The following is a 53,810-nucleotide window of genomic DNA, read 5'->3' on the forward strand; positions in this document are numbered from 1 at the left end:
GCTTGCGGTCTTTGACCAGCGCCAGACGCTCACCTTCGGCGGTGTATAACGCGTAAAGCGTCGTCAGGTCGCCCAGCTGATCGCGCATCTCAGCGGGCAGATCATCAACCTCGACCGCGCGCACATAGACGATTGGGCGGTCTGCGTCCTGTCCGAATTCGTATCTCGTTTCCATGATGGCTTACCCTTTGTTGATCTTGATCCGTTGCACAACCGGCTCTGGCTGAGCGCGCGTGAGATCGACATGTAACAAACCGTTTTCCATAATCGCTTCGCCCACCTCGACGCCGTCCGCCAACACAAACGAGCGCTGAAACTGGCGCGCGGCGATCCCGCGATGCAGATAAAGCCGGTCCTCAGCCTCATCGCCCTGACGGCCACGGATCACCAATTGACGATCCTCGACGGTGATTGCCAGATTTTCTTCGGCAAAGCCCGCGACGGCCAGCGTGATGCGATAGGAATTCTGTGAGGTCTGTTCGATGTTGAAGGGCGGATAACCCTCATTCCCGGATTTGGCGCTGCGTTCCAGCATCCGTTCCAGTTGTTCAAACCCCAGCATATAGGGGTGCGACCCCAGAGTAAGCTTTGTCATCGACACGTCCTTGAGCTTAAGCGACCGTCCATTATGCAGGCCCCGTTATGGCGACCTCGGCCTCAAATATGGGGTTTGCTCTGCATGCGTGCAAGGGCTTTGCGAATGCGGTGCGATTCAGTATCTTGTATTTTCAATCCCCCAGAGGAATCGCGTGCCATGAATGCCTATAGCGACCTGTCGATGAAATCCGAGGATGTGCTGCGCGTCGAGCTGGAGGAATTCCGCCGCGAGCATCGCGATCTCGACGAGGCCATCCGTGCGTTGCAAGACAAGGGCACGGCGGATCAGCTGATGATGCAGCGCCTCAAGAAAAAGAAGCTGTGGCTGCGTGACATGATTGCGCGGATCGAGGACCGTCTCTATCCGGACATCATTGCGTAGCGGTCTCTGATCAGTATAGTGCGCGCTTCTAGACGAGGGGCGTTTTATGGCAGGCGTGAAGATCGGCATCATTATGGGCAGTCAATCCGACTGGTCCACCATGCGCGAAGCGGCGCAGATTCTGGACGAATTAGGTCTCAGCTATGAGACCAAGATCGTCTCGGCGCATCGCACGCCGGACCGGCTCTGGGAGTATGGCAAAACGGCGGTCGCGCGCGGCTTGCAGGTGATTATCGCCGGGGCTGGTGGCGCGGCGCATTTGCCGGGGATGATGGCCTCCAAGACCCGCGTGCCGGTGATTGGCGTACCGGTGCAGACGCGGGCGCTGTCGGGCGTCGACAGTCTTTATTCCATCGTGCAGATGCCAAAGGGGTTTCCGGTGGCAACCATGGCAATCGGGGCGGCGGGCGCGGCCAATGCAGGGCTGATGGCCGCAGCGATCCTCGCCAATTCCGATGCCGATCTGGCGCAACGGCTGGACGCATGGCGTGCGGCGCTGTCGGCCTCTATTCCGGACGAGCCCACCGATGACTGAGCCCCTTTCCCCCGGCGCGACGATTGGCATTCTGGGCGGCGGTCAACTGGGCCGCATGCTGGCGGTGGCGGCCTCACGGCTGGGCTTCAAGACCTGCGTGTTCGAGCCGGGGGACGATTGCCCCGCGAGCCATGTGGCGCACACCCATATCAAGGCTGAGTACGCGGATGAGGCGGCACTGCGGCGCTTTGCCGAGAGTGTCGATGTGATCACTTATGAGTTCGAGAACATCCCCACCGCAGCACTCGATCTGCTGGAGCCGTTGCGCCCGGTGCGCCCCGGCAGGCGCGCGCTCAAGGTCAGTCAGGACCGGTTACTGGAAAAGGCCTTTCTGAGCGATCTTGGCCTGATGACCGCGCCCTTTGCCGCCGTGGACGATGCCGGTGATCTGGCCGAGGCAATGGCCGAGATCGGCCTGCCCGCAATTCTCAAGACCCGCCGATTTGGCTATGACGGTAAGGGACAGGCGCGGATCATGACGCCCGCCGATGCCGAGCAGGCCCTGGCCGACATGGGCGGGCAGCCCGCGATCTATGAGGGTTTTGTCGCGTTCAGCCACGAGGTTTCGGTGATTGCCGCGCGCAATATCGCGGGCGATGTGGCCTGCTTCGATCCCGGTGAGAATGTGCATGAGGGGGGTATCCTGCGCACCACCACGGTGCCCGCGCGCCTGACGCCTGCCCAACGCACCGATGCCGTCCTCTTGGCGGCCAAAATTCTCAACAGCCTGAAATATGTCGGCGTGATGGGCGTGGAACTCTTTGTCACGCCGGGGGGGCTTATCGTCAACGAAATCGCGCCGCGCGTGCACAACTCGGGCCATTGGACGCAGCAGGGCTGTGCGATCGACCAGTTCGAGCAGCATATCCGCGCAGTGGCGGGCTGGCCATTGGGCGATGGCACGCGCTATGCCGATGTGGTGATGGAGAACCTGATTGGCGATGACATGGACCGGGTGCCGGATCTGGCCCGTACGGCCGGGGTCTCGATCCACCTCTATGGCAAGGCAGAGGTCAAGCCGGGCCGCAAGATGGGTCATGTCAACCGCATCACGACCAAGCCCTGAACCAAGGTTCATCTGGCTCAAAATACCTCGGGGGGTCCCGGACATCGTCCGGGACGGGGGCAGAGCCCCCGCTCTTAATCCCCTGCCGCCAACAGCGCCTCTAGCCCGGTGCGATAGTCGGGATAGATCAGTTCAATCCCCAGCTCATCCTTGATCCGACGATTCGAGACCCGTTTCGATTCCGCATAAAATGACCGCGCCATGGGTGTCATCTCGGCCTCATCATAAGCCACCTCTTGCGGTAGCGGCAGCCCGAGCAATGCGGCGGCATGTCCGATGACATCCTGTGGTGGGGCCGGATCATCATCGCAGATATTATAGACCGCCCCCGGGTTGGGGCGGTTGATCGACGCCTCAAGCACCTGTGCAATATCGTCCACATGGATGCGGCTAAAGACCTGACCCGGTTTGATAATCCGCCGCGCTGTGCCTTGGCGAACCTTCTCGAAGGGTCCGCGACCGGGGCCATAAATGCCCGCAAGGCGAAAGATATGCAGCGGCAGGTCCGGGATCGCCTGCCATGCGGTTTCAGCCTCGACCCGCATCTGACCGCGTTTGGTCGCGGGGGTAAGCGCGGTTGCCTCATCCACCCAACCGCCCGCGTGATCACCGTAAACGCCGGTGGTCGACAGATACCCCACCCAGTCAAGCCGGGGGGCTGTCTGAGCAATCACATCGCGGTAGCGCGTCAGAACCGGGTCACCTGCTGCATCCGGTCCGGCGGAAATCAGCAGATGCGTGGCAGAGGCCAGCGCCGGGCCAAGATCCTCATCGGGCCAGAGCGCGGGCGTGATCCCCTCGCGCCGCAGCGCCTCGGCCTTGTCGGGGTTGCGGGTGGTGCCAATGATGGTCCAGCCCTGCGGCAACAGGCGGGCTGCGAGCGCGCGGGCGGTAAAGCCGTGTCCAAAGGAGAGCAATGTTTTGGTCATGGCTCTTACATGGCGCGAGAGGTCAGATTTGGCAAGGTGGCGGGGAGTCGCCGGTGGTACAAATGGTCTCTGGCGCGAAAAGGGAGAACCGGGCATTTTGCGCGCAACGTTTTGCAGGAGCTGCCATGTCTTTGATCAGCCGTCGTCATGTTCTGGGTCTCATCGCGACGGTGCCACTGGCCGCCTGCTCTGGACGTGGCCCCGAGGTATCCAGCCGCGGAGCGCCGACAGAGCCGCCGCTCTATCCCAATGAAACGCCCGCATTGCGGAGGTTGATCAACACATATGCGGATCATTACGAGGTGCCGCGCAGTCTTGTGCATCGCTTGGCAATCCGCGAGAGCAGTCATCGTCCCGGCGTGCGCAACGGGCCTTATTACGGTCTGTTGCAGATTTTGCCGCAAACTGCGCGGAGCATGGGGCACAGGGGCCCTGCGTCTGAGTTGCTCGATGCTGAAACCAACCTGAAATACGGGGTCAAATATTTGCGCGGGGCTTATATCGTGGCAGAGGGCGATCCGGACGCCGCGATCATGTGGTATGCACGGGGCTATTACTATGAGGCCAAGCGCAAGGGGCTGCTGGTGCAAACCGGTCTGCGCTCGGCGTGATTGGTCTGTAGGGGACGTTTGCCCCCAGAGTTTCTGCACCGTTTTGACCCCAAACCCCTTAATGCGCGTAATCTGAACCTTCAGCGTCCAGAATTGCCTTTAACTCGTCAAGATGCCGCTCTGCCTGACCGGGATAGTCATCGAGTTCCTGTGCAGTCTTTTCCGCCACCTCGTCAGACAAAACACGCAAGGGACGCCCGGTTTGCAGCGCGCGGATATAGGTCTCGGCGGCGCGCTCGAAATAATAGAGCCGGTTGAAGGTGTCGGCCACGCTGTCGCCCATCACCATGACGCCATGGTTGCCCATGATCAGCACCTTTTTCTTGGGATCGGTCAGGAGCCGCGCACAGCGCGCGCCCTCATCCTCAAAGGCCAGCCCGCCATAGGCCTCGTCCACAACGTAACGATTGAAGAAAGTTGCGCAATTCTGGTCGATGGGGGGCAGGCGGCTGTCAGCGAGGCTGGCCAGAACCGTGGCGTGGATGGAATGCACATGCATGGCGCAGCGCGCATGCGGGCAATGCCGGTGCAGCCCACCATGCAGGCCCCAAGCAGTGGGATCCGGGGCATTCGGCCCTTTCAGCGTTTCGGGGTCGTTCGAATCCACAACAATGAGGTCACTGGCGCGGATGCGGGCGAAATGCATCTGGTTGGGGTTCATCAGAAAGCGCGTGCCGTCGTCGTTGATCGAGAGGCTGAAATGATTGGCCACCGCCTCATGCATGTTGAGGCGGGCCGTCCAGCGAAACGCGGCGGAGAGATCGACACGTTCCTGCCAGTGATCCATATTGGGTTTCAGGGTGGTCACATTCATGAGGCTGTCCTTTCGTTGTCAGTCAGGGGCCGCGAGGCGACCCAAGCATAGCCGTTTTCGCACAGGATGCAGCATTCGCGCAGCCCATGCGGTTTGTTGGTGGGCGGTTGCAAGATCATACCACCGGCAGTTTCGGCGCGCCCGGCGGCGGTGTCTGGATCGCTGTCGAAGAGGTGAATCGAGGCCCCCGCCCCACGCGGCGGGGTTTCGGGCACCAGCCCGAGGATCGGATTGGCCGAATAGGTATGATCGGCATGCAGCTGCATCACCTGCCCAGCATAGGTCATAATCGCGAAATCCGCGCTGAGGCGGTGGGCGGTCATGCCAAAAACCTCTGTCAGAAACGCGGCCTCGGCCAGCACATCGCGCACCAGAAGATTGAGGCCAAGCCCACGCAGGCCCGCCCCGAATGCCGCTGGCGTGATGGCGTCATAGTCCATATGCATGCGCTCCTTGGGTGGCAGCTTGATCATGCCCCCCGCGCGTGTCAACCTGAGATCACGCAGCAGGAGACAGGCATGAGCATGCAGACCCCGGACCAGATCGCCCCACAGGCGTTCACCGACGCGCGTGCGGCTGTAGAGCGGCTCTGTCTGCTGTACGAGGCGAGCACCGGGTTTCTGTGCACCTCCTTCGCGCGGGCGCTGGCCGGAGAGCTGCCACAGGGGCGGGTGCGGGCCTATTATCCCGGAATCCGCCTGACCACCACCACCTATGCCAAGGTCGACAGCCGCCTCAGCTTTGGTCACGTTTCCAATCCCGGCACCTATACGGCAACGATCACCCGGCCCGATCTGTTTCGTGCCTATCTGGAGCAGCAGTTGAGCTTGCTCATGGAAAATCATGGTGTCGGGGTCACGATCGGCCTCTCTGACACACCAATGCCGGTGCATTTCGCGGTGGCTGGCAACGCCGGGCTGAGTGTACCGCAGGAGGGTGCTGCAGAATTCACCTTGCGCGATTATTTCGATGTGCCGGATCTGGCGACCACCAATGACGATATCGTCAATGGCACATGGCAGTCAGGGCCGGATGGGGCGGCGCCGCTCGCCCCCTTCACCGCGCAGCGGGTGGATTATTCGCTGGCGCGGCTCACGCATTATACCGCAACCGATCCCTGTCATTTTCAGAACTATGTTCTGTTCACCAATTATCAGTTCTATGTCTCGGAGTTCGAGACCTATGCACGGCGCATGCTGGCGGATGCGGCAAGTGGTTATTGCGCCTTTGTCAGCACGGGCAATGCCGAGATCACGCAGCCCGATGGCACCTTGCCCACGCCCGAACGTCTGCCACAGATGCCCGCCTATCACCTCAAGCGGGCCGATGGATCGGGGATAAGTCTGGTGAATATCGGGGTAGGTCCGTCGAACGCCAAGACCGCCACGGATCATGTTGCCGTCTTGCGCCCGCATGCTTGGGTGATGGTGGGGCATTGTGCCGGGCTACGCAATTCGCAATCGCTTGGGGATTTTGTGCTGGCACATGCCTATCTGCGAGAGGACCGGGTGCTTGATGCCGATCTTCCCGCATGGGTGCCTATTCCGGCACTGGCGGAAATCCAGATTGCGCTGCAAGAGGCGGTGGCGGCAGAGACAGAGTTAGAGGGGTTTGACCTCAAGCGGGTGATGCGCACGGGCACGGTGGCCAGCGTGGACAATCGCAACTGGGAGTTGCGCGATCAATCCGGCCCGGTGCAGCGCCTGAGCCAGTCGCGAGCCATTGCCCTCGACATGGAAAGCGCCACGATTGCCGCCAATGGGTTCAGATTCCGGGTGCCCTATGGCACCCTGCTTTGCGTCAGCGACAAACCACTTCAGGGCGAGTTAAAGCTGCCGGGCATGGCGTCCGATTTCTATAAATCTCAGGTGTCGCGGCATCTGATGATCGGAATTCGCGCCATGGAATCACTGCGCCGGATGCCACTGGAACGCATCCACAGCCGCAAATTGCGCAGCTTTGAAGAGACAGCCTTCCTCTGACCCCACGAAAATGCGCACAAAATCCAGCAAAATGACTTGCTTTTGCCCACTAGCCGTTGTGTTTAGCCACACCATAGCGTTAAATCACGCGCATGAGGCCCAAGAGACGGGCAGTTGCAAGGAGACCATAAAATGGCAAAACCCATGACCAAGACCCAACTCGTCGCCGCTCTGGCCGAAGAAATGGGCAACGACAAGAAGACCGCCGGTTCGGCGCTGGATTCCGTGATCGCAATCATCACCCGCGAAGTATCCGCAGGCGGTGCCGTGACCCTGCCTGGCATTGGCAAGATCTACTGCCGCGAGCGCCCCGAGCGCATGGTGCGCAACCCCGCCACAGGCGAGCAGATGAAGAAAGAGGCCGACAAGGTGGTGAAGATGACCATCGCCAAGGCACTCAAGGACAGCGTCAACGGCTGATCGCCTCATGCGCCGGAGTTGTCTCTGCGCGCAGCAGTCATACCAAGACCATAAGGGCCGCCCAAAGGGCGGCTTTTTATTTGTCCCCGCCGTTTGGCTGGATCAGGCGATCTTGAGGACGATCTTGCCGATATGACCGCTCGATTCCATCCGCGCATGGGCGGCGGCGGCATCCCCCAGCGGGAATTCGGAATCCATCACAGGGGCAATCTTGCCTGCCTCCAGCAGCGGCCAGACATGGATGCGCAGCGCCTCGGCGATCCGGGTCTTGGCGAGATTGCTTTGCGGGCGCAGGGTGCTGCCGGTAATCGTGAGCCGCCGCATCATCACCTGACTGAAATCGAGGTCCACCACTGGCCCTTGCAGAAAGGCGATCTGGGCGAGGCGTCCGTCATCGGCCAAGGCCTTGACGTTGCGGGGCAGGTAATCGCCGCCAACCATATCAAGGATGAGGTCCGCGCCCCCCTCGGCGCGCAGAACCTCGACAAAATCCTCGTCGCGGTAATTGATGGCCCGCTCGGCCCCCAATTCCGAGCAGACGCGGCATTTCTCGGCATTGCCAGCGGTGGTAAAGACGCGCGCGCCAAGGGCATGGGCCAGCTGAATGGCGGTCGTGCCGATACCGCTTGATCCGCCATGCACAAGAAAGCGCTCACCGGCGGTGAGGCCGCCACGCTGAAAGACATTCGACCAGACAGTGAAGAAAGTTTCAGGCAGGCAGGCGGCCTGCTTGAGGGTCATACCACGGGGCACCGGCAGGCAATGCGCAGCTTGGGTGGCGACATAGTCAGCATAGCCGCCACCGGGCAAAAGCGCGCAAACCCGATCGCCAAGCGCCCATTCCGTAACCCCTGCGCCAAGCGCCACAATCTCGCCCGCGCCCTCTAGCCCCGGCAGGTCAGAGGCTGTGGGCGGCGGCGCGTAGAGACCCGCGCGTTGCAGGGCATCGGGGCGGTTGACCCCGGCATAGGCCAGCCGGATCACCACCTCGCCCGCACGCGGGTTCGGGATCGGCCGCGACGTGAGTTGCAACACCCCGGGGCCGCCTGCCTGCGTGATTTCAACGGCCTGCATGGTCTTGGTCATTGTGATGTCCTTCGTAATCTTTAGGTTGGGCCATTCCAGCGGCCCGGCATGCCAGTGTGCTGCGCGCCTTGGGGTGCACGGATGCGCGACAGAAAACTGAGCGGTCCCGCCATGAGGCCAGACACCAGCCGATTGGCGCGGGCCTTCGCCTTGAACGTCTCGATCTGCATCACGTCCTCGATGCGGCGATCCAGAAACTCCACTGTTTTTGTATTCCCGTCGCTGTCATCCCCCAGCCAATAGAGCACCGTCGCACCGTAAACGCCCGAGAGTGTCGCGCGTTTTGTGTACCAGTTCACATCCTGGGACGTGTCGCCAAGGGCCGTCCAGATATGATCGGCGGTTTGCCAGAGCGCGCGCGCGCCATCAGCGGCATAGGGCGGCAGCGAAAACAGAGCCATGCCCCGGCGCACAAGTTCGCGGTCCTCGACCACATCGAGCCGGGCACGCACGGCAAAGGCCACGCGATCACGAAAACGCAGGGCGCTGAGATCGGTTTCAGCCAGACGTTCCAGCATCGCGGCATCTCCCGCTGCATGATAGGCCAGCGCCAGATCCACCGCACCGCGCGGGCAGATGGCAGCGACAAGGCCGGGGGCAATTCCGGCATCCTCGGCGGCGAGGCGCACGGTTGTGTCGCTCCAACCATCAAAGGGCACATGCAGCGCTGCGGCGTCGAGCAGACGGGTCATAAGATCGGGTTCAGACATCGACGATCCTCCTTGCGGCGCACCCTAGACAAATCCAAGACGCTTTGCTATACGGCGCCTTCCTGCAATCTATTGCAACTTTAACTTAGGAAGGTGGTGACACCACATGCAGGTTAGTGTTCGCGACAACAATGTCGATCAGGCGCTCCGCGCTCTGAAGAAAAAACTGCAGCGCGAAGGCGTTTTCCGTGAAATGAAGCTCAAGCAACATTTCGAGAAACCGTCCGAAAAGAAAGCGCGCGAGAAGGCCGAAGCGATTCGCCGTGCCCGGAAACTGGCGCGTAAGAAAGCGCAGCGCGAAGGCATGCTCTAAGCTTTTACCGCGGTTTTTTGCGGCACGAGGCGCCTATCCCAAAAGATCGGACACCGATTTCAGGATCAGATTGGCGTTACTTTTGACGACCCCCGAGCGGATGCTTCGGGGGTTTGTCGTTTCTGGAGTGTGATTTTACGGAGCGGCCCCAGAGTAGTGCAGCCCATAAAGCCCCGCGATCAGCTGAGTTGGCAAAGCGCCGCGTCTTGGCCGATCGACGTGACAAAGCGCCCCTGCGCGGTGTCGCGGATTGCATAGCCATAACCGCGCAGGCGGTGTTTCCATTCGCGCTCGGACACGGCGAGGTGACGCTCGCGCAGGACGAAATTGCGGATTTCTGTGGTGCTGTCGATCTGATTCAAGCTCATCGTTTCCATCCCTGTTAAAATTTGCCTCTGACCTCAGGGATAGTTGACGGATGTGGCCGCAATCGTGCTGGATTATGGCAGGGCTGGGGAATTGTCGCGGCAGCGTCTAGCGCGCGGCGGCGTCAACACCGGGCAGTTGCGCGGCCTCATCCCGGCGCGCGGCAGCCGCAGCGATGAGCGCGCGAAAGATGCCAATTTGCCGATGCGCATAAAATAGATGTTCGGGGTGCCATTGCACGCCCAAGGCAAAGGGTTCCGTCACCCTTTCGATGGCCTGGATCATGCCGCCGCTGTCATGGGCCGCAATACGCAGGCCATTCCCCAATCGGTCCACGGCCTGCGTGTGCAGGGCATTGACCTTCATCGGGGCAGTGCCCGCAAGAGCGGCCAGTCTGGTGCCCGGTTCGATATGCACGGTCTTGCGCGGCAGCACGGTGCGGATGTGATCGCTGGCCTCATAGGTCGCGTAGGCGTCCTGGTGCAGCGTGCCGCCGAGGGCGATATTGAGCATCTGACTGCCGCGACAGATGCCCAGAACCGGCTTGGCATGCTCGAACGCCGCCAACACCAACCCGCGTTCGAGCGCGTCGCGATCCGGATCAAGCCGGGCCGACGTGACAAGCCGCCCACCATAGAGATCGGGCGAGATGTCATCGCCGCCCCCGATGATGATTCCGTCCACGGTCTCGATATCTGCCGCACGCCCGGCCTGCCAGCGCAGCGCCCGCCCGCCTGCCAGCCAGACGTTGAGCGCGATGAGCGGGAAGATCCGCCAACCTGAACGGCGCGAGACAGTGACCCCAATCGCGGGGCGGCGCAAAGTCATGCGCGATCCAACCCCGCCGATTGCAGGATGCGGCCCGCACGGGTTGCCCACCCCTGACGCGAAAGGGTGAGAAGCCCGTGATCGTCTTCCCATGCCTGCGCCAGACGGCTGAGCAGCGCGCGGTCCGCGGCCACCCGTTCGACCGTCAGCCAGCGTTGCCATTCATCGGCAATTGACCAGTCGGGTTCATCTATGCGGCAGTCGGGCAGGCGGAAATGAAACGTCGGTCGCGCAGAAGTCTTGTCAGAAATCGCCGCCGCGATGCGGTCGGGGTCGAAATGCGCGAAGAGCGGCAGCATGTCGAGACCGCGATTGCGGCTGGGCGTATGCGCGAGATAGAGGCCCATCACATTGTCGCGCGTGGCCTCTGGCCCGGCGGCAATCAGGGCGCGGGTGAAATCAATCGGATAAGGATCGGTGAACGGCAAGAGGCGGCGCGAGTCGTCGATCGGGTTGGACATGCGCAGCCAATCCTCGATCAGCGCATAGGCCATAAGCGGGCGGACGGTGTCGGCGTCGGCGGTGCTGGCGATCTCGATGTTGAGATGCAGGCCAAAGCCAAAGAACCAACCCGCGCCACTGCCCAGCGCGCCCGCCTTACGCAGGGTGTCGCGCAGATCGTCGAGCCTGGTGAGACCATCAAGATCAAGCGGCTCGGTGACGATCTCAACCGGCACCACCTCTCGCCCCAGATCGAGCGCCAGATCGCGCAATTTGCTCTGCTGTGCCTTGCGCAGAAAAATATCAAGATAGACCTCAATCCGGCCAATCTGACTGGCTTCGACCTCCCATATATGGCTGTCCACCTGGCGTGCAGTGCCGTTCAGCGCAGTGGCGCATAACAGGGCTATATCGGCCTCGGGCAGGCCGCCAAGTTCGATCTCGACCCCGACGCGGCGCGCACGACCTTCGGCATTGAGAGGTTGTGGAAGGGGGGCAAACACCGTCACAGGCTCAGAGCCCGGCCTCGGCCTCGATCTGCGCACGCGACTTGCGAGAACGTTCCGTCGCAGATTTGAGCTGACCACAGGCCGCCATGATATCCTCGCCTCGGGGCGTTCGGATGGGGCTTGCGTATCCGGCCTTGTAGATGATGTCTGCAAAGCGTTCGATCCGCTCCCAATCGCTGCGCTGATAGGGGCTGCCGGGCCATTCGTTGAACGGGATGAGATTGATCTTGGCCGGAATGCCCTTGATCAGTTGCACGAGACGGCGGGCGTCGGCATCGCTGTCATTGACCCCCTTGAGCATCACATACTCAAAGGTGATCCGCTCTGAATTGGAGAGGCGCGGATACTCGCGCAGCGTGTCCAAGAGCGTGGCGATGTTCCATTTCTTGTTGATCGGCACCAGCGTATCGCGCACGGCATCGGTGGTGGCATGGAAGCTCACAGCCAGAAGGCAGCCGATTTCCCCGGCCGCGCGCGCAATTTCGGGCACGACACCAGAGGTGGAGAGCGTAATACGGCGGCGCGATAGGGAAATCCCCTCGCCATCCATGGCGATCTTCATCGCGTCGCGCACGTTGTCGAAATTATAGAGCGGCTCGCCCATGCCCATCAGCACGATATTGCTGATCAGGCGCGGACGCTCGCCCGCAGGCTCGCCGGGGCGTGGCCATTCATTGAGGTCGTCGCGTGCCAGCATGACCTGACCGATGATTTCGCCCGCCGTCAGGTTGCGGACCAATTTCTGAGTGCCGGTGTGACAGAAGGAACAGGTGAGCGTGCAGCCCACCTGAGAGGAAATGCACAGCGTGCCGCGATCGGTTTCGGGGATATAGACCACCTCGACCTCGTGCCCGCCTGCGATCCGCACAAGGTATTTACGGGTGCCATCGGCGCTGACTTGTTTGCTGACGACTTCGGGAATGTCGACCAAGAAGGTTTCAGCCAATTGAGCGCGATACGCCTTGGCCAGATTGGTCATGGCGTGGAAATCGCGCACACCCCATTGGTAAATCCATTGCCAGATCTGGTTCACCCGCATCTTGGCCTGTTTTTCGGGTGTGCCATGTGCGATCAAAACCTCGCGCAGAGCCTCACGTGTGAGCCCGACGAGGTTCACCGGGCCGTCGGGCAACTTGCGGGGGATTGTCAGAACATCCTGTGTGATTGGGGTCGTATTGGTCATGGGCCTGTCGCGGTTCGGGCTGGGATATGATCCCATATAGGATTCGCTGACGAATTCCAAAGGGTTTGGCGACTAAGGCCGCCAAACCGCTGCATGCAGTCGAAACGTGGATGGATCAGGCGGATGCGTGCAATCCGGCCATGACGCAGAGCAATTCAAACATGATCGACGCGCCCAGAAAGGCCGTGCTGCCGGAGGTGTCAAAGGGCGGAGAAACCTCGACCAGATCAGCGCCGATAATATTGACCCCCTGCAGACCGCGCACCACTTGCAACGCCTGATAGCTGTTGGGACCACCCACCTCGGGCGTGCCGGTGCCGGGGGCAAAGGTCGGATCGACAAAGTCGATGTCATAGCTGACATAGGTTTCGCCCGCGCCTGCAATCTCGCGCGCCTCGGTCATCACATCCTCGGGACCGCGCGCATGGAATTCCTCGATCAGAATGAGGCGGATACCCTCAGCCGCCGCGAAATCGCGATCCTCGGTGTCATACATGGTGCCGCGCAGGCCGATCATCACCACGCGTTTCGGATCAAGCAGCCCCTCTTCGACTGCACGTCGAAACGGGGTGCCGTGGGTATACATCGTGCCGCCGAAATACGAGTGATAGAGATCGGTGTGGCTGTCGAAATGGATCATGCCAACGGGTGCGCGACGGGCCAGAGACCGCAGCACCGGCAGGGTGGTAAGGTGATCCCCCCCTGCAGTAAGCGGGATGATCCCGGCGCGGGTGACCGTATCGTAGAATTCCGTGATCCGCCGCATACTGTCGAGAATATCCGCAGGGTTTGGCCCCACATCGCCCAGATCAGCGCAATTCACCGTCTCGAACGGGCGCATGCCAGAGGTCGGATGCTGCGCGCGGATCATGGTGGAGGCGTCGCGCAGTTGGCGGGGGCCATGGCGGGGGCCGGGGCGGTTGGTGGTGCCACTGTCCCATGGCACGCCGATCAATCCGATTTGCACATCATTGTAACGCTCATGCCCGTTGGGAACATAAGGAAGCCGCATGAAGGTGGGCACACCGGCAAAGCGCGGCAACTCGAATCCGGACACCGGGTGAAAGAAGGGATCGGAGGTCATGACAGTCCTTTCAGGCGTTTGCGAGAGGTGACGGGGCCGTCGCCCTGTGCGTTGATGCGGGCAATGGCATCCCGGATGGGTTCATAGGCCACGGCCATGTGATGCGCGTTGGCATGCAGGAGTGTGTCAGGGTCCGACACCCACGCCACATGCCCGCGCCAGAAGAGGAGATCGCCGCGCTGGAGCGGAGCGGTTTCAGACAGAGGCTCGCCAAGGCTTTGCTCTTGCGGACCGCTGTCGCCAGGGCAGGAGATGCCGCACGCAAGACAACCCGCCTGCACCAGCCCCGAACAGTCGATGCCAAAGCTGGAGTTTCCCCCCCAGAGATAGGGCGTGCCAAGGTAGGTTTCGGCCACGGTAACAGGATCGGTGTCGGGCACCCCAAGCGGCGTGAGATGGGCGTGTGGCACATATCCTTGTGGGGTTTCGCAAAAGCGACCGTTCTCCGAAAGCACCTGAAGCCGCGCGCCGTGACTGAGGCTGAGCCGCTCGGCCGCCTTGAAATCCGGCGCGGGGTAGAGATGCGTGGCGCGGGCGCTGACCCGGTGGGTGACGGTGCCCCCTGTCAGGGCCGCTTGAGGCAGATAGCCGGGGTATCCGTCGCGGGTGGCACGGACCGCGATCCAGTCTGGACGAGATCCTCGGGTCAGGCCCGAGGATGACGGAGAGGGCGTATCGGCAACCTCGACGCCCTCTCCCATCAAGAGCTGCCTGTCGCGCGGGCCTTCGGGACTGCGCAAGAGATCAACGATGGGACAGGCAATCAGGCGGGTTGTGGTCACAGTCCCAGCACCTCGGGCAGCGCATCCAAAAGCGCGCGCGCGCCCATGCCGACGCCGCCCTTGGGGCGGGCGGGGGCGGCGGTGGGTGTCCAGCCGTAGATATCGAAATGGCTGTAGTTGAGCCCGCCCGCGAAGCGCCGCAAAAAGAGCGCCGCGGTGATCGACCCGGCAAAGCCCCCTGAGGGCGCGTTGTCGAGATCGGCGATGCCCGGCTCGATCATCGCCTCATAGGGTGTGTGGAACGGCAGGCGCCAGACAGGATCAGCCACGCGCGCGGCGGCGGCCTCTAGTGCCACGGCAAAACGGGGATCGTCGGTGTAATAGGGCGAGAGGTCCGGCCCAAGCGCCACGCGTGCGGCCCCGGTGAGAGTGGCCATGGAAATCATCAGATCGGGCGCATCCTCGGCCCCGTAGGCCAGCGCATCCGCCAGCACCAGCCGCCCCTCGGCATCGGTGTTGTTCACCTCGACCGTCAGGCCATTGCGCGCGGTCAGGATATCGCCGGGACGAAAGGCATTGCCCGCAACCGCGTTTTCCACCGCCGGAATGAGCACGCGCAACTGCACCGGAAGGTTGAGCGCCATGATCATATGGGCAAGCCCCAGAACCGTGGCCGCCCCGCCCATGTCCTTTTTCATTAACCCCATCGAGGAGCCGGGCTTGAGATTGAGCCCGCCGGTGTCAAAACAGACCCCCTTGCCCACCAGTGTCAGTTTTGGTCCCGTGTCGCCCCATGTCATATCAATGAGGCGCGGGGCCACTTCGGCGGCGCGGCCAACGGTGTGGATCAGCGGAAAGTTCTGCGCGAGCAGGTCCTCGCCCTGCACGCAGGTCATGCGCGCGCTCTGCTGATCTGCGTTGGTGGCGCAGTCGGCCTCAAGCGCGGCGGGACCTAGATCTTTGGCGGGCGTATTGATGAGATCGCGGGTCAGCGCCTCGCCCGCCGCGATGATTTCGAGCCGGGCAGCATCGACCCCTTTGGGGGCTATGAGGCGGGCCTTGGCAGGGGCCTGATCGCGGTAGCGTTCATAGGCGTACTGCGACAAGAGCCAGCCCAGCGCCTCTGTTGCGGCCTGCGCATCTGGAAGGCCCTCGACACGGTAAGTGCCCGCAGGCAGGGCATTGGCGATCGCCGCGAGGTGAAACCGCGCGCGCGCGCGCGATGCCTCAGTCCCGTAACCGCCCAGAGCCATGGCGATCCCACCCGCCGCATCCGGCACGACGAGCGTGCGGCCAATCGCGCCGGTAAAGCCCATCGCGCCCACCCATGCGCGGACCTGCGGTGTCTGTCCGGCCAGCCAAGGGTCAAGCCCGCCCTCAGCGACCAGATGGAGCGGGATGGCAGGTGTGTCGGGCGCAGCGAATTTGAGGCTCATTTAGGCAGACCTTATAGCGGGGTTCTTGCCTGACACCCTAGCCACGATTGCGCCGCCCGCAACCCGTCAAATCATGGGGTTGATAATGGGGGGTCTTGTACGTCCCAAATCTCGCAGAGCGACCGTTCACCGATCCGCATAAGCCGTGCGAAGGTTGCGGCGAGCGCGTTCGCATCGCCCGCGTCGATGCACCCTGTCACTTCCCCCGCCACCCGCGCCAGATGCTGCATGCCGATCTGATCCGCGATGGCAATCAGGCTGCGGGTACATTTACGCATTTCCGGAATCTGCCCCTCGCGGTAGAACCGCTCGGCATGGGAAAGCCGCGTCGCCAGTTCCTCCAGCGCGCGGCAGACCACGTCTTCGGCGCTGCTCTCACCCAATTGGAGATAAAGCACCGCAAGCCGATGGGTATCCAGCCACACCTGTTCTTGTTGTTTCAGCAATGTCACCCGTTCCACAGTCTCACCCATATTTCATTGACTACGACACCCCCACGGCAGCCGCAGAATGCATCATCGCAGTTCCCAAATGGTTTCAACCGGGGCAATTTATTGCTCGAATTCGAAGCGAATCCCGACTATTGACCAGATCACCGCCGCAAATCACGGGAGAGACCATGGAACACGCCCGCCCCCTGCCCGCCTATCTGGTGCACCGTTTTCATGGCTGGAAGGCCACGAGCTATACCGAGAACCAGTCATGGTATCGACATCTGGCGCAGCAAGGTCAGCATCCGCGCGCCATGGTGATTTCCTGTTGTGACAGCCGCGTGCATGTCACCTCGATCTTTGGCGCGGATCAGGGCGAATTCTTTATCCATCGCAATATCGCCAATCTGGTGCCGCCCTACGAGACCGACGGCGGTCAGCATGGCACTTCTGCGGCCGTGGAATTCGCGGTGACCGCACTGCGGGTGGCGCATCTGATCGTGATCGGTCATTCCGCCTGTGGCGGCGTAAAGGGCTGTCTGGAAATGTGTTCGGGCCATGCACCGGAACTGGAAAAACATACAAGTTTTGTCGGGCGCTGGCTCGATATCCTGCGACCTGGATATGAGCGTATCAAAGACATGACCGACGAGGCAGAGCAAATGAACGCTCTGGAAAAACAGGCGGTGGTGATCTCTCTGGAGAATCTGATGACGTTTCCCTTCGTGGCCAAGGCCGTGGCGGATGGCACGCTGACGCTGCACGGGCTCTGGCACGAGATCGGTTCTGGGGCGCTGGAGCAGTATAGCGGCAATCAGGACGCCTTTTTGCCGCTCTGAGCGCGCATCCCCGGCGCTGCGATCTGGAGCAGGCCGGGGGTCTGAGTATTTGAATCAAGAGGAAACCCGGCGCGCCCTGAAGGAGCGCGCCGGGTTTTTTCAAGCCGCTTCAGAGCGTTTGTCAAAGCGCCCATAGAAGCTCTGGGCCTTGTCGGCCATCTCGCGCAGCAGTTTGGGCGTGGTAAAGCGGGGGCCGAATTTCTCGGCCAGCTCATCACAGCGTTCCGCCGCATAGGGCGTGCCGATGATGTCGAGCCAAGCAAACGGTCCCCCCGACCACGGCGCAAAGCCCCAAGCCAGGATTGCACCCACGTCGCCCTCGCGGATGTCCTCAAGCACGCCCTCTTCCAGCGCGCGCACGGCCTCAAGCACCTGCGCGAACATCAGGCGCTGCTGCACCTCATGCAGATCGGGCTGGGCCTCGGCGCGCGGATATTTCACCGCAAGTCCCGGCCAGTAGCCCTGACGCTTGCCCTTGTCGTCATAGTCAAAGAACCCGGCTTTGGATTTGCGGCCCAGACGCCCCTCGCCTTCCATGTAGAAGATCACCTCATCCACAGCGGCATCCGGGTAGGCATCGCCCATCGCCGCCTTGGTGGCGCGGGCGATCTTGGCCCCCAGATCAATCGAGGTTTCATCGACCAGTTGCAGCGGGCCCACCGGGAATCCAAGCTGGCGTGCGGCATTGTCGATAAGCGCCGGGGCGACGCCCTCGGCCACCATGCGGATGCCTTCGTTGATATAGGGAATGATGCAGCGGTTGCAGTAAAAGAACCGCGCATCATTGACCACGATCGGTGTCTTGCGGATCTGGCGCACATAATCCAGCGCCTTGGCCGCCGCACGCGGGCCGGTTTTCGCGCCCTTGATGATCTCGACCAGCAGCATTTTCTCTACCGGGCTAAAGAAGTGAATGCCGATGAACTGCTCGGGCCGCTTGCTGGCCTTGGCCAACTCGGTGATCGGCAGGGTCGAGGTATTGGTGGCAAAGATACAATCCTCGCCAACCACGGCCTCGACTGCCTTGGTAACCTCAGCCTTGATGCCCGGGTCTTCAAACACGGCCTCGATGATCAGATCACAGCCCTTGAGGGCGCTGTAATCGGTGGTGGCGGTGATGAGATCGAGCGTTGCCTGTTTCTTCTCGGGTGTGCCCTTGCCGCGCTTGATGCCCTTGTCCAGGTAATCGGCGGTATAGGATTTACCGCGATCGGAAGCCTCTTGCTTCTGGTCGATCAGAACCACCTCGATCCCGGCCATGGCCGAGACCAGCGCGATCCCGGCGCCCATCATGCCCGCGCCCATGACGCCGAGTTTCTTGACCCTCTGGTCTGGCACGTCGGGGCGGTTGGCGCCCTTTTCCAAGGCTTCCTTGTTGATAAAGAGCGAACGGATCATCGCGCTTGAACTCGGGTTCATCAGCACATTGACGAACCAGCGCGCCTCGATCTTGAGAGCGGTGTCAAATGGCACCAATGCCCCCTCGTAAACCGCGCTCAGCAGCGCCTTGGCGGCGGGAAACGCGCCTTGGGTCTTGCCGTTGACCATTGCGGAGGCTCCGACAAAGGTCATGAACCCCGCCGGATGATAGGGCGCACCGCCGGGCATTTTATAGCCCTTGTCATCCCATGGCTTGACGATATTGGGGCTGCTCAGAACCCACTCCTTGGCCTTGGCGATCAACTCGTCCGCTGGCACGACCTCATCCACGACACCGGCGGATTTGGCCTTTTTCGGATCGTTCAGCTTGCCCTCGAGCAGCAGCGGCGAGGCCGCCATCGCGCCCAGCTTGCGCACCAGCCGCGTCGTGCCACCCGCACCGGGGAAAATCCCGACCATGATCTCGGGCAGGCCGATCTTGGCCTTGGGATTATCTGCGGCAAAAATGCGGTGACAGGCCAGCGGGATTTCCAGCCCGATGCCAAGTGCTGTGCCGGGCAAGGCGGCGGCAATCGGTTTGCCGCCCTTGTTGGTCTTGGGGTCCATGCCCGCGCGTTCGATCTTGCGCAGGATGGCATGCATACCCATCACACCGTCAAACAGGCCCTTGGCCGGTTCGTCGCCTGCATCGTCGCGCATCTTGGCGATGACGTTAAGGTCCATGCCGCCCGCGAACGATCCCTCTTTGCCAGAGGTGATGATCACGCCCTTGACGGCCTCATCGGCCAAGGCCTGATCAATCAGCGCCTCAAGGTCAAGAAACCCCTGTTGGTTCATCACGTTCATCGACTTGCCAACCGTATCCCATGTGATGATGGCCACGCCGTCGGCATCAGTTTTCATTGCGAAATCAGTCATGTCTTACTCTCCGATTTGGTCAGCCGACAGCGGGCTGCCGTCTTTACAGGTGAATATGTAGCCGGAGACATCCACCGTCACTTTCATGTCGAGGTCGCTGTAATATCCGGTCTCTGTTTCGGTCCGGGTGCCCACCACCAGAAAAACGGCGGGAGCCTCGGTCTTGTTCACAAGGTGATGGCCATTGGCCTCGCCCGCCGGAAAGGCGGCACAATCGCCAACCTGCATCAGGTGCTCGCCTTGGTCGTCGATCAGGGTGCAGATGCCCTCGGTCACCATCACGAACTCGTCCTGCTGCATATGGTAATGGCGCAAGGACGACTGCGCGCCCGGCGCGAGACGGACAAGATTGACGCCATATTGGCCAAGACCGCCTGCATCGCCCAAAGCCTGGCTGGTACGCCCGGCCATGGCCTCGGCCAGCTTGCCGGGATAGGTCGAGCCGCCCTTGAACGGGATCTGCGAAAGGTCCAGCTTGGGCATCAGACACGCTCGATGATGGTGGCGGCACCCATGCCAGAGGCGATGCAGAGCGTGGCAAGGCCTGTACTCTTGCCGGTCCGCTCCAACTCATCCAGCAATGTGCCGATGATGATCGCACCAGTGGCGCCCAGAGGGTGCCCCATGGCAATCGAGCCGCCATTTACGTTGACACGACCGGGATCGACATCAAACGCCTGCTGAAAGCGCAGAACAACGCTGGCAAAAGCCTCGTTCACCTCAAAGAGATCAATGTCGGAAATCGCCATGCCGCTATCGGCGAGAATCTTTTGCGTGGCGGGCACCGGGCCGGTCAGCATGATCGTCGGATCGGTGCCGATCTTGCAGGTCTGACGGATGCGCGCGCGCGGCTTGAGGCCCCATTTCTCGCCGAATGCCTTGGATCCGATCAGCACACCCGCCGCGCCATCGACGATGCCCGAGGAATTGCCCGCGTGGTGGATGTGGTTAATCCGCTCCAGATGGGGATATTTCATCTTGGCCACGGCGTCAAAGCCCGGCATCACCTCACCCATCGCCTGAAAGGCAGGGGTGAGCGCGCCCAGCGTCTGCATGTCGGTGCCGGGACGCATGTATTCGTCATGGTCGAGAATGGTCAGGCCGTTCTGATCCTGCACCTCGATGATGGATTTCGCGAACCGCTTGTCATCCCAGGCCGCCTTGGCGCGGCGCTGCGATTCCACGGCGAGCGCGTCAGCCTCATCCCGGCTAAAGCCGTATTCGGTAGCGATGATATCGGCACTGATGCCTTGCGGCACGAAATAGGTCTCCATCGCAATCGACGGATCGACGGCAATCGCCGCGCCATCGCTGCCCATGGCAACGCGGCCCATCATCTCGACCCCGCCGGCAATATAGGCCTCGCCGGCGCCACCCTTGATCTGGTTGGCGGCAAGGTTCACCGCCTCCATGCCAGAGGCGCAAAAGCGGTTAATCGCCAGACCGGGGATGCTCTCATCCAGATCAGAGGCCAGAACGGCAGTGCGCGCAAGGCAGCCGCCCTGCTCCATCACCTGCGTGACATTGCCCCAGATCACATCCTCGACGGCGTGCCCACTGAGATCGTTGCGGGATTTGAGCGCGTTAAGCACCTGTGCGCTCAGGCGCGCGGCCGTCACCTCGTGCAGCGCGCCATCCTTGCGGCCCTTGCCGCGCGGGGTGCGCACGGTGTCATAGATATAGGCGTAAGTCATATCGGTCTCCTCATTCAGGTACGGTCAGCGGGGCTGCCGGGCATCAGGTCATAGGGGTGTTTCCAGCCGGGCGTGGCGCTGATATTGCCGAGCCACCGGTCGATATTGGGCCAATCCTTGCGGTCAAAGCCGAAGGGTTCGGGGTAATAGAGATAGCCACAGCACGACAGATCGGCATTGGTGATCGCATCCCCAACGATCCAGTCGCGCCCTGCCAGATGGCTGTCGAGCGTGTTATAGGCGGCTTTGAGGCGACCTTGGGCAAAGGGGATCACGGCCTCGGGGCGCTTGTCCTCGGGCAAGAAGTTCATCAGGAACCGCGTCATGCCCGCCTGAGAGCTGAGCTTGTGATTATCCCAGAACATCCAGCGCATCACCTCGCGCGCCTCGTCCGGCGTGGTCCCGCCGAATTTGCCGGTCTTTTCGGTGATATACATCTGCATGACGCCCGATTGGGTGAGCGTCACATCGCCATCCACCAGCACCGGCACTTCGCCCATGACGTTAATCTCGCGAAACGCCTCGCCACGGGTTTCACCGCCGAAGAAATCGACAAAGACCGGCTCCCAGTCAAGACCTGAGAGTTGCAGCGCCAGCGCCGCCTTGTAGGCATTGCCGCTCTCGCCAAAGCAGTAGAGTTTGATGGTCATAGGTGCCCTCCCGGCGTTTCACCCTTGGCGGGCGTTGGATTTGAGTATTTTTGGAACAATGAAAGTGCAGGCCGTGGTTCATCGTTCCTGAAATACTCCACGGGGGTCCGGGGGTGGGAAACCCCCGGTTCCGAGCGCGTCGCGCAGCGCGCCGCCCCGCCCCTCACAATGCCCTCGCAATCAGTTCTTTCATGATCTCGTTGGTGCCGCCATAGATGCGCTGCACGCGGGCATCGGCCCACATTTCGGCGATGTCATATTCCTGCATATAACCATAACCGCCATGCAGTTGCAGGCACTCGTCCAGCACCTCACCTTGGGTATCGGTCAGCCAGTATTTCGCCATCGCGGCCTTTTCGACGCTGAGGTCGCCGCGCATATGTTCCGTGATGCAGGCATCTAGGAAGGCGCGGCAGACGACGGTTTTGGTCTGGCATTCCGCCAGTTTGAAGCGGGTGTTCTGTAGTTGAAGGATCGGGCCGCCAAAGGCCTGACGTTCCTTGCAATAGGTGATCGTGCGGTCCACAGCACCTTCCATGGCACCCTGCGCACCGCAGGCGATGATCAGGCGTTCCTGCGGCAATTGCTGCATCATCTGGTAAAAGCCGCGCCCCTCTTCGCCGCCCAAGATATTCTCAGGCGGGATTTCCACATTGTCGAAGAAGAGCTCGGACGTATCGCCCGCGTGCATCCCGACCTTTTCGAGATTGCGACCGCGCGCAAAGCCCTGAGCGCCTTGGGTTTCCACAACCACCAGAGAGATGCCCTTGGCCCCTTTCTCGGGGTCAGTCTTGGCCGCGACGATGATCAGATCAGCGTGCTGCCCGTTGGTGATAAAGGTCTTTTGCCCTGAGAGGCGATAGGCGTTGCCGTCCCGAATGGCGCGGGTCTTGATGCCCTGCACATCCGATCCGGCGGCGGGCTCGGTCATGGCGAGCGCGCCGACCATCTCGCCCGAGACCATTTTGGGCAGCCAGTTCTGCTTTTGCGCTTCGGACCCATAGGCGAGGATATAGTGTGCGACGATGCCGGAATGGATGGGATTTCCCCAGCTTGCCAGATTGGCGCGGCCCTGTTCCATGCAGATCACCGCCTCATGGCCGAAATCGCCACCAGCCCCGCCATATTCCTCGGGGATGGACGGGCAGAGCAGGCCCAAGGCCCCTGCCTCAAGCCAGCAGTCGCGGTCCATGATTCCCGCCTTGCGCCAACGGGCGAAATGCGGGCGCCATTCTTCGGCGATGAATTTGGCGGTCATCTCGGAGAGCATCTGATGCTCGTCTGTCATCCAGGACATGGCCGGGCCTCCCCTCCCTGCGGTTTCACCGTTTGCGTGCGTCCAGCTCTGAATTGAATATCCGGAGCCGGTGCGCGAACGTATCCTCATTGATCACGCTGTCGAAATTCTCGAAGAGGAAGGACAGCGCCTCGCCCTCGTCCAGCCCCGACTCCTGCGCAAAGCGGCGCAGGCGACGGTAGCCATCCTCGGTCATTGCCGCGTTGAAGCGGCGCGTGAGGCGAAAGCGTTTCGGCATCTGTCCCTCCTCCTTCGCAGTCTCTCCTCAGAACGCTTCGGCGTCGAGCGCCATGACAGTATCGGCCCCGCTCTGGATGCGCGCGAGATGCAGCGCCGTCGCGGGCAGGCGGCGTTTCATATAGAAACGACCCGTCGCCAACTTGGTCTTGTAGAACGCCTCATCCGATCCGCCCGCCTCCAGCGCCGCATGCGCAGCGCGGGCCATCCGCGCCCACATCAGCCCAAGGCAGACATGGCCAAAGAGGTGCATGAAGTCATAGGAGCCCGCGAGTGCTGCATTGGGGTTCTTCATCCCATTCTGCATGAAGAACATGGCAGAGGCTTGCAGGTCCTTGGAGGCCGCCTTGAGCGGATCGAGGAAATCAGCCTTGAGCGCATCGTTGCCTTCGTTTTCCTTGAGGAAGGTTTTGACCAGATCGAAGAAGGCCATGACGTGCTTGCCACCGTCCTGCGCCAGCTTGCGGCCCACCAGATCGAGCGCCTGAACGCCGTTGGCCCCCTCATAGATCATGGCAATCCGGGCGTCGCGGGTGAACTGCGACATGCCCCATTCCTCGATATAGCCGTGACCGCCGTAAACCTGCTGTGCCAGCACGGTCATGTCATAGCCCTCATCGGTCAGAAAGCCCTTGATCACCGGTGTCATCAGCGAAACCAGCCCTTCCGCGGCGGCGTCATCCCCGCGATGCGAGCGGTCAATCAGCTCCGCGCCCCAGAGCAGGAAGGCGCGCGCGCCCTCGATAAAGCTCTTCTGATCCATCAGCGAACGGCGGATATCCGGGTGCACGATCAGCGGATCGGCGGGGCCATTGGGGTTTTCGGTGCCGGTCACGGCACGGCCCTGAAGCCGGTCCTTGGCATAGGCGAGTGCGTTCTGATAGGCGACCTCGGCCTGTGCCAGACCTTGCATGCCGACGCCGATGCGGGCCTCGTTCATCATGGTGAACATAGCGCGCATGCCCTTGTGCTCTTCGCCCAAGAGCCAGCCGGTCGCGCCATCATAGTTCATCACGCAGGTGGAATTGCCGTGAATCCCCATCTTTTCCTCGATCTTGCCGCAGGTCACGCCGTTGCGATCGCCAAGGTTGCCATCTCCTTTGACGATGAACTTCGGCACGATGAAGAGCGACACGCCCTTGATCCCTTCGGGTCCGCCGGGGATTTTAGCCAGCACGAGATGGATGATGTTGTCGGCCATGTCATGCTCGCCGGACGAGATAAAGATCTTTTGCCCGGTGATCCTGTAGCTGCCGTCGCCCTGCGGTTCGGCCTTGGTCCGCATGAGCCCGAGATCAGTGCCGCAATGCGGCTCGGTCAGGTTCATGGTGCCGGTCCAGTCACAAGACGCCATTTTCGGCAGATAGGTTTGTTTCTGATCCTCAGTGCCATGCACCAGAATCGCAGAAGCTGCACCATGGGTCAGGCCCTGATACATGGTAAAGGCCTGATTGGCGCCCGAAAACATCTCGCCCACGGCAGTGCCGAGGACATAAGGCATGTACTGCCCGCCGAATTCCTCGGGCAGATCGAGCGCGGTCCACCCGCCCTCTTTCATCTGCTCGAACGCCTTTTTAAAGCCAGTGGGCGTGCGCACAACACCGTTTTCGAGAACGCAGCCCTCAGTATCCCCCACCGCATTGAGCGGCATGAGCACTTCGGATGCAATCTTGCCTGCCTCTTCCAGAACGGCCTTGGTAAAGTCAGGCTCAAGCTCGGCATAACCGGGCGTGGCCTGCTCAGACACGTTCAGAACCTCGTGCAGCACGAATTGCATGTCACGGGTAGGGGCGGTGTAGCTTGGCATATGTCTCTCTCCCTAAAACAGGTGCCGGACCGGATTATTCGGCGGCGTTTTTACTGGTCTTGAGCGAGGCCAGCATACGCTCGCCCCAAGTCATCTGTTCGCGCAGCTCGCCGATTGCAGCGTCAAGCTCGTCGCGCTGTTTCTCCATCTCGGCCAGACGCATCCGCGCCACATCATAGGTGCGGGCAATCTGGCTGTGTTGCTGATCCCCCTTGTCATAGAGGTCGAGCAACTGGCGCAAATCCTCAAGGCTGAAACCAAAACGCTTGCCGCGCTGGATCAGTTTCAACCGGGCCCGGTCACGCCGGGTAAAGAGCCGCTTTTGCCCGATCCGCCGGGGGGCGAGCAGCTCTTTGGCTTCATAAAATCGCAAGGTGCGGGGCGTCACATCGAACGCTTCGCACATCTGGCGAATGGTCATCGTATCGTCGGTCATAGGATCACCCATATCACTGCGCATTTACCGACAATCTGCGGAACATGGATGTTGGTTACAACACCGACGCCGCTTTACGTAACCACTACGTCGCGTCACTTTTAGGTTGACGTAAGATAAGGCAAGGTAAGCGGGGCAAACGGGAAATTTTCTTTCCCCTACGTCAGGGATTTATCCGAGACTGGAGGCGGTATCGTCGCGCAATTTCTTCAATGCGGCCATCGCCTCGTCGATTTGCCGACGTTGGTCTGCCAACTCTGCCAATTGTCGGTCAGCGAGGTCAATCCAACTGCGCATTTGTGCATTCGTGCCCTCATTTTCGTAAATAAGCAGCCATTGCCGGATCTCTTCCAGCGCAAAGCCGAATTTGCGTCCGCGCAGGATCAGGGTCATGCGGGCGCATTCACGCGGGCCATAATAGCGCGCGCGCCCGTCGCGCTCGGGCTGCAAAAGTTCAATGTATTCATAATACCGTAGGGTGCGCGGCGTGACGTCATAGGTCCCGCACATTTCCTTGAAGGACAGTTTCTTATCCGACATGGTTAGCCCCCTCACTAAATTGACGTTAGGACCAAGACGCGGCGCGTGCAACCGCTGGTCTTGCAGCTTTGGGTATTTCAGGATCATAAAGAGGGCATCACGATACCCAGGGGGCAAGATGACCGACGCCAAGAACAAAATCGCGCGGCAATTCATGGAGGCAATCCCGCACTCTCTGGCATTGGGCATGCGGCTGACCAATGTCGGGGAAGGTACGGCAGACATCGAAATGGATTACGATCCGCGCTTTGTCGGCGATCCGGAAACCGGGGTGATCCACGGTGGCGCGGTGTCGGCCCTGATGGACACCTGTTGCGGGGCGGCGGCCATGAGCCATCCGGCCTCTCCCGGTGGCACCGCCACGATTGATCTGCGCATTGACTATATGCGCCCGGCAACACCGGGGCAGATGATCCGCGCGCATGCGGAATGCTATCATATCACGCGCTCCGTAGCTTTTGTTCGTGCCCGCGCGATGGATGAGGATGACGCACGCCCCGTGGCCACCGCGACCGGCACCTTTACTGTGGAGGGCAAATGATGGCGCGGCCCCGTCCCGAACCTGTGCAGGTGGTCAAGCAACGGCGCGATGCGGCGCTGAAGGCGCTGGTGGAAGGCGTGCCCTATATCGGCTTTCTCGGGGTGCAGTTCGATCGGCGGGGGGATGAGCTAACGGCGGTTATGCCCTTTGAGGACAAGCTGATCGGCAATCCGATGCTGCCCGCACTGCATGGCGGAGCGACGGCGGCGTTTCTGGAAATCACGGCGATCATTGGCCTGAGCTGGGGCATGCTCTGGGAAGAGATCGAAAGCGGTCAGTTCGATCCCGAGGCAGTGGTCCGAGGCAAGCTGCCACGCCTGCCAAAAACCATTGATTTTACAGTGGATTACCTGCGATCCGGCCTGCCACGGGATGCCTATGCGCGGGCACAGGTCAACCGCTCTGGCCGCCGCTATGCGAGCGTGCATGTCGAGGCATGGCAGGATAATCGCAGCCGCCCCTTTGCCCAAGCAACGGGGCATTTTCTGATGCCGCGCCGCGATGGCTGAGATCGCACGGGCGGTCACGCATGCCCGTGTCCTGAAAATCGCCATTCCCATCGTCATCTCCAACGCTACGGTACCAATCCTTGGCGCGGTGGATACCGGCGTTGTCGGACAGTTGGGGGCAGCGGCGCCGATTGGGGCCGTGGGCATTGGCGCAGTGATACTCACCGGAATCTATTGGATTTTCGGCTTTCTGCGGATGGGCACTACAGGGCTTACCAGTCAGGCACAGGGGGCGGGACAGGTGGGCGAGGTCGCGGCCCTCTTGACCCGTGCGCTGATGATCGGATTCGCCGGCGGACTGGCCCTGATCATCCTGCAAGCACCTGTTTTCCATGTAACTTTTCAGATTTCCCCGGCCAGCGAAGAGGTCGAAACCCTCGCCCGGCAATATATGGCGATCCGGGTCTGGAGTGCGCCTGCGATGATTGCACTCTTTGGCATGACCGGCTGGCTCATCGCGCAGGAGAGAACGCGGGCGGTTTTGCTGCTGCAGCTGGTGATGAACGGGATAAATATCCTTTTGGATCTGTGGTTTGTACTGGGGCTCGACTGGGGTGTCGCCGGTGTCGCACGGGCGACGGTGATCGCCGAATGGGGCGGTCTGGCGTTGGGATTCTGGTTCTGCCGTGATGCCTTTGCGGTGCCGGCGTGGTGCGACTGGCCGCGGGTGTTTGACCGCGAGCGGCTGAAAAACATGGCCTCAGTCAATGGCGACATCCTGCTCAGGTCATTGATGTTGCAGATTATTTTCGTCTCATTCCTGTTCTGGGGCAGCAATTTTGGCGATGTCACACTGGCGGCAAATCAGGTTCTTTTGCAGTTTCTGAGCATCACCTCACATGCGCTTGATGGCTTCGCCTTTTCCGCCGAGGCGCTCGTGGGGCAAGCGTTTGGCGCGCGCTCTGTGGTGCATTTGCGGCGCGGGGCGCTGTTGACGAGCGTTTGGGGGATCGTGGTTTGCATAGCATTGGCGGTGGTCTTTGCCTGTTTCGGCGGGGCGCTGATTGATCTCATGGCCAAGGCGCCGGAGGTGCAGGCAGAGGCACGCAACTATCTGATTTACATTGTATTTACGCCAATTCTAGGCTTGGCCGCCTTTATGCTGGATGGGGTATTCATTGGCGCCACGCGCAGCCGCGACATGCGCAATATGATGGCGATAAGCCTTGTGATCTATGGGCTGGCGGCGGCTTTGCTCACCCCCGCTTATGGAAACCACGGACTCTGGCTGGCACTGTTGATCAGTTTTGTGGCGCGGGGCGTCACACTCGGCCTGCGTTATCCGGCGCTGGAACGGGCAGCGGCCGACCTTACAGACCTTACAAAATCCCCCTCGATTTTGTAAGGTCGCGGCACCAGTTCGCAGCGCCTGCCGGATGCTGAACAGACAGGGCGGGAACCATGCTGCACATCACCGATCAGATCGCCATCGAGGACTGGGAATTGACCGAGCAGTTCATGCGCGCGTCGGGGCCGGGGGGGCAGAACGTCAACAAGGTGTCGAGCGCTGTCGAATTGCGTTTCGAGGCTGAGCGTTCACCCAACCTGCCCGCGCCGGTCAAGGCCCGGCTCAGGCGTCTGGCCGGGCGGCGCTGGACCAAGGAGGGGGCGGTCGTGCTGCAATGCGACGAGACCCGCAGCCAGACCCGCAATCGCGAGATTGTGCGCGAGCGTCTGGCCGATTTGATCCGCCAAGCCTCGGTTGCGCCCAAGCGGCGGGTGGCGACCAAGCCGACGCTGGGATCGAAAAAGCGCCGCCTCGCCGCCAAAAAGCAGCGTGGCGAAGTCAAGGCGCTGCGCGGTCAGGTGGGCGGAGAGGACTGAGCCCGGTTTTATCCTAGTGCAGACCTCCTTCGGAGGTGGCCCGCCCGGCAGATGCCTGCGCCGAGGTGGCGCGACGTCGTGCTTGACGCCGCGGCAGGACTAAGGTGATCTGATCGAACCTTTAAGGAGAGTGCCAATGGGTCTGCCCGCAATCACCGGATCAGGCGTCTTTACGCCCCCCGAGGTGATCACCAACGAGGAACTGGTCGCAACCTTTAACGCCTATGCCGAAGCGTTCAACGCGCGGCATGCGTCGGAAATTGCAGCGGGCGAGATTGAGGCCAAGGGCCTCTCGTCGCCCGAATTCATCGTCAGTGCCTCGGGCATCGAGCAGCGGCATGTGATGGACAAATCTGGGGTTTTGAACCCCGAAGTGATGCATCCGCTGTTGCGACAACGCCGCGATGACGAGCCGGGGATCATGGCTGAAATGGCGATGGAGGCCTGCGCAGAGGCGCTGGCACAGGCGGGGCGGACCGCCTCTGAGGTCGATCTGATCATCTGCGCCGCGTCGAACCACGAGCGGCCCTATCCCGCGATTGCCATCGAGATACAACAGCTTTTGGGGGCGGGGGGCTTTGCCTTTGACATGAATGTCGCCTGTTCTTCGGCCACCTTTGGGATTCAGGCCGCGGCCGATATGATCCGGGGCGGCTCTGCGCGCCGGGCGCTGGTGGTCAGCCCCGAGATTTGCTCGGGGCATCTGGAATGGCGCGACCGTGATTGCCATTTCATCTTTGGCGATGTCTGCACCGCCGTTCTCATTGAGGCGGCGGACGAGGCCAAGGGGCCGCATTTTGTGATCCGCTCCACCCGCTGTGCCACGCAGTTTTCCAACAACATCCGCAACAACAACGGATTCCTGCGCCGCACCCGGCCTGACGGGTTGATGGACCGGCGCGACATGCAGTTCATGCAGGAGGGGCGCAAGGTCTTTAAAGAGGTGTTGCCGATGGTATCGGCGCATATTCTGGCACATCTGGAGGCCGAGCGCGTGGCACCGGACGATCTGCGTCGGCTATGGTTGCATCAGGCGAACAAGGCGATGAACGATTTCATTGGTCGCAAGGTGCTGGGCCGGGTGCCTGAGGCGGAGGAGCAGCCGAATATCCTTCAGGATTATGCCAATACATCCTCTGCCGGGTCGATCATCGCCTTTTCGAAATATTCCGACGATTTACGACCGGGCGACCGGGGGCTGATCTGTTCGTTTGGCGCGGGTTATTCGGTGGGGTCGGTTCTGGTGGAACGGGGGTAAGCCACACGCAAGCCCTTGGTTCAGTTTGGAAATGACATCAGGCGGCAAAGTCAGTAATTGGAAATCGAGTAAGGGTAGCCCCGTGGATGCGGGGCAGAGTTGGGGAATGCCGATGTCAACGACAGGAAGTTACCTGAAAAAGCACACCGAAGCCTTGGTCAAAGATGTAGGGATCGAAGCGGCCTGCAAGTTGACGGGCAAGTCGAAGGCCACGCTGGGGCGCTATTATTCCGACCATGAAGAGCACGCCGACCGGTTCATGCCGGTCGATGCCGTGGCAGCCCTTGAGGCCACCGCCAGCTATCCGCATGTCACAAGCGCGCTGGCCGAGTTGTGCGGCGTCAGCCTGAGCCTGATCGGAGAGCGGCGCAACACGCAGGAGCGGACCAGCGTGAACAGCGACGTGATCGCGCTATCCCAGCGGTTTGCCCTGCTGATGGCCGAGTATCAGCAGAGCATCGCGGATGGCCGGATCACCGTAAACGAGGCCAAGCGGCTGTTGCGCGAGACGACACAGTTGCAGCAGGTTCTGATCGAGATGAAGCTGCATCTTGAGGAAGAAGTGACCTGAGGCAGCTCGGCATCGGTCAGCCAAAGGCGATATAGGCCCCCGCAAGCGCCGTAGCCCCGCCCATCAGGCGCAGCGGCAGGGCGCTGGTATGACGCGTCTCGCGCGCGGCGGCAAAGGCGATGAGAAGGCCCGCCGCGTGCAGGACTGCGGTGGCGATGGCAAACCCCGCTCCGAAGTGCAGCGCTTGCGCCTGACCCAGTTCACCGCCATGGGCGTGACCGTGAAAGAGCGCAAAGACGGCGACCGCAGCCATGGCCAGCCCCGGCACGGGGCGCAGGGCAAACGCCACCACAAGGCCAAGCACCATGATCGAGGCAAGGATCATCGGTTCGACAAGCGGGAGCGACAGGCCGGTGAGAGCCACCAGAAACCCGACCAGCATCGACAGAACAAACGCACTGGGAACAGCCCAGAGCGCGCGGCCGCCGATTTGCGCCGCCCAGAGCCCAACAGCGATCATCGCCAGCACATGATCCAGCCCAAAGAGCGGATGGGTAACCCCGGCGAGGAACGACCCGTATTCGCCCTCGGGCAGATGCGCCGCCGCTGGGGTGGCCAAGAGGATCATGAGCGGGGCGAGGCTATATTTCATGGGGCGGTCCTTATTTGGTCAACCGGCGCCTCGGGGTGAGTCGCGCCTGTGCCGCAAGATGGGGAGAGCGGGAGCAAGTCGCAACAAAAAACCCGGCACGCGGGTGCATGCCGGGTCAGAGTTGTGAACTCTGTTGCGATATCAGCCAAAGACCCGGGTCAGGGCCTCGTCTGTGGCTGAGATCAGATGGTTGATGTCATCGCGGGTGGCAATCAGCGCGGGCGAATAGCACAGCGTGTTGTTGAACCCCGGAATCGAGCGGTTGGTCGCCCCGATGATCACGCCCTGCGCCATGCAGTCGGCCACAACGGCCTGCACCCGCTTTTCGTCCATCGGCTCTTTGCTGGCGCGGTCGCTGACCAGTTCGGCACCGAGAAACAGCCCCTTGCCGCGCACATCACCGATGACCGCGTGCTTGTCCTTGAGGGCCGCCAATTGGTCGAGCATGTAATCGCCCATGGCCACGGTGTTTTCGAGCAGGTTTTCCTCTTCGATGATCGCCAGATTTTCCAGCGCCGCAGCCGGCCCGGCGGTGCAGCCGCCAAAGGTCGAGATATCGCGGAAATAGTTCATCGGATCGGTGGTGTCGTCCTTGAACATGTCGAACACGCGTTCGTTGGTCACACAGCAGGCGATGGCGGCATAGCCCGAGGCCACACCCTTGGCCATGGTCACGAAATCCGGCTCGACCCCGTAATGCTGATAGCCAAACCAAGTGCCGGTGCGCCCAACGCCGCACACCACCTCGTCGATATGCAGCAGGATGTCGTATTTGCGGCAAATCTCCTGCACGCGGGGCCAGTAGCCCACGGGCGGGGTGATCACGCCGCCCCCGGCGGTCACGGGTTCAAGGCAGAGCGCGCCGATGGTGTCGGGGCCTTCGGCCAAGATCACCTCTTCGATCGCATTGGCAGCGGCGAGGCCGTATTCTTCGCCCTCCAAATCCCATTGCGCGCGATACTCAAGGCAATGCGGCACCCGGACAAAGCCCGGGGTGTAGGGGCCGTATTGCGCATTGCGCTCGTTCTGACCGCCCGCAGAGAGACAGGCAATCGTGGTGCCGTGGTAATCACGGTCACGGTAGAGGATCTTGTGCTTCTTGCCGCCATAGCGCTTGTGCGCGATCTGGCGAACCATCTTAAAGGCCTTTTCATTCGCCTCGGAGCCGGAGTTGGTATAGTAGACCCGGCTCATCCCCGGCATTTTCGAAATCAGCTTCTCGGAGAAGAGCGCGCCGGGAATCGAGCCTGCGGATCCGGCGAAATAGGGCAGTTTGATCAACTGATCGCGCACCGCATTGGCAATGCGTTCGCGGCCATAGCCCACATTGACGGTCCAGACGCCACCCGACACGCCGTCGAGATGTTCTTTGCCCTTTTGGTCCCAGACACGCATGCCACGCCCTTCGACGATGATGCGGGGATCGGCCTTGGGCTCGACCGCAGTCCATGGGGCGTGTTGAATCAGGTGATGCCAGACATGTGCGCGGTCGGCCTCGACCACATGAGAAATGTCGTTGTCGCGAAGTTTGCCGTCCATGGCGATGCTCCATCAGGTTAAGGCCCAGCGCAGGGGCGCGGGCCACAGGTATATGACACAGGTTGTCCTGAGATCATATCAGCCAAGAATTGGGGCACTTCGTTAGGTCCAAACCAAACCATTAATTAAGTCCAGAAATACCTGTGACTGTGCGAGTCTGGTTGTAACCATCTGGAGAATTTCGATTTTTCACCTAACAACGTCATGATGCCTGTAGTTTCAGGCTATCCGAAAACCTCTTTTCGGATTTACTGAAATGATCTTAGCTCTGCTATAATTGCGTTGATCGGTGCCTGTGGATAGGGTTCACTCTTGGCTGTTGCCTGTTCCGGGGTGAGACTTAGACAATAGGCCCGGCCGCAGGAGAAACCCGCCGAAACGTGCGGTGTGAAACAGAAAAACGACTAAAATCAACGGGAGAAGACAAGATGAAACTGAAGAACAAACTGATGTCGGCTGTAGCTGGCGCGGCGTTTCTCGCGGGGGCCAGCGCGGCCCAAGCACAGGAGATCACCGTGGCCTATTTCCTCGAATGGCCGATGCCATTCCAGTATGCCAAGGAAATGGGCACCTATGACAAGGAAATGGGCGTCAAGGTCAACTGGCGTGCGTTTGACACCGGCACCGCGATGAGCGCGGCGATGGCAAGCGGTGATGTGCATCTGTCGGTGAGCCAGGGCGTGCCGCCCTTTGTGGTGGCCACGAGCGCCGGGCAGGATTTGCAGACCCTCGACGTGGCCGTGAGCTATGCCGACAATGACAATTGCGTCGTCGCCTCGGCCCTTGAGATCGACAAGACCAACGCAGGCGAATTGGCCGGCAAGAAGGTTGCCGTGCCGCTGGGCACCGCCGCGCATTACGGGTTCCTCAAGCAGATGAACCATTTTGGCGTGGATATCGGCAGCATGGACGTGGTCAACATGGCCCCGCCAGAAGGCGCCGCCGCCATAGCGCAGGGCGCGGTTGACATGTTCTGCGGCTGGGGCGGTTCACTGCGCCGCGCGTTGGAGCATGGCAATGTGCTGCTCACAGGGGCGGAAAAGGAAGAGCTGGGCATTCTGGTATTTGACGTGACATCCGGCCCGGCGGCCTTTGTCGCAGAAAATCCTGATCTGGTCGCCAAGTTCCTGAAAGTGACCGCAGATGCCAACGCGATGTGGGCCGATCCGGCCAATCGTGACGAGATGCTGCCGATCATCGCCAAGGACAGCGGTATGGATCTTGAGGCTACGGCAGCAACGATCGACACCTTTGTATTCCCCACTGCCGAAGAGCAACTGACCGCCAAATGGCTGGGCGGCGGCGCGCAGGAATTCATGAAAGGCGTGGCGGAAGTGTTCGTCGAGGCAGGCAGCATCGATTCGGCGCTGGCCACCTATGAAAGCAACGTCAACACAGGTCCGCTGGCGGCAGCCAACGGCATGTAATCCCGTCTGACAGACGGTACGAGGCCCGCCCCGCAAACAGGGCGGGCCTTTGCCCAACAAACCGAGAAAACAACAGGGGGTGGGGATGTCGACACTTTCCATCGAAAATATCTCGATGCGGTTTGATCTGCCGAATGGGAGCCATGTGCAGGCGTTGCAGAATGTCTCGCTTGAGATCAAGACCGGTGAATTGATGAGCGTGCTGGGCCCGTCGGGCTGTGGCAAGACCACGCTCTTGAATATCCTCGCCGGGTTTCTGGCCCCCACCGAGGGGCAGATCACGCTGAACGGTCATCGCGTGACCGGCCCGGATGCAGAACGCGGCATGGTGTTTCAGCAAGGCGCATTGTTTGAATGGATGAGCGTGCGTGACAACGTGAGCTTTGGTCCGCGCATGGCTGGCAAGCGGGAAAAGGAATGGCGTGGCACCGTGGATCATCTGCTGGATGTCGTGGGTCTGCGCGATTTCAAGGAAAAGGCAGTGTACGAGTTGTCCGGCGGCATGCAGCAGCGCGTGGCGCTGGCGCGGTGCCTCGCGAATGATCCCGATGTCATCCTGATGGACGAACCCCTTGGCGCACTTGATGCGCTGACGCGCGAAAAGATGCAGGGGCTGGTGCTCAAGCTGTGGAAAGAGACCGGCAAGACGATCATCCTGATCACCCACTCTGTCGAAGAGGCGCTGCTCTTGGGCGAGCGGCTGTTGGTGATGGCGCCGCGACCGGGGCGGATTCACAAGGAATACCGCCTGCCCTTTGCTGATACGGGCGCGGGCAAGGATCTGCGGGAGGTCAAGAAAGACCCCGATTTCGGTGCCAAGCGAGAGGAAATCCTGACGATGATCTGGGACATGGAAGAAGAGATCATGGGCCGGGCAGAGGAGGCGGGCGCATGATCATTCTGATTATCTATACCGCAGTTTTCACGGCGGCGTTTTTCGTTGTGCGCTTTGGCGTGCGGAAATTCCGGCAGATGAACGATTTCACCTCGCTCAAGACCGTGACCTTTGGCGACGAAAGCGCGGTGCGCCCGGATCGCTGGGCGAGCGTGATTTCAGTGGTGACGATTTTCCTGCTCTGGGGCGCGTTCACCGGCAGCAAATGGGTGCCCGTGCATGCCCCCGGCCCCTTCGTGGGCGATACCGAATTCACCTATACGCTGGAGGGGCCGGACGGCACGCGCGACGATGCGACGGTCACGGTGCGGGTCTTTAAGGTGGGGGAGACCGTGGAGACCCCCGCGATCGAGCCCGGCGAGGGCATCGCCAAGAACGATGTGCTGACGGTGGGTGCGTGGCGTTCGCAGCTCTTGTTGATGGACAAGAATGACGAGGTGACGCGCGATCAGGGCGCATCTGTCGTGGCGATTGATGGCAAGCCGGTAGAGGCAGGCCAGACCGTCAATGTGGCCGATGGCACGGTTGCCGTGACCGCCAAAGGCTCGTTGAACTTTGCGCCCGCCAAGGGCATGCAGATGGAGCCGATCTGGTTGCCACCGCCCGAGCATGTGGTGTCGCGCCTGATCGAAGTATCAAAACAGGGCTATCAGAATTTCACCCTCTGGGAACATCTCTATTGGTCGCTGTTCCGGGTCATCGTCGGCTTTGCCTTGGGCGCGCTGGTGGGGATTCCGCTGGGCTATGCCATGGGGCTCAGCGACTGGTTTCGGGGCTGGTTCGATCCGATTGTCGAATTCATGCGCCCGGTGCCGCCGCTGGCCCTTATCCCGCTGGTGATCATCTGGGCCGGGATTGGTGAGAGCGGCAAGATCATCCTGCTGTTTCTGGCGGCACTGTGGATCATGACCATTTCGGCGCGTGCGGGCGTGTCGGGGGTGGCAATCTCCAAGGTGCATGCGGCCTATTCGCTGGGCGCGTCCAAATGGCAACTCATGCGCCATGTGATCGTGCCCAATTCCCTGCCCGAGATCTTTACCGGCGCGCGTGTCGCCATGGGGGTCTGTTGGGGTACGGTGGTCGCCGCCGAACTGGTCGCTGCTGAAAAGGGCGCAGGCATGATGATCATGGTCGCGTCGCGGTTTCAGCTTACCGATATCGTGCTGATGGGGATCATTTTGATCGGGGTCATCGGCTATGGCATCGACATCCTGATGCGCAAGGCCGAAAACTGGCTGGTACCATGGAAGGGCCGGGTCTGAGGCCAAGGGCCTAATCGGCCCCTAGAAATGAGCTGCGCGGCCACATACGCCGCGCAGTATTCCCACGCCGAGCGCCCGTTCTCAGCCTTGGTGTTCAGCCAGCCACCGCTCGGCATCGAGCGCGGCCATACAGCCCATACCCGCCGAAGTCACCGCCTGACGATAGACATGGTCGGTCAGATCGCCCGCAGCAAACACGCCGGGAACCGAGGTACGGGTGCTGCCCGGCGCGACCTTGACATAGCCGCCGTTGTGCAATTCGAGCGTGTCCTTGACCAACTCACTCGCCGGGGCGTGACCGATGGCGATGAACACACCCTTGCAGGGGATTTCTGTGATTGCGCCGGTTTCGACATGTTTCACGCGCACGCCTTCGACGCCCTTGGGGTTATCGGAGCCAAAGACCTCATCCAGCGTGTGAAACCACAGCGTTTCAATCTTGGGGTTCTTCATAAGCCGGTCTTGCAGGATCTTTTCGGCGCGCAATTCGTCACGGCGATGAATGAGCGTAACCTTGGAGGCGAAATTGGTGAGAAACAGCGCCTCTTCCACCGCCGTATTGCCGCCGCCGATCACCACGATTTCCTGTCCGCGATAGAAGAACCCGTCACAGGTGGCGCAGGCCGAGACGCCAAAGCCCTTGAACGCCTCTTCTGACGGCAGGCCCAGCCATTTGGCGCGCGCGCCGGTGGCGAGGATCACCGCATCGGCGGTATAGGTGGTGCCGCTGTCGCCCTTGGCGACAAAGGGACGGCTGTCAAGATCGAGTGAGGAAATGATATCGCCGATGATTTCACAGCCCATCGCCTTGGCATGCGCCTCCATGCGGACCATCAGGTCGGGGCCCTGCACCTCGGTATCGCCGGGCCAGTTTTCCACCTCGGTTGTGGTGGTCAACTGGCCGCCCGGTTCGATCCCCTGCACCAGAATGGGCGAGAGCATGGCGCGGCTGGCGTAGACGCCTGCGGTATAACCAGCGGGGCCGGAACCGATGATCAGGCATTTGGTGTGACGAGTGTCGGACATGGGGGTCTCTCTCATGTGATCTGCAGATTTGGCGCATGATATAGCCCTGCAGAACGGGGCATGTAACCCCTTGCAAGGCCGATATGCCCGCGGTGTGCGCAGTTCAGTCAAGAAATGATCTTGCGCATAGGCGAAACATAATTGCGCATGCAGACCACAATGCTATAACAATCGCGAAATCCAACAAGGAGTGAACCATGGCCTCGTCCCGTCTTGATCCAATTGATCGCAAGATTTTGGCGGAGTTGCAGGCTGATGGCCGGATGACCAATGTGGAGTTGGCCAAGCGGGTTGGTATCTCGGCCCCGCCCTGTCTGCGCCGCGTCCGCACGTTGGAGGAACAGGGCTATATCCGTGGTTATCATGCCGATGTCGACCCGCGCGAGCTGGGCTTTGAGGTGCAGGTGTTTGCCATGGTGGGCCTGCAAAGCCAAGCCGAGGCAGATCTGAGCGCCTTTGAGGCGCGCTGCCGGGCATGGCCGCTGGTCCGCGAATGTCACATGCTCAACGGCGAGGTGGATTTCATCCTCAAATGCGTCGCCCCTGATCTGAGCACCTTTCAGCGGTTCTTGACCGAGGAACTGACGGCGGCGGATAACGTCGCCAGCGTCAAGACCTCACTGGTCATTCGCGGCGCCAAGGATGACCCCGGCGTCCCGTTTGAGATCCTTGAGGCGCGGCTGAGTCAATCTGCCTGACACCGGGCCGCGTTCAGGCCACGATCAGCGTATCCGGCGCATCGAGCGGCAGGCGCAGATGCGCCAATGGTCCGAATTGGTGCGGCTCATGGATATGCGGAAAGAACGATAGAAACAGGTTCAGCATCGTCGGGCCTACGTCGCGCTCGAACCCGGCCCCGGGATGAAAGCTCTCGACTTCGAGCCCGTTGGCGGTGATGAGCGCGTGCCGACGCAGGCAGATGTGATAGAGCGTCACCGCACGCGGCGGTGTCACGCGAAACGTATGCATCCCATCCGCCATCGCATGCGCCGGGCTAAGCACATGATCCGAGCCGATGCTGGCGCGCAGGCTGCGTGGCCGGGTCAGGATACGCGCACCGGGACCCGCCAGAAGATCCAGCATCGGGCGTCCGGCGCCAAAGGCATCCGCCATGACCCGGGTCAGATTGACACGCCGCTGAATGATTTCATCCGGGCGAAGCGTCATCTGGCCGATCCAGATCACTGGCAGCGCTCCATGCGCCGTGGGCAAGAAATCACCCGGCAAGAGATCCTCGACCGCGACCGGGCCGCGCGTGGTGGTGATAAGCGTGCCGCGCGCAAAGGCAGAATGCGCTGCATCAAACAGCGGCAATGCCGGGGCCATCTGCTCTTGGTTCTCGATCTGACCCTCGGGGGTCAGCCATTGGCTGATATACTTGCGCTGCGATAACCGCGCGACATCTGGCATGGCCGAAAGGCGGTGCACGGGTGTGGAATAGGCGGCGTCGGCCGTCAAACGGGGGATGGTCATTGCTGTGTCACCTCAGTCGCAAGGATGTCACAACCGCGTCGGCCCCCACCGACAACGACAGATGGACAAAATCTGTTTACGTTACTGCAAGTATATGCGGGTTCCGCGATCTTTACGTCAATTTTTCGGGATCATTGTTCGCGCAACGCGTCAAGTTTCGGCAATGGGGCGATATTGTTCCCACAAACACCGGGGAGCTTGCCACAATTTGCAAGAGCCTGAAGCGAATCATCCCCCCCCCTCAAGCGGCGGCTTGACGGAATGGCGGCGGGGATAGTATCCTGTTTTTTGAATATATCTGCGGTTCAGAAATTATGAGTCGCGCGAGAATGAAACGGGTTTCAGAAAACGGTTCGCGAATTTGGCGAACAGGCATTGGCTATGATGACATTTAGACGCTTGCTGCGCGGATTGAGGGGGGCTGGTCTTGGACCCGCGCTTCTTGTTCTGTTGCTGGGTGTCCGGGTCGCCACCGCCGCCGCCGTTGACTGTCATCACGAATTGGCCGGTGTCGCGCGTGCGCAAAGTCATACGCAAGAGCTGATCAAGCTGGAGGCGGCTGCCCTTGGGGGAGAGTTGTGTCTGGTCGAGGAGCAATCAGAGGCGCTGAGCCTGCCTGCTTCTGAGACCGCGACCGAGCATGACCGCGCGCATCTCAACACGCCCTGCCCGTTCTTTAAGTCGCCGCTTGCGCTGTCGGATATCGTCATCGCGCCTCAGGCACAGAATTTGGTTTTTTCGCGTGTCGTCCGCGTTTTTGACGACATGCGCGTGGAGGCGGGCAATCTGCCCGGTGGGTATAATCCGCGCGCGCCACCCGTGGTGGCCCTGGGATAGCTGGCATGCGTGCCACCGGGTCTACCCCGTGTGTTCCGCCGTTGATCGACAGAGCACCTCTCCAGCGGGACCTTCGGTGACAGGGACACGTCCCTCGCATGATCTTTCCACCATGCTTACCGCCATCCGGACCGTCTCCAGCGGGCCAGATGGCGGGACAGGCCGGAGGATCAGATCCCGCGTGGCCCATGCCAGCCCCAATTGGCTTCTGAGTGTGACCAAATTTTCAACTGATTGATATGTTAGAGCGAGGGGGCGCAGTGTGCGCCCCCATGTTTTGACGTCGACCTCAAGACAAGAGACTAAGACCATGACACAGGTTTTCCTGCGTGCCGGTGCAGTTTGCGCCGCGCTTGCGCTATGGCTTTCCACCCCACCGGCATCGGCGTATGACGGCGCCGCCCCCACCGCGCCCAAGGACGGGCTGCGCGTCAGCGTGACCGACCTGCCACCGCTGCGCGCCGATGGCCATGCCCCCATTGGCGTGATGGGCGAACACCGCCACAAGACCGGCGGAGTGATGCTGTCCTATCGTTTCATGCATATGGACATGGAAGGCTATCGCAGCGGCACCAACGGGCTGAGCCCCGAGCAGGTGGCGGTGACGCCCAATGCATTTTTCGGCCTGCCGGGCCAACCGCCCAATATCCGGGTTGTGCCCACCAGCATGACCATGGATATGCATATGTTTGGCGCGATGTATGCGCCCAATGACCAGATCAGCCTGATGGCGATGCTGCCCTATGTGATCAAGCAGATGGATCACATCACCTTTGCCGGGCCTGCCGGGACCGTGCGGCTGGGCACGTTCAACACCCAGTCCGAGGGCTGGGGCGATCTCAAACTCGCCGCGCTCTACGGGCTTGGAACCTGGGGCAATCACAAGCTGCACCTGAATTTCGGTGTGAGCTTGCCGACCGGCTCCACGACCGAACGCGCCACGGTGCTGGCCCCCAACGGGATGCAGATGAACATGCGCATGCCTTACGGGATGCAGCTTGGTTCGGGCACTCTCGATCTCTTGCCCGGGCTGACCTATAGCGCGCGCTCCGGCAATACCGGCTGGGGGGCGCAGCTGAGCGGTGTGATCCGCACCGGCAAGAACAACGGCTATCACTTGGGCAATGAGGTGGCGCTGACCAGTTGGACCAGCTATCAGCCCAAGCCGTGGATCAGCCTGTCGGGTCGGATCGAGGCCAAGAGCGTCGCTGAGGTCAGCGGGCGCGATTCGCGGATGGTCGGGCCCTCGCCCACCCTCGATCCCGACAATTACGGCGGCGAGACCGTGACGCTGTTTGCCGGGGTCAACCTCGTGGCGCAGCGGGGTGCGCTGCGCGGCCATCGCCTCGCGCTGGAAATCGGCGCGCCGGTCTATCAGGATCTCAACGGGCTTCAGCTTGAGACCGACTGGACCACCACGCTCGGCTGGCAATACGCCTTCTGAGCGGCCCGGCGCGCGGTTCAGGCCGCGCGCCGCAGGCTGTGCGCCAGCCCTGACATATCCGTGCGCCCCAGTTGCGCCAGTGTCAGGCTTATTTCCTCGGTCATTACCTGCCAGAGCCGGTGCAGCCCGCGCTCTCCTCCCGCCGCCATGGCAAAGAGCAGCGGCCGCCCGAGAAAGGCGAAATTCGCCCCCATGGCATGTGCCTTGACGATATCCTCGCCCGAACGCAGGCCGGAATCGAAGAACAGCGGAAAATCAGGGCCAAGCGCCGCGCGAATCTCGGCCAGCATCAGGATTGGCTGTGGCGCACCGTCAAGCTGTCGCCCGCCATGGCTCGATACCTGAATGGCATCGACCCCGGCGGCGCGCAGACGCACGGCGTCCTCGGCGTCGAGCACGCCCTTGATCACCAGCTTGCGGGGCCAAGCCGCGCGCAGCCGGTCGAGATAGGACCAATCCGCCGCCGCCCGGCTGGCGGTGCGGTCGAACCCGCCATCGCGGAAATTGGCCATTTCGGGCTTGCCATGCCGCAGCGTGCCCAAGGACCAGCGCGGATGCAGAGCGAAATCGACAAATTGACGCGGGCCGATTTTGAACGGCATTTTGAACCCGTGGCGTAATTCGCGCGGGCGGCGGCCCACCTCTGGCACGTCAAGGGTAACGACAAGGGTCTGATACCCCGCCGCGCGCGCCCGCTCGACCAGCGCCATGGTGCCGCTGCCATCGCCGCTGAAATAAAGCTGGAACCACGCGTGACCCTCGGCCACCTCGATCATCTGTTCGAGCGGCGTCGAGGCGACCGTCGAGACCCCCAAGGGCACGCGATCCCGCGCCGCCAACCGCGCCAGCATGAGATCAGCGCCCGGCGTGCTGAGGTTGCACATGCCCATGGGCGTGATGCCAAAGGGCACACGGGCCGCGTGCCCGAACACATCAAGCGACAGGTCGCGCTTGGCCACATTGCACAGGACGCGCGGTTTCAGACGCAGATCGCGCAGGGCGGTGCGGTTCAGCGCCTCGCCATGCCCTTCGCCCGCCGCGCCGTCGATGTAGTCGAACACCATCCAAGGCAGGCGTCGCCGCGCCAGTCGGCGGGCATCCTCGGCGGAATGAATGGCATCGGCCCCCATGTGCGCGCCCTAGCGCATCACATGCACGGCGCAGGGCGCATGGCGCACCACCCGCGCTGCCGTGGACCCCAAAAGGAAATCGCTGAGCCCCGGTTTGTGAGAGCCGACGATGATGCAATCTGCGCCATGTTTCGCGGCATAATCGGTGATTGCCCGCCCCGAATGCCCCTGTAGCATCACCGGCGTGACATCCGGCGCCCCCGCCACACGCTCGGCCAAAAGGGCCTGCGCACGCTTATAAGCGCCTTCGATCACCTCTTCATCGAGATAGGCGCGCACCGAACCCTGAACGGGTTCATAGGCATGCAGCGCGATGATGTCGCCCCCCTCGGCCCTCAGGGCGCGGGCGATTTCCAAGGCCGCCTCGCTGATACCATGTTCCAGTGACAGGCCGACAATGATTTTACGGTACATTTTTCTGGGCTCCGTTTCAGGGGACTAGGATAATTTTGGGGCGGGTCACGCGCCCGGCGCGAATATCGGCAAAGGCGCGGGCACCGTCGCGCAGCGCCCGTTCCTCGATCCAGTCGAGCGCGCCCAAGCGCCCGTCGAACATCGCCTGCGCGCAGTCGCGGAAATCCTGTGCGGTATAGGTATAAGTGCCGATAAAGGTGATCTCTTGCAGGGTCATGCGCCGGATATCGAGACCTCCGGCGGATTGGCCAAGGCCGATATGCACGATCACACCGCCGGGGCGGGCATGGGCCGAGGCCTGCGCGCGCGTGGCCTCGTAGCCCACACCATCGACCACGATGTCGAACTGCTCAGCCGGGTCGAGCGCGTCGGGCGCAAGCGTTTTCTGATCGCAGCGCAGTTCAAGAAAAGCGCGCCGCGCGGCATGCGGCTCGACCATCGTCACATCGGTGATCCCTTGGGCGGCAAGGCTCAGCGCCGCGCCCAGACCAATCGCGCCACCGCCCAGCACCAGCGCCCGGTGCGGGCCATCACCCAGCACCGCACGCCCCAGCCGCACGCCGTGCCAGCCGCAGGCAATCGGTTCGGCCAGCGCCGCCTGATGCGTGGTCACATCATCTGGCAGGCGCATGAGATTGCGCTCTGGCATGGCCAGAAGCCCGGCAAAGGCCCCCTCACGCGGGGGCATCGAAATGATCTGACGGGTGGCACAGAGATTGTCCCGGCCCGACAGGCACGCGGGGCAGGTGCCACATGTCACCAGCGGATTGACCGTCACGCGCTGGCCCTGCATCGCGCCGCTCAGCACCACGCCCGCCGCCTCATGGCCCAGCACCAGCGGCGCGGGGCGGCGTTCGTCATGGCCCAGATAGGCATGCATATCCGAGCCGCAAATGCCCACGCTCTCGACGCGGATCAGCGCCTCGCCATCCCGCGGCACCGGATCGGCCATATCGCGATAATCGAGCGTCTCTGGCCCGGTATAGACTAAAGCCTTCATTTTGCGGTGAACCCCCCATCCAGCATCAGGATTTGCCCGGTGACATACTGCGACGCCTCCGAGCATAAAAAGAGCAGCGGCCCGTCCATATCCTCAGGCTCGCCATTGCGCCCGATACAGGTCTGCGCCGCGTTGCGCGCCGCGCGCTCGGGGTCATTGAACACCGGCGCGGTCAATTCCGTGCGCACGAAACCGGGGGCGAGCGCATTGACGTTGATACCGTGCCGCGACCATGCCTCGGCCATCGCACGGGTCATCTGCGCCACGCCGCCCTTGCTGGCCCCATAGGCGATGCCGCCCTGAAAGGCGCGGAATGATTGCAGCGAGGCGAAATTGACGATCCGGCCCCAGCCCTTGTCCCGCATCGCGGGCACAAGGTGTTGGCTGAGAAAAAATGGTGCGGTGAGGTTGAGCGAGAGCGTCACATCCCAGCCCTCGGGTGTCACCTCATCCGCCGCCTGCCGGGTGTTGATGCCTGCGGCATGCACCACGATGTCGGGCGCACCAAAGGGTTCCGCCGCGCGCTCGGCCAGCGCCCCGAGGTTGTCGCGATCCGCCAGATCATGCGCAATCACGGTACCTTGCGCGCCCACCTCTGCCTGCCAGTCCGCCAACGCATCGGCGCGGCGGGCCACCCCCACCACGCGCGCACCGTGCTGCGCCAAGACCGTGGCCGCGCGCCGCCCAAGGCCCGCGCTTGCGCCTGTGACCAGCGCGACACGGCCCGCGACGTCAAAGAGGCCCGGTTCAGCCATTGGCGGTCAGATCAAAGATTTCATCGGGGAAGTATTTGCGCAGGCGAATATCGGCGGTGCGCGCGTGCCCTTCCATCCCTTCCAGACGCGAAATGCGGGCGGTCGCCTCGGCCACGGGTTTGGCCCCTTCACGGGTGGCGCGCTGCCATGTGACGATCTTCATGTATTTATGCACGCTCAGCCCCCCGGTGTAACTGGCCGCCCCGGATGTGGGCAGAACATGGTTGGTGCCCGATGCCTTGTCACCGAAGGCCACGGTGGTTTCTTCGCCAAGGAACAAAGAGCCGTAGCAGGTCAGCCGCCCCAGCCACCAATCCAGATCCTCAGCCTGTACCGTCAAATGTTCTGGTGCGTAATCGTCAGAGGTGGCCGCCATTTCCTCGCGATCCGCACAGAGGATCACCTCGGCGTAATCGCGCCATGCGGCGGCGGCGTTGTCGCGGTTCACCTCTGGCAGATCGGCGATGAGATCAGGGACAAGGCGCATGACCTCCTCTGCCAGCGGACGATGGTCCGTCACCAGCCAGACAGGCGAGTTATAGCCATGCTCGGCCTGTCCCACGAGATCGGTGGCCACAACCATCGCATCGGCAGTCGCGTCAGCCAGAATAAGGCTGTCGGTCGGGCCTGCGATCATGTCGATGCCAACGCGGCCAAAGAGAATGCGCTTGGCCTCGGCCACGAACTGATTGCCGGGACCGACAAGAATGTTCGCCGGGGGCAGGCCAAAGAGACCAAAGGTCATCGCCGCAACCCCCTGCACGCCGCCCATCGCCATGATCACATCGGCCCCGCAGATATGCGCCGCATAGATGATCGCCGGGGCCACGCCTACACCGGGGCGGGGCGGCGAACAGGCGACGATATGCTGGCAACCCGCCACCTTGGCAGTGGTCACGGTCATGATGGCGCTGGCGATATGGCTATAACGCCCGCCCGGCACATAGCAGCCCGCCGCATGGACAGGGATGCTCTTTTGTCCCGCAATCAGGCCGGGCACCACCTCGACCTCGATATCACACAGCGTTTCACGCTGAGCCTGCGCAAAGCGGCGCACATTGGCATGGGCAAACTCGATATCCCGCTTGAGTTTGTCCGGCACCAACGCCGTGGCGGCGGCAATCTCTTCGGGCGTCAGGATGATGTTGCCCTCATAGCGGTCGAACTTGGCGGCATATTCCAGCGCCACCTTATCGCCCCCCGCCTCGATGTCGGCCAGAATCCCCTGCACCGTCTCATGCACATCGCCGGCATTGGAGGTCGAGGTCAGGGTTGCTTTCTTCAGGTATTCACGGGTCATCACAGGTTCCTATTTGTAGATATCGGGGAGCATCGTGGTTGAAATCGCCGGGATATAGGCAATCAGCAGCACCACGATCAGCATGAAGAACACGAAGGGCACCGCACGCCATGCGATCCGCAGAATGGATTCGCCGGTGATGCCGGACACGACAAAGAGGTTGAGGCCCAAGGGCGGCGTTATGAAACCCACGCCCAGCGCGGTGATCATCATCACGCAGAACTGAATCTCGTTCATGCCGATATTGTCGGCGAGCGGTTTCAGAATGGGCGCAAGGATGACGATATTCGGCGTTGTTTCCATCACGCAGCCCGCCGCAATGAGGATCAGGATCATCAACAGGATCAACACCGCCGGTTCATCGGTAAGGCCTGTGACCGCCGTCACAAACCCTTGCGGCACACCCATAATCGCCAGCGCCTGCGCCAAGGGCAGCGAGAAGGCGATGATCGGCAGGATCACCCCGTTGACCTTGGCCGAACTGATCAGCGTGGCGGGAAAATCCGCCAGTTTGAACGTGCCAAGAATAAAGCCGAGGATCACCGTGACCACAACCGCCGTCGCGCCCGCCTCGGTCGGGGTCAGACGGCCCGAGAAGATGCCGTAGAAAATGATCCCCGGCACGATGAACGCATACCAGCCTGACGCCAGCGCGCGGCCCAGATTGGTGAAATACTCAGCAAATCCGACATTGCCGCCGCCTTCATAGCCATAAATGCGGTTGACCACGATATTGGTGATCAGGATCGACAACAGGATCAGCATCCCCGGAATGAGCGCCGCCACAAAGAGTGTCGAGGCGGAAATACCCAAGACGAGGCCAATAATGATATAGGCAATCGACGGTGGGATGAGGATGCCGGTGCAAGCCCCCGCCGCCACCAGCGCGCAGGCATAGGGGCGCGGGTATCCGCTCTCGACCAGCCGGTCGATGGTCATCCGCCCCACGGCTGCCGCCCCCGCCGCGTCCGAGCCGGAGATGGCTGAGAACATGCCGCAGACCAGTACGGTAGCAGAGCCAAATCCGCCCTTGGCAAACTGCGTCAGCGCCTCGGCGACATTCAGAAACTTGCGGCTGAGCCCGGTGCGCACCAGCACGTCGCCGGTCAGGATGAAGAGCGGCACAGCCGTCAGCGCAAAGGCGTCGATCCCGTCAAACAGGCTCTCGCCCACGAGGCTGAGTGGCAGCGCGCCAGACCACATCAGCATCACAATTGCAGCAGAGCCAATGGCGGCCCAGATCGGCACCGCCAAGGCCACCAGCACCACAAACAGGATCACCGGCCCGTAGAAATCCCAGCCCAGATCGACGGTTTGCGCAAATGTATTCCACATGACGCGCCCCCTCAGTCGAACAGTTGATTGCCTTCGTGAACGGGTGTGCCGTCACGAAGCGCGCGCAAATCGCGCAGGAAGGATTGCACAAGGCGCAAGAGCATCAGGCCAAAGCCCACCGGCACCGCCAAGAGAAACCAGACCATGGACACCCGCAGGCCCGCGCTGACCGACCCGAACTTGGCCGAGACCAGAACCGTCTCCCACGACCAGTAGAGTGCCACGACGGCCACTGCCGCCATCACCAGATCGCCAAAAATATAGAGCGCCGCCTTGGTCCGTGGTCCGACGTAATGCATCAGCACGTCGATGCGGATATGCGCACGTTCGCGCACCGCCGCCGCCGCGCCGATCCACGCCAGATAGATGAAGGCGTAGCGCACGATCTCTTCGCCCCAGACCGAAGAATAGGCAAACACCTCGCGCCGGATCACTTCGATCGCCATGGTGGCGACCAGCATCATGTAAAAGATCAGAAGCGCCCATCGCTCCAGATTGCGGTCTAGTGTGCTGAGCATGTCAAACCTCTCCGGTTCAGGTCGCGCAGGGCGGTCCTGTCCGTTCCGTCGTCCTCATTGCAAAGGCCGGGCGCGGCCATGGCGCGCGCCCGGTGGGTATCGGCTCAGGCGTCGTGGACGTAATATTTGCCCGTCGTGCCCGCCGCCTCGACCAGCTTGTCGAAGGTGTCCATCGAACCGGCCAGTTCGGTCTTGAAGCTATCCCACTCAGAGCGCTGATAGCCCACGGTGTCCTTCCACTCGGCCAGTTGATCGGCGTTCAGCGAATGGAATTCCACCCCCGACTTGGCCATTTCGGCCATCGCAAAGGTACGCGACGAGGGTACCTTGGCGAGGTTCTGATGAAAGCTCATCTCGGACGCCCATTCGATCGCCTCCTGCACATCGCTGGACAGGGTGTTGTACCATTCGAGGTTGCAGGCATAGGTCTGGCTGTCCGGCACCGCCTGAGTGAAGGTGACATGGCTCAGAATATCCTTGAAGCCAAAGGCATAGAGCGCACCCACCGCCGGGTCGAGCGCATCGGCCACACCCTGCTTGATCGCCGAGGGCGTCTCGCCCCATGCGACCGGCGTCGGGTTGGCCCCGCCCATCCGGTAGAACTGTTGCAACATCTGCGAACCGGGCACCCGGAACTTGACCCCTTGCAGGTCAGCCGGGGTCATGATCGGGCCACCGCCGCCCTTGCGCACCGCCATCACACGCGGGTCGATGCAGAAATAGAACATCGGCTTGAAGCCGCGCGCCTCGACCAGCGCATTCACCTCTTTCTTCCAGATATCAGAGGTCACAAGATTGACGAAGCGCTGATTGGCCCCGCAGAAATAGGGCATGTTGATCAGATCGACCGCCGGGGCGAAGGGGGCAAAGTTCGACAACGAGAATTGCCCGGCATTGATCGTGCCGCCCTGCACCTTTTGCGCCAAGGCCGAGCCCACGCCCAACTGCCCACCGGGGGCCAGCTTGACATAGATCTTGCCGTTCGAGGCGTTTTGCAGGTTCTCTTTCACATCGAGCTGTATCATCGGATAGCTGCGCGTGGTGCCCACCACATATTCCGTGGCCAGCGTCATCACATGCTCTGCTGCTGCCTCGCGCTCGCGCTCTTCATTGGCGGTCTGCGCGACCGCTTCGGATGACCACAGCGTGCCTGCCGCCGCCGCCACAACAGCAGCGGTAAAGCTGCCGGTTGTCGCCAGTTTCAGGAAATTGCGCCGCTCTTCTGACGCAAGCTCTTTCATGTCTTCACTCATCGTATCTCCTCCCTGAAGATTTAGTGTTTTATTTACCACGCTTGCGCGCCGCCTCGCTCCTCAACGTGGCGACGACAAAGGTGACAACGGCTGCTGACAACAGCAGCATTTCGCCCACACCCGTGAGGAACGCCGCGTTGCCAAAGGCCCCAAGCGTGATGTTAAGACCAAAGACCGCAAACAGGATCAGCGCTGCGAACAGAAACATGATGCCCTCCCTTACGCCGGGTGTATCGACGATTCGAGTAAAATGTAAGCGCTTACATATCTTCACGCAAGCTGTTATATTTCCAAAATGTCGTTACAGACGGACAGATTCCATTAGACTGCACCCGGATACCAGGATGAACCGACGCCTCTCCGACGCTGCCCCGAACCTGCCGACGCTGGCCGATGTCGCGCGCGCGGCAGGTGTGTCGACCGCCACCGTTTCGCGCTGCCTCAATTCACCCGCGCAGGTGCAAGAGGCCACACGCGACCGGGTGCTGACCGCCGTCGCCAGCCTCGGGTATTCGCCAAATTTCGGCGCGCGCGCCTTGGCGGCGCGGCGCACCGGTACCATTGGCGCGATCATTCCAACGATGGAGAACGCGATCTTTGCCCGCGCCATTCAGGCCTTTCAGGAGGAACTGCACCTCAGCGGCGTGACGCTTTTGGTGGCCTCTTCCTCTTATAACCCGGAAAACGAGGCCGATCAGATCCGTACCCTTGTGGCACGCGGGGCAGACGCGCTTTTGCTCATCGGTCATGATCGAGACCCCGGCATTTACGCCTTTCTCGAACAACGCGGCGTGCCGGTGTTGGTCTCTTGGGCATTTGACCCCACACAGAACCGCCCCTCAATCGGGTTCGACAACCGACGCGCCATGGCGGCGCTTGCCGCAGAGGTTTTGCGCCTCGGGCATCGGCGCATTGGCATGATTTCCGCACCCGCAGAGGGCAACGACCGCGCCCGCGGTCGGATTGATGGCGTGCGCGCCGCGCTCTGCGACCACGGGATTGATCCCGCGACCCTGCATCTGATCGAAACCCCCTACAGCATCGCCAACGGGGCCGACGCCATGGCGCAGTTGATGGCCAAGACCCCGCCCCCAACCGCCGTAATCTGCGGCAATGACGTTCTGGCCGTCGGTGCGGTGCAGATGGCGCGCAAACTGGGCCTGCGCGTGCCCGAGGATGTGTCAATCACCGGCTTTGACGATATTGAACTGGCCACCGTGGTCGATCCGGCCCTGACCACCGTACATGTGCCACATCGCGAAATGGGCCGCGAAGCTGCGCGCTTGCTGGTCGGGATGGTGAACGGGGCCACGCCACCGCCGCCTGTCTGCCTTGAGACAGAGTTTTGCGCGCGCGGCACGCTGGCCGCGCCGCTGAAATGAAAAGGCCCGCCCGCGTGTGACCGAGGCGAGCCTTTTACAAAGACGCTTGGCTGTCTTACTCAGACAAAGAACTGTGCGCCATTGGCCGAGATTGTCGAGCCGTTGATAAAGCTCGCGTCCTCAGACACGAGAAAGCTCACGCAGCGGGCAATTTCCTCGGGCTCGCCCAGACGGCCCGCCGGGATATTGCCGATGATCATTTCGCGGACTTTTTCAGGCACGGCCATGACCATTTCAGTGGCGATATAGCCGGGGCAGATCGCGTTGGCGGTGATGCCCTTGGCCGCGCCCTCTTGGGCCAGAGACTTGATGATCCCCAGATCGCCTGCCTTGGTCGCGGCATAGTTGACCTGACCGAACTGGCCCTTTTGCCCGTTGATCGAGGAAATCACCACGATCCGGCCAAAGCCACGCTCGCGCATGCCCGGCCACACCGGATGCACGGTGTTGAACACGCCGGTCAGGTTGGTGTCGATCACCTCTTTCCATTGCTGCGGCGTCATCTTGTGGAACGGTGCGTCGCGGGTAATCCCGGCGTTGGCAACCACGATGTCGATCGGGCCCAGTTCCGCCTCGACCCGGGCGATGCCCTCTTTCGAGCTGTCATAGTCCGCCACGTTCCATTTATAGGTCTTGATGCCGGTTTCTTCGGTGAACTTGGCGGCGGCCTCATCGTTGCCAGCATAGGTGGCCGCAACGGTGTAGCCATCAGCTTTGAGCGCCTTGGAAATGGCGGCGCCGATTCCACGAGAGCCCCCGGTGACGAGTGCGGTTCTTGCCATGATATCCTCCAATATGGCTGGGACGTTGAAACTTGGTTATCGGTTTGCGTTGAGATACGCAATATTGTTGCGTGATAAAATTTCTGCAATGCGGCTATGGCCGGAAAAGTCATGAAAAAGGGCACCCAATGAGGTGCCCTTGATCCTGAATCACACCGCGCCGAGGAGCCTCACGGCCGTTCGACGCACAGGGCAACGCCCATGCCGCCACCGATGCAGAGCGTGGCAAGTCCCCGCTTGGCATCGCGGCGCTTCATTTCGAACAACAGCGTGTTCAGCACCCGGCAACCCGAGGCGCCAATCGGGTGGCCAATCGCAATCGCGCCGCCATTGACGTTGACGATGGCCGGATCCCAGCCCATTTCCTTGTTGACCGCGCAGGCCTGCGCGGCAAAGGCCTCGTTCGCCTCGACCAGATCGAGATCGGCCACGCTCCACCCGGCCTTGGCCAGCGCCTTGCGGCTGGCATGGATCGGGCCCACGCCCATGATCGACGGATCAAGACCAGCGGTGGCATAGGACGCAATCCGCGCCAACGGCTCGATCCCGCGACGCTCGGCCTCATCGGCGCTCATCAAAAGCGTGGCGGCGGCACCGTCATTGAGACCGCTCGCGTTGGCCGCCGTGACCGACCCGTCCTTGGTAAAGGCGGGGCGCAGTTTCTGCATGGCCTCCATGGTCGCGCCATGGCGGATGTATTCATCCTTGTCGACGATGATGTCACCCTTGCGGGTTTTGACGGTAAAGGCGATCACCTCGTCGTCGAACCTGCCCGCCTTTTGCGCCGCTTCAGCCTTGTTCTGAGAGGCCACGGCGAATTCATCCTGCATGTCGCGGGTGATCTGCCATTGATCGGCCACGTTCTCAGCGGTCTGGCCCATGTGATAGCCGTTGAACGCATCCCAGAGACCATCGCGGATCATGGTATCGATATAGGTCATGTCACCCATCTTGTGACCGGCGCGCAGATAGGCGGCATGGGGGCTCAGCGTCATGTTCTCTTGACCACCGGCGCAGACGATGGCGGCATCCCCAAGCTGGATATGTTGCGCGGCCAGCGCCACGGCGCGCAGTCCCGAGCCACAAACCTGATTGATGCTCCAGGCTGCGGATTCGAGCGGCAGGCCGGCATTGACATGCGCCTGACGGGCCGGGTTCTGGCCCTGTGCGGCGGTCAGCACCTGACCAAGAATCGTTTCCGACACCTCACCTTTTTCAATGCCTGCCCGGGCGACAACAGCCTCGAGCACAGCTGCGCCCAGATCATGCGCCGGTGTGTTGGCGAATGCGCCGCCAAATGAACCGACAGCGGTGCGTGCTGCGGATGCGATTACTACATTGGTCATCTGTGTCCTCCACCAGGATTTGCCCGTGCGCGATGCTAACGCAGGGATGTCACATTTATGTGGCCAATCCTGCGCCGCCTCCGCCGTTACGTGGCGTCATATCGTAGATGCCGCACTGCGGCAACGGACGGAGTGTCACATTCAAGCGATAGCGCGGTCAAGGGCGCTGTCGAGCCAAGGTGGGCGCACCGTGGGGGCACCAAAGTAATATCCTTGCAGACAGTCGATCCCCAGCGCCGCCAGATAGGCCGCATCCTCGGGTTTCTCGACGCTCTCCGCGACGGTCACCATGTCGAACTGTTGGCCGACACTGACCAGCGCGGCGGTCAGCACCTGATTGTCGGCGTCCGTTGCAATGCCACGCACAAACTGCCCGTCGATCTTGAGAATATCGAAGTAAAACTCCTTGAGAAACCGAAACGAGGTATAGCCCGCCCCGAAATCATCCAAGGCAAAGCTGAGTCCCTTGGCTTGCATATCCTTCATGAAGCCTGTCACCAGCTCTGGCACCAGCATGGCCGAGCCTTCAGTAATCTCCAGAATCAGCCGCTCGCCAATGGTGGGGTCATCACCCAACCCCTTTTTCAGGGTGCGCATCCAGCGGGAATACCCAATCGAGCGCGCCGACATATTGATCGCCAGCCGCAGGTCAGGATAGTTGATCAGCGTGCGCAGCCCCTTTTCCAGCGCCAGACAGTCAATGATTCGCCCGGTTTCCGTCACCTCGATCTGAGTGATGAAATCCTTGGCCGGAATCACCCGGCCAGTGGCATCCAGAACCCGAATCAGCGCCTCGTAAAACGCGGGCTTGTCCTGTTGTCGGGTGGGCACCACAGCCTGATAGGCCAAAAGCACCTGTTTGTGGCGGACCGCCTGATTGACCATGTCGATCACCGAGCGATCCCGCGCTGACACGGCATAGGACAGCGGGGTATCAAACCCTGCCGGGATATCGGCCCATTTGTGTTTCTGTCCCATCTGCCCCTCCGAAACGCGCGTATTCTCAAACTGGGGCAGATGCCTTAAGGATCGCTTAAAGCGCGCATTTGAACGATACCGCGCGCCCGTGCCGGGCAGGAGGGAAAAACCATGGACCGCTGTGGCTGGGTCAGTGCCGATCCGCTCTATATTTCCTATCACGATACCGAATGGGG

62 protein-coding genes (2 of these 62 cut by a window edge) are annotated in these 53,810 nt (G+C 61.5%); 22 read left to right on the plus strand and 40 right to left on the minus strand.

What is annotated here, in order from left to right; translation table 11 throughout:
- Both ACN0SW_RS03895 and ACN0SW_RS03900 read right to left on the minus strand, forming a co-directional pair.
- A protein-coding gene (locus ACN0SW_RS03895) for a DUF1150 family protein (RefSeq protein WP_417726590.1) crosses the window boundary here: on the minus strand, positions 1-175 show its 5' portion. The gene continues 53 nt to the left of window position 1, outside the view; only the first 175 of its 228 coding nucleotides appear in the window; its start codon is at positions 173-175; the stop codon falls past the left edge of the window.
- A gap of 6 nt (positions 176-181) precedes the next feature.
- Positions 182-595 carry an Hsp20 family protein gene (locus ACN0SW_RS03900; protein ID WP_417726591.1) on the minus strand — a complete coding sequence of 138 codons (414 nt, stop codon included), beginning with the start codon at positions 593-595 and terminating at the stop codon, positions 182-184.
- A 159-nt stretch (positions 596-754) separates the two neighbouring features.
- On the opposite strand from ACN0SW_RS03900, the gene ACN0SW_RS03905 reads away from it, so the two are divergent.
- Genes ACN0SW_RS03905 through ACN0SW_RS03915 form a run of 3 tightly spaced genes read left to right on the plus strand, consistent with a single transcriptional unit; the run spans position 755 to position 2,580 of the window.
- Complete coding sequence (locus ACN0SW_RS03905; RefSeq protein ID WP_417726592.1) at positions 755-979, plus strand: YdcH family protein; 225 nt, start codon at positions 755-757, stop codon at positions 977-979.
- Positions 980-1,025: 46 nt separating this feature from the next.
- Positions 1,026-1,514, plus strand: a complete 489-nt coding sequence (purE, locus tag ACN0SW_RS03910; protein WP_417726593.1) for a 5-(carboxyamino)imidazole ribonucleotide mutase — start codon at positions 1,026-1,028, stop codon at positions 1,512-1,514.
- A complete protein-coding gene (locus ACN0SW_RS03915) occupies positions 1,507-2,580 on the plus strand; it encodes a 5-(carboxyamino)imidazole ribonucleotide synthase (protein ID WP_417726594.1) in 1,074 nt (357 codons plus the stop codon). Before purE ends, ACN0SW_RS03915 begins: the two co-directional genes overlap by 8 nt.
- A gap of 74 nt (positions 2,581-2,654) precedes the next feature.
- On the opposite strand, the gene ACN0SW_RS03920 is transcribed toward ACN0SW_RS03915, so the two are convergent.
- Complete coding sequence (locus ACN0SW_RS03920) at positions 2,655-3,509, minus strand: SDR family oxidoreductase (RefSeq protein ID WP_417726595.1); 855 nt, start codon at positions 3,507-3,509, stop codon at positions 2,655-2,657.
- A 125-nt stretch (positions 3,510-3,634) separates the two neighbouring features.
- On the opposite strand from ACN0SW_RS03920, the gene ACN0SW_RS03925 reads away from it, so the two are divergent.
- Positions 3,635-4,120 carry a transglycosylase SLT domain-containing protein gene (locus ACN0SW_RS03925; protein WP_417726596.1) on the plus strand — a complete coding sequence of 162 codons (486 nt, stop codon included), beginning with the start codon at positions 3,635-3,637 and terminating at the stop codon, positions 4,118-4,120.
- Between the two features lie 58 nt (positions 4,121-4,178).
- Here ACN0SW_RS03925 and ACN0SW_RS03930 read toward each other — a convergent pair whose 3' ends face one another.
- Positions 4,179-4,934, minus strand: coding sequence for a class II aldolase and adducin N-terminal domain-containing protein (locus ACN0SW_RS03930; RefSeq protein WP_417726597.1), 756 nt, complete (start codon positions 4,932-4,934; stop codon positions 4,179-4,181).
- Positions 4,931-5,374 carry a VOC family protein gene (locus ACN0SW_RS03935; protein WP_417726660.1) on the minus strand — a complete coding sequence of 148 codons (444 nt, stop codon included), beginning with the start codon at positions 5,372-5,374 and terminating at the stop codon, positions 4,931-4,933. The genes ACN0SW_RS03930 and ACN0SW_RS03935 overlap by 4 nt, the downstream gene beginning before the upstream one ends.
- A gap of 78 nt (positions 5,375-5,452) precedes the next feature.
- Here ACN0SW_RS03935 and ACN0SW_RS03940 point away from each other — a divergent pair, with 78 nt between their 5' ends.
- Entirely contained in the window at positions 5,453-6,916 is a 1,464-nt protein-coding gene (locus ACN0SW_RS03940; RefSeq protein WP_417726598.1) for an AMP nucleosidase, read from the plus strand.
- A 132-nt stretch (positions 6,917-7,048) separates the two neighbouring features.
- Complete coding sequence (locus ACN0SW_RS03945; protein WP_417726599.1) at positions 7,049-7,336, plus strand: HU family DNA-binding protein; 288 nt, start codon at positions 7,049-7,051, stop codon at positions 7,334-7,336.
- A 102-nt stretch (positions 7,337-7,438) separates the two neighbouring features.
- Here ACN0SW_RS03945 and ACN0SW_RS03950 read toward each other — a convergent pair whose 3' ends face one another.
- Both ACN0SW_RS03950 and ACN0SW_RS03955 read right to left on the minus strand, forming a co-directional pair.
- Complete coding sequence (locus ACN0SW_RS03950) at positions 7,439-8,422, minus strand: NAD(P)H-quinone oxidoreductase (protein ID WP_417726600.1); 984 nt, start codon at positions 8,420-8,422, stop codon at positions 7,439-7,441.
- Between the two features lie 20 nt (positions 8,423-8,442).
- The gene (locus tag ACN0SW_RS03955) at positions 8,443-9,132 is read right to left on the minus strand and encodes a COQ9 family protein (protein ID WP_417726601.1); all 690 of its coding nucleotides are present in this window, start codon (positions 9,130-9,132) and stop codon (positions 8,443-8,445) included.
- A gap of 106 nt (positions 9,133-9,238) precedes the next feature.
- On the opposite strand from ACN0SW_RS03955, the gene rpsU reads away from it, so the two are divergent.
- The gene (gene rpsU / locus ACN0SW_RS03960; RefSeq protein WP_008207378.1) at positions 9,239-9,445 is read left to right on the plus strand and encodes a 30S ribosomal protein S21; all 207 of its coding nucleotides are present in this window, start codon (positions 9,239-9,241) and stop codon (positions 9,443-9,445) included.
- Between the two features lie 179 nt (positions 9,446-9,624).
- Here rpsU and ACN0SW_RS03965 read toward each other — a convergent pair whose 3' ends face one another.
- The 8 genes from ACN0SW_RS03965 to ACN0SW_RS04000 form a co-directional block, all read right to left on the minus strand.
- On the minus strand, positions 9,625-9,813 hold the full coding sequence (locus tag ACN0SW_RS03965; protein ID WP_417726602.1) for a hypothetical protein: 189 nt from the start codon (positions 9,811-9,813) through the stop codon (positions 9,625-9,627).
- A 106-nt stretch (positions 9,814-9,919) separates the two neighbouring features.
- A complete protein-coding gene (locus ACN0SW_RS03970) occupies positions 9,920-10,639 on the minus strand; it encodes a gamma-glutamyl-gamma-aminobutyrate hydrolase family protein (protein WP_417726603.1) in 720 nt (239 codons plus the stop codon).
- Positions 10,636-11,583, minus strand: a complete 948-nt coding sequence (locus ACN0SW_RS03975; protein WP_417726604.1) for an amidoligase family protein — start codon at positions 11,581-11,583, stop codon at positions 10,636-10,638. Before ACN0SW_RS03975 ends, ACN0SW_RS03970 begins: the two co-directional genes overlap by 4 nt.
- 10 nt (positions 11,584-11,593) lie before the next feature.
- On the minus strand, positions 11,594-12,772 hold the full coding sequence (gene rlmN, locus ACN0SW_RS03980) for a 23S rRNA (adenine(2503)-C(2))-methyltransferase RlmN (protein ID WP_417726605.1): 1,179 nt from the start codon (positions 12,770-12,772) through the stop codon (positions 11,594-11,596).
- Positions 12,773-12,887: 115 nt separating this feature from the next.
- Positions 12,888-13,856 carry an agmatinase gene (speB, locus tag ACN0SW_RS03985; RefSeq protein ID WP_417726606.1) on the minus strand — a complete coding sequence of 323 codons (969 nt, stop codon included), beginning with the start codon at positions 13,854-13,856 and terminating at the stop codon, positions 12,888-12,890.
- A complete protein-coding gene (locus tag ACN0SW_RS03990) occupies positions 13,853-14,638 on the minus strand; it encodes an NlpC/P60 family protein (protein WP_417726607.1) in 786 nt (261 codons plus the stop codon). Before ACN0SW_RS03990 ends, speB begins: the two co-directional genes overlap by 4 nt.
- A complete protein-coding gene (locus ACN0SW_RS03995) occupies positions 14,635-16,014 on the minus strand; it encodes a leucyl aminopeptidase family protein (RefSeq protein WP_417726608.1) in 1,380 nt (459 codons plus the stop codon). Before ACN0SW_RS03995 ends, ACN0SW_RS03990 begins: the two co-directional genes overlap by 4 nt.
- Positions 16,015-16,085: 71 nt before the next feature.
- Positions 16,086-16,487 carry a hypothetical protein gene (locus ACN0SW_RS04000; protein ID WP_417726609.1) on the minus strand — a complete coding sequence of 134 codons (402 nt, stop codon included), beginning with the start codon at positions 16,485-16,487 and terminating at the stop codon, positions 16,086-16,088.
- A gap of 146 nt (positions 16,488-16,633) precedes the next feature.
- Here ACN0SW_RS04000 and ACN0SW_RS04005 point away from each other — a divergent pair, with 146 nt between their 5' ends.
- On the plus strand, positions 16,634-17,284 hold the full coding sequence (locus ACN0SW_RS04005) for a carbonic anhydrase (RefSeq protein WP_417726610.1): 651 nt from the start codon (positions 16,634-16,636) through the stop codon (positions 17,282-17,284).
- Between the two features lie 99 nt (positions 17,285-17,383).
- On the opposite strand, the gene ACN0SW_RS04010 is transcribed toward ACN0SW_RS04005, so the two are convergent.
- From ACN0SW_RS04010 to ACN0SW_RS04050, 9 genes are all read right to left on the minus strand, one after another.
- Positions 17,384-19,582: a 3-hydroxyacyl-CoA dehydrogenase NAD-binding domain-containing protein gene (locus ACN0SW_RS04010; RefSeq protein ID WP_417726611.1), complete on the minus strand. Its 2,199-nt coding sequence runs from the start codon at positions 19,580-19,582 to the stop codon at positions 17,384-17,386.
- 3 nt (positions 19,583-19,585) lie between these two features.
- Complete coding sequence (locus ACN0SW_RS04015) at positions 19,586-20,065, minus strand: cupin domain-containing protein (protein WP_417726612.1); 480 nt, start codon at positions 20,063-20,065, stop codon at positions 19,586-19,588.
- On the minus strand, positions 20,065-21,276 hold the full coding sequence (locus tag ACN0SW_RS04020) for an acetyl-CoA C-acetyltransferase (protein ID WP_417726613.1): 1,212 nt from the start codon (positions 21,274-21,276) through the stop codon (positions 20,065-20,067). The genes ACN0SW_RS04015 and ACN0SW_RS04020 overlap by 1 nt, the downstream gene beginning before the upstream one ends.
- A gap of 14 nt (positions 21,277-21,290) precedes the next feature.
- Entirely contained in the window at positions 21,291-21,926 is a 636-nt protein-coding gene (locus ACN0SW_RS04025; RefSeq protein ID WP_417726614.1) for a glutathione S-transferase family protein, read from the minus strand.
- A 163-nt stretch (positions 21,927-22,089) separates the two neighbouring features.
- Positions 22,090-23,223, minus strand: a complete 1,134-nt coding sequence (locus tag ACN0SW_RS04030) for an acyl-CoA dehydrogenase family protein (RefSeq protein ID WP_417726615.1) — start codon at positions 23,221-23,223, stop codon at positions 22,090-22,092.
- A gap of 25 nt (positions 23,224-23,248) precedes the next feature.
- Entirely contained in the window at positions 23,249-23,461 is a 213-nt protein-coding gene (locus ACN0SW_RS04035; RefSeq protein WP_417726616.1) for a hypothetical protein, read from the minus strand.
- Positions 23,462-23,488: 27 nt separating this feature from the next.
- The gene (locus ACN0SW_RS04040; protein WP_417726617.1) at positions 23,489-25,267 is read right to left on the minus strand and encodes an acyl-CoA dehydrogenase C-terminal domain-containing protein; all 1,779 of its coding nucleotides are present in this window, start codon (positions 25,265-25,267) and stop codon (positions 23,489-23,491) included.
- Between the two features lie 34 nt (positions 25,268-25,301).
- The gene (locus tag ACN0SW_RS04045; protein ID WP_417726618.1) at positions 25,302-25,703 is read right to left on the minus strand and encodes a MerR family transcriptional regulator; all 402 of its coding nucleotides are present in this window, start codon (positions 25,701-25,703) and stop codon (positions 25,302-25,304) included.
- Between the two features lie 171 nt (positions 25,704-25,874).
- Positions 25,875-26,243, minus strand: coding sequence for a MerR family transcriptional regulator (locus tag ACN0SW_RS04050; RefSeq protein WP_417726619.1), 369 nt, complete (start codon positions 26,241-26,243; stop codon positions 25,875-25,877).
- A 118-nt stretch (positions 26,244-26,361) separates the two neighbouring features.
- Here ACN0SW_RS04050 and ACN0SW_RS04055 point away from each other — a divergent pair, with 118 nt between their 5' ends.
- From ACN0SW_RS04055 to ACN0SW_RS04080, 6 genes are all read left to right on the plus strand, one after another.
- Positions 26,362-26,784 carry a PaaI family thioesterase gene (locus ACN0SW_RS04055; RefSeq protein WP_417726620.1) on the plus strand — a complete coding sequence of 141 codons (423 nt, stop codon included), beginning with the start codon at positions 26,362-26,364 and terminating at the stop codon, positions 26,782-26,784.
- Positions 26,784-27,293 carry a PaaI family thioesterase gene (locus ACN0SW_RS04060; RefSeq protein ID WP_417726661.1) on the plus strand — a complete coding sequence of 170 codons (510 nt, stop codon included), beginning with the start codon at positions 26,784-26,786 and terminating at the stop codon, positions 27,291-27,293. The genes ACN0SW_RS04055 and ACN0SW_RS04060 overlap by 1 nt, the downstream gene beginning before the upstream one ends.
- The gene (locus ACN0SW_RS04065; RefSeq protein WP_417726621.1) at positions 27,286-28,638 is read left to right on the plus strand and encodes an MATE family efflux transporter; all 1,353 of its coding nucleotides are present in this window, start codon (positions 27,286-27,288) and stop codon (positions 28,636-28,638) included. Before ACN0SW_RS04060 ends, ACN0SW_RS04065 begins: the two co-directional genes overlap by 8 nt.
- A gap of 56 nt (positions 28,639-28,694) precedes the next feature.
- Positions 28,695-29,117, plus strand: a complete 423-nt coding sequence (gene arfB, locus ACN0SW_RS04070; protein ID WP_417726622.1) for an alternative ribosome rescue aminoacyl-tRNA hydrolase ArfB — start codon at positions 28,695-28,697, stop codon at positions 29,115-29,117.
- A gap of 136 nt (positions 29,118-29,253) precedes the next feature.
- A complete protein-coding gene (locus tag ACN0SW_RS04075; RefSeq protein WP_417726623.1) occupies positions 29,254-30,375 on the plus strand; it encodes a beta-ketoacyl-ACP synthase III in 1,122 nt (373 codons plus the stop codon).
- A gap of 112 nt (positions 30,376-30,487) precedes the next feature.
- Positions 30,488-30,946, plus strand: a complete 459-nt coding sequence (locus ACN0SW_RS04080) for a phage regulatory CII family protein (protein ID WP_417726624.1) — start codon at positions 30,488-30,490, stop codon at positions 30,944-30,946.
- 16 nt (positions 30,947-30,962) lie between these two features.
- On the opposite strand, the gene ACN0SW_RS04085 is transcribed toward ACN0SW_RS04080, so the two are convergent.
- Together ACN0SW_RS04085 and ACN0SW_RS04090 are read right to left on the minus strand one after the other, a co-directional pair.
- Positions 30,963-31,538 carry a HupE/UreJ family protein gene (locus tag ACN0SW_RS04085; protein WP_417726625.1) on the minus strand — a complete coding sequence of 192 codons (576 nt, stop codon included), beginning with the start codon at positions 31,536-31,538 and terminating at the stop codon, positions 30,963-30,965.
- A 141-nt stretch (positions 31,539-31,679) separates the two neighbouring features.
- Positions 31,680-33,077, minus strand: coding sequence for an aspartate aminotransferase family protein (locus ACN0SW_RS04090; protein WP_417726626.1), 1,398 nt, complete (start codon positions 33,075-33,077; stop codon positions 31,680-31,682).
- Between the two features lie 428 nt (positions 33,078-33,505).
- On the opposite strand from ACN0SW_RS04090, the gene ACN0SW_RS04095 reads away from it, so the two are divergent.
- From ACN0SW_RS04095 to ACN0SW_RS04105, 3 genes are all read left to right on the plus strand, one after another.
- A complete protein-coding gene (locus tag ACN0SW_RS04095) occupies positions 33,506-34,504 on the plus strand; it encodes an ABC transporter substrate-binding protein (RefSeq protein ID WP_417726627.1) in 999 nt (332 codons plus the stop codon).
- Between the two features lie 85 nt (positions 34,505-34,589).
- Positions 34,590-35,399: a taurine ABC transporter ATP-binding protein gene (locus tag ACN0SW_RS04100; RefSeq protein WP_417726628.1), complete on the plus strand. Its 810-nt coding sequence runs from the start codon at positions 34,590-34,592 to the stop codon at positions 35,397-35,399.
- Positions 35,396-36,661 carry an ABC transporter permease gene (locus tag ACN0SW_RS04105; RefSeq protein WP_417726629.1) on the plus strand — a complete coding sequence of 422 codons (1,266 nt, stop codon included), beginning with the start codon at positions 35,396-35,398 and terminating at the stop codon, positions 36,659-36,661. Before ACN0SW_RS04100 ends, ACN0SW_RS04105 begins: the two co-directional genes overlap by 4 nt.
- A gap of 81 nt (positions 36,662-36,742) precedes the next feature.
- Here ACN0SW_RS04105 and trxB read toward each other — a convergent pair whose 3' ends face one another.
- A complete protein-coding gene (trxB, locus tag ACN0SW_RS04110) occupies positions 36,743-37,687 on the minus strand; it encodes a thioredoxin-disulfide reductase (RefSeq protein ID WP_417726630.1) in 945 nt (314 codons plus the stop codon).
- 197 nt (positions 37,688-37,884) lie between these two features.
- Here trxB and ACN0SW_RS04115 point away from each other — a divergent pair, with 197 nt between their 5' ends.
- Entirely contained in the window at positions 37,885-38,385 is a 501-nt protein-coding gene (locus tag ACN0SW_RS04115; RefSeq protein ID WP_417726631.1) for an Lrp/AsnC family transcriptional regulator, read from the plus strand.
- 13 nt (positions 38,386-38,398) lie between these two features.
- Here the strand turns inward: ACN0SW_RS04115 and ACN0SW_RS04120 are convergent, their stop codons facing one another.
- Positions 38,399-39,160: a Hint domain-containing protein gene (locus tag ACN0SW_RS04120; protein WP_417726632.1), complete on the minus strand. Its 762-nt coding sequence runs from the start codon at positions 39,158-39,160 to the stop codon at positions 38,399-38,401.
- A 381-nt stretch (positions 39,161-39,541) separates the two neighbouring features.
- On the opposite strand from ACN0SW_RS04120, the gene ACN0SW_RS04125 reads away from it, so the two are divergent.
- Both ACN0SW_RS04125 and ACN0SW_RS04130 read left to right on the plus strand, forming a co-directional pair.
- Entirely contained in the window at positions 39,542-39,997 is a 456-nt protein-coding gene (locus tag ACN0SW_RS04125; protein WP_417726633.1) for a hypothetical protein, read from the plus strand.
- Positions 39,998-40,307: 310 nt separating this feature from the next.
- A complete protein-coding gene (locus ACN0SW_RS04130; RefSeq protein ID WP_417726634.1) occupies positions 40,308-41,441 on the plus strand; it encodes a transporter in 1,134 nt (377 codons plus the stop codon).
- Positions 41,442-41,458: 17 nt separating this feature from the next.
- Here the strand turns inward: ACN0SW_RS04130 and ACN0SW_RS04135 are convergent, their stop codons facing one another.
- From ACN0SW_RS04135 to ACN0SW_RS04175, 9 genes are all read right to left on the minus strand, one after another.
- Positions 41,459-42,571, minus strand: coding sequence for an alpha-hydroxy acid oxidase (locus tag ACN0SW_RS04135; protein ID WP_417726635.1), 1,113 nt, complete (start codon positions 42,569-42,571; stop codon positions 41,459-41,461).
- 9 nt (positions 42,572-42,580) lie between these two features.
- Complete coding sequence (locus ACN0SW_RS04140) at positions 42,581-42,985, minus strand: universal stress protein (RefSeq protein ID WP_417726636.1); 405 nt, start codon at positions 42,983-42,985, stop codon at positions 42,581-42,583.
- A gap of 16 nt (positions 42,986-43,001) precedes the next feature.
- On the minus strand, positions 43,002-43,985 hold the full coding sequence (locus tag ACN0SW_RS04145) for a zinc-dependent alcohol dehydrogenase (RefSeq protein WP_417726637.1): 984 nt from the start codon (positions 43,983-43,985) through the stop codon (positions 43,002-43,004).
- Positions 43,982-44,740 carry an SDR family NAD(P)-dependent oxidoreductase gene (locus ACN0SW_RS04150; RefSeq protein ID WP_417726638.1) on the minus strand — a complete coding sequence of 253 codons (759 nt, stop codon included), beginning with the start codon at positions 44,738-44,740 and terminating at the stop codon, positions 43,982-43,984. The genes ACN0SW_RS04145 and ACN0SW_RS04150 overlap by 4 nt, the downstream gene beginning before the upstream one ends.
- Complete coding sequence (gene hisD / locus ACN0SW_RS04155) at positions 44,733-46,040, minus strand: histidinol dehydrogenase (RefSeq protein WP_417726639.1); 1,308 nt, start codon at positions 46,038-46,040, stop codon at positions 44,733-44,735. The genes ACN0SW_RS04150 and hisD overlap by 8 nt, the downstream gene beginning before the upstream one ends.
- Before the next feature lie 9 nt (positions 46,041-46,049).
- Positions 46,050-47,375 carry a TRAP transporter large permease gene (locus ACN0SW_RS04160; protein ID WP_417726640.1) on the minus strand — a complete coding sequence of 442 codons (1,326 nt, stop codon included), beginning with the start codon at positions 47,373-47,375 and terminating at the stop codon, positions 46,050-46,052.
- Positions 47,376-47,386: 11 nt separating this feature from the next.
- A complete protein-coding gene (locus ACN0SW_RS04165) occupies positions 47,387-47,893 on the minus strand; it encodes a TRAP transporter small permease (RefSeq protein ID WP_417726641.1) in 507 nt (168 codons plus the stop codon).
- 104 nt (positions 47,894-47,997) lie between these two features.
- Entirely contained in the window at positions 47,998-49,146 is a 1,149-nt protein-coding gene (locus tag ACN0SW_RS04170; protein ID WP_417726642.1) for a TRAP transporter substrate-binding protein, read from the minus strand.
- Positions 49,147-49,174: 28 nt separating this feature from the next.
- Entirely contained in the window at positions 49,175-49,354 is a 180-nt protein-coding gene (locus ACN0SW_RS04175; protein WP_417726643.1) for a hypothetical protein, read from the minus strand.
- Between the two features lie 136 nt (positions 49,355-49,490).
- Here ACN0SW_RS04175 and ACN0SW_RS04180 point away from each other — a divergent pair, with 136 nt between their 5' ends.
- Positions 49,491-50,528 (plus strand): LacI family DNA-binding transcriptional regulator, encoded by a 1,038-nt coding sequence (locus ACN0SW_RS04180; RefSeq protein ID WP_417726644.1) that lies wholly within the window; start codon positions 49,491-49,493, stop codon positions 50,526-50,528.
- A gap of 59 nt (positions 50,529-50,587) precedes the next feature.
- Here ACN0SW_RS04180 and phbB read toward each other — a convergent pair whose 3' ends face one another.
- The 3 genes from phbB to ACN0SW_RS04195 all read right to left on the minus strand — a co-directional run bounded on the left by phbB (position 50,588) and on the right by ACN0SW_RS04195 (position 53,634).
- Positions 50,588-51,310, minus strand: coding sequence for an acetoacetyl-CoA reductase (gene phbB, locus ACN0SW_RS04185; RefSeq protein WP_417726645.1), 723 nt, complete (start codon positions 51,308-51,310; stop codon positions 50,588-50,590).
- Between the two features lie 170 nt (positions 51,311-51,480).
- Positions 51,481-52,656 (minus strand): acetyl-CoA C-acetyltransferase, encoded by a 1,176-nt coding sequence (locus tag ACN0SW_RS04190; protein ID WP_417726646.1) that lies wholly within the window; start codon positions 52,654-52,656, stop codon positions 51,481-51,483.
- A 141-nt stretch (positions 52,657-52,797) separates the two neighbouring features.
- Positions 52,798-53,634 (minus strand): EAL domain-containing protein, encoded by an 837-nt coding sequence (locus ACN0SW_RS04195; RefSeq protein WP_417726647.1) that lies wholly within the window; start codon positions 53,632-53,634, stop codon positions 52,798-52,800.
- A 111-nt stretch (positions 53,635-53,745) separates the two neighbouring features.
- Between ACN0SW_RS04195 and ACN0SW_RS04200 the strand changes: the two genes are divergently transcribed.
- On the plus strand, positions 53,746-53,810 hold the 5' end (the start) of the coding sequence (locus ACN0SW_RS04200) for a DNA-3-methyladenine glycosylase I (RefSeq protein WP_417726648.1). The gene runs 520 nt beyond the window's last position; the window shows 65 of its 585 coding nt (coding positions 1-65); the start codon lies at positions 53,746-53,748; its stop codon lies beyond the right edge, outside the window.

The sequence above is a fragment of the Roseovarius sp. genome, from assembly GCF_048262375.1.
Taxonomy (GTDB): Bacteria; Pseudomonadota; Alphaproteobacteria; order Rhodobacterales; family Rhodobacteraceae; genus Roseovarius.

Coding starts and splice junctions, on each gene's coding strand:
- ACN0SW_RS03950 (WP_417726600.1), bottom strand. CDS start 8,422: ATGACCAAGACCATGCAGGCCGTTGAAATCACGCAGGCAGGCGGCCCC.
- ACN0SW_RS04170 (WP_417726642.1), bottom strand. CDS start 49,146: ATGAGTGAAGACATGAAAGAGCTTGCGTCAGAAGAGCGGCGCAATTTC.
- ACN0SW_RS04105 (WP_417726629.1), top strand. CDS start 35,396: ATGATCATTCTGATTATCTATACCGCAGTTTTCACGGCGGCGTTTTTC.
- ACN0SW_RS04195 (WP_417726647.1), bottom strand. CDS start 53,634: ATGGGACAGAAACACAAATGGGCCGATATCCCGGCAGGGTTTGATACC.
- ACN0SW_RS03905 (WP_417726592.1), top strand. CDS start 755: ATGAATGCCTATAGCGACCTGTCGATGAAATCCGAGGATGTGCTGCGC.
- ACN0SW_RS04065 (WP_417726621.1), top strand. CDS start 27,286: ATGGCTGAGATCGCACGGGCGGTCACGCATGCCCGTGTCCTGAAAATC.
- ACN0SW_RS03930 (WP_417726597.1), bottom strand. CDS start 4,934: ATGAATGTGACCACCCTGAAACCCAATATGGATCACTGGCAGGAACGT.
- ACN0SW_RS04005 (WP_417726610.1), top strand. CDS start 16,634: ATGGAACACGCCCGCCCCCTGCCCGCCTATCTGGTGCACCGTTTTCAT.
- ACN0SW_RS04180 (WP_417726644.1), top strand. CDS start 49,491: ATGAACCGACGCCTCTCCGACGCTGCCCCGAACCTGCCGACGCTGGCC.
- ACN0SW_RS04175 (WP_417726643.1), bottom strand. CDS start 49,354: ATGTTTCTGTTCGCAGCGCTGATCCTGTTTGCGGTCTTTGGTCTTAAC.
- ACN0SW_RS04035 (WP_417726616.1), bottom strand. CDS start 23,461: ATGCCGAAACGCTTTCGCCTCACGCGCCGCTTCAACGCGGCAATGACC.
- ACN0SW_RS04135 (WP_417726635.1), bottom strand. CDS start 42,571: ATGGGGGCCGATGCCATTCATTCCGCCGAGGATGCCCGCCGACTGGCG.
- ACN0SW_RS04100 (WP_417726628.1), top strand. CDS start 34,590: ATGTCGACACTTTCCATCGAAAATATCTCGATGCGGTTTGATCTGCCG.
- ACN0SW_RS03900 (WP_417726591.1), bottom strand. CDS start 595: ATGACAAAGCTTACTCTGGGGTCGCACCCCTATATGCTGGGGTTTGAA.
- ACN0SW_RS03920 (WP_417726595.1), bottom strand. CDS start 3,509: ATGACCAAAACATTGCTCTCCTTTGGACACGGCTTTACCGCCCGCGCG.
- ACN0SW_RS04190 (WP_417726646.1), bottom strand. CDS start 52,656: ATGACCAATGTAGTAATCGCATCCGCAGCACGCACCGCTGTCGGTTCA.
- ACN0SW_RS04000 (WP_417726609.1), bottom strand. CDS start 16,487: ATGGGTGAGACTGTGGAACGGGTGACATTGCTGAAACAACAAGAACAG.
- ACN0SW_RS04130 (WP_417726634.1), top strand. CDS start 40,308: ATGACACAGGTTTTCCTGCGTGCCGGTGCAGTTTGCGCCGCGCTTGCG.
- ACN0SW_RS04050 (WP_417726619.1), bottom strand. CDS start 26,243: ATGTCGGATAAGAAACTGTCCTTCAAGGAAATGTGCGGGACCTATGAC.
- hisD (WP_417726639.1), bottom strand. CDS start 46,040: ATGACCCGTGAATACCTGAAGAAAGCAACCCTGACCTCGACCTCCAAT.
- ACN0SW_RS03995 (WP_417726608.1), bottom strand. CDS start 16,014: ATGAGCCTCAAATTCGCTGCGCCCGACACACCTGCCATCCCGCTCCAT.
- ACN0SW_RS04160 (WP_417726640.1), bottom strand. CDS start 47,375: ATGTGGAATACATTTGCGCAAACCGTCGATCTGGGCTGGGATTTCTAC.
- ACN0SW_RS03965 (WP_417726602.1), bottom strand. CDS start 9,813: ATGAGCTTGAATCAGATCGACAGCACCACAGAAATCCGCAATTTCGTC.
- ACN0SW_RS04045 (WP_417726618.1), bottom strand. CDS start 25,703: ATGACCGACGATACGATGACCATTCGCCAGATGTGCGAAGCGTTCGAT.
- speB (WP_417726606.1), bottom strand. CDS start 13,856: ATGACCTCCGATCCCTTCTTTCACCCGGTGTCCGGATTCGAGTTGCCG.
- ACN0SW_RS04150 (WP_417726638.1), bottom strand. CDS start 44,740: ATGGCTGAACCGGGCCTCTTTGACGTCGCGGGCCGTGTCGCGCTGGTC.
- purE (WP_417726593.1), top strand. CDS start 1,026: ATGGCAGGCGTGAAGATCGGCATCATTATGGGCAGTCAATCCGACTGG.
- ACN0SW_RS04090 (WP_417726626.1), bottom strand. CDS start 33,077: ATGGACGGCAAACTTCGCGACAACGACATTTCTCATGTGGTCGAGGCC.
- ACN0SW_RS04140 (WP_417726636.1), bottom strand. CDS start 42,985: ATGTACCGTAAAATCATTGTCGGCCTGTCACTGGAACATGGTATCAGC.
- ACN0SW_RS03915 (WP_417726594.1), top strand. CDS start 1,507: ATGACTGAGCCCCTTTCCCCCGGCGCGACGATTGGCATTCTGGGCGGC.
- arfB (WP_417726622.1), top strand. CDS start 28,695: ATGCTGCACATCACCGATCAGATCGCCATCGAGGACTGGGAATTGACC.
- ACN0SW_RS04025 (WP_417726614.1), bottom strand. CDS start 21,926: ATGACCATCAAACTCTACTGCTTTGGCGAGAGCGGCAATGCCTACAAG.
- ACN0SW_RS04055 (WP_417726620.1), top strand. CDS start 26,362: ATGACCGACGCCAAGAACAAAATCGCGCGGCAATTCATGGAGGCAATC.
- rlmN (WP_417726605.1), bottom strand. CDS start 12,772: ATGACCAATACGACCCCAATCACACAGGATGTTCTGACAATCCCCCGC.
- ACN0SW_RS04115 (WP_417726631.1), top strand. CDS start 37,885: ATGGCCTCGTCCCGTCTTGATCCAATTGATCGCAAGATTTTGGCGGAG.
- ACN0SW_RS04015 (WP_417726612.1), bottom strand. CDS start 20,065: ATGCCCAAGCTGGACCTTTCGCAGATCCCGTTCAAGGGCGGCTCGACC.
- ACN0SW_RS04080 (WP_417726624.1), top strand. CDS start 30,488: ATGTCAACGACAGGAAGTTACCTGAAAAAGCACACCGAAGCCTTGGTC.
- ACN0SW_RS03945 (WP_417726599.1), top strand. CDS start 7,049: ATGGCAAAACCCATGACCAAGACCCAACTCGTCGCCGCTCTGGCCGAA.
- ACN0SW_RS03970 (WP_417726603.1), bottom strand. CDS start 10,639: ATGACTTTGCGCCGCCCCGCGATTGGGGTCACTGTCTCGCGCCGTTCA.
- ACN0SW_RS04120 (WP_417726632.1), bottom strand. CDS start 39,160: ATGACCATCCCCCGTTTGACGGCCGACGCCGCCTATTCCACACCCGTG.
- phbB (WP_417726645.1), bottom strand. CDS start 51,310: ATGGCAAGAACCGCACTCGTCACCGGGGGCTCTCGTGGAATCGGCGCC.
- ACN0SW_RS04075 (WP_417726623.1), top strand. CDS start 29,254: ATGGGTCTGCCCGCAATCACCGGATCAGGCGTCTTTACGCCCCCCGAG.
- ACN0SW_RS04060 (WP_417726661.1), top strand. CDS start 26,784: ATGGCGCGGCCCCGTCCCGAACCTGTGCAGGTGGTCAAGCAACGGCGC.
- rpsU (WP_008207378.1), top strand. CDS start 9,239: ATGCAGGTTAGTGTTCGCGACAACAATGTCGATCAGGCGCTCCGCGCT.
- ACN0SW_RS04085 (WP_417726625.1), bottom strand. CDS start 31,538: ATGAAATATAGCCTCGCCCCGCTCATGATCCTCTTGGCCACCCCAGCG.
- ACN0SW_RS03925 (WP_417726596.1), top strand. CDS start 3,635: ATGTCTTTGATCAGCCGTCGTCATGTTCTGGGTCTCATCGCGACGGTG.
- ACN0SW_RS04165 (WP_417726641.1), bottom strand. CDS start 47,893: ATGCTCAGCACACTAGACCGCAATCTGGAGCGATGGGCGCTTCTGATC.
- ACN0SW_RS04125 (WP_417726633.1), top strand. CDS start 39,542: ATGATGACATTTAGACGCTTGCTGCGCGGATTGAGGGGGGCTGGTCTT.
- ACN0SW_RS04030 (WP_417726615.1), bottom strand. CDS start 23,223: ATGTCCTGGATGACAGACGAGCATCAGATGCTCTCCGAGATGACCGCC.
- ACN0SW_RS03935 (WP_417726660.1), bottom strand. CDS start 5,374: ATGGACTATGACGCCATCACGCCAGCGGCATTCGGGGCGGGCCTGCGT.
- ACN0SW_RS04010 (WP_417726611.1), bottom strand. CDS start 19,582: ATGACTGATTTCGCAATGAAAACTGATGCCGACGGCGTGGCCATCATC.
- ACN0SW_RS04095 (WP_417726627.1), top strand. CDS start 33,506: ATGAAACTGAAGAACAAACTGATGTCGGCTGTAGCTGGCGCGGCGTTT.
- ACN0SW_RS04020 (WP_417726613.1), bottom strand. CDS start 21,276: ATGACTTACGCCTATATCTATGACACCGTGCGCACCCCGCGCGGCAAG.
- ACN0SW_RS04145 (WP_417726637.1), bottom strand. CDS start 43,985: ATGAAGGCTTTAGTCTATACCGGGCCAGAGACGCTCGATTATCGCGAT.
- ACN0SW_RS03955 (WP_417726601.1), bottom strand. CDS start 9,132: ATGTCTGAACCCGATCTTATGACCCGTCTGCTCGACGCCGCAGCGCTG.
- ACN0SW_RS03940 (WP_417726598.1), top strand. CDS start 5,453: ATGAGCATGCAGACCCCGGACCAGATCGCCCCACAGGCGTTCACCGAC.
- ACN0SW_RS04040 (WP_417726617.1), bottom strand. CDS start 25,267: ATGCCAAGCTACACCGCCCCTACCCGTGACATGCAATTCGTGCTGCAC.
- trxB (WP_417726630.1), bottom strand. CDS start 37,687: ATGTCCGACACTCGTCACACCAAATGCCTGATCATCGGTTCCGGCCCC.